The organism is Paludibacterium sp. B53371 (assembly GCF_018802765.1).
Taxonomy (GTDB): domain Bacteria; phylum Pseudomonadota; class Gammaproteobacteria; order Burkholderiales; family Chromobacteriaceae; genus Paludibacterium.
The window spans coordinates 461374-517163 of record NZ_CP069163.1 but is presented as its reverse complement, the minus strand read 5'-3'; the positions used below and the strand labels follow the sequence as shown (position 1 = coordinate 517163).

Below are 55790 nucleotides of genomic sequence, written 5' to 3'. Positions count from 1 at the left end.
AACAGCTGGATGAAGTTGTTGCTCATCACCAGCATCAGCATGGAGAAGGTAAACAGCGAGATATAGCTGAAGAAGCGCTGGTAGCCCGGGTCATCCTGCATGTAGCCGATGGTGTAGATGTGAACCATCAGCGACACGCTGGTCACCACGGCCATCATCATCGCCGACAGGGCATCGATCTGGAAGCCGACCGAGTAGGTATTGCCGTTCACCGTCAGCCAGGTGTAGACCGGCTCGTTGAATACCGGGGCATGCCCGGAAACGAAGCCGGAAAGGACCTGAAGCGACAGGATGGCGGAAATCGCCACGCCGGTGATGGTCACCACGTGCGCAGCACGCCGGCCGATCGCCCAGCCAAACAGGCCTGCAATGAGCGACCCGGCCAGCGGCGCCAGGGCGATCAGCAGTAGTAGGGTTTTCATATCCATGTTGTCTGCTTTGTCTTTTGGTTATGCGTTAGCCCTTGAGGCTGCCCAGGTCTTCCACGTTGATGGTGCGCAGATTGCGGAACAGCACCACCAGAATCGCCAGACCGATGGCCGACTCGGCGGCGGCGACGGTCAGGATGAAGAAGACGAAGATCTGCCCGGCGGTATCCGACAGGTAATGCGAGAAAGCGATGAAGTTGCAGTTCACCGCCAGCAGCATCAACTCGATCGACATCAGCAGCACGATGATGTTTTTACGGTTCAGGAAAATCCCGAGCACGCTGATGGCAAACAGGATCGCGGCCAGCACCAGGAAGTGTGTGAGTGTCAGCACGATTCCTCCTTTTTCAATGGTGGCCGTCAGGCCTGAGGTTGATCATCGGCAGCGGCGACGGTTTCCACCGGCGTCGCGGCCATTTTGACGACACGGACCCGGTCGGACGCCTTGACGGCAACCTGGTCGGCCACATTCATCACCTTGGTGTCCTTGCGCTTGCGCTGGGTCAGGGCAATCGCGGCGACAATCGCCAGCAGCAGCACCACCGAGGCCAGTTCGGTCGCAAACATGTAGTGGGTATACATCTGCAGACCCAGCTCGCGGATATTGCTGAAATCGGCGGCCAGCTCGGCGCGCGCGGGATAGGTCTTCAGACCGGCTTCCGGGCTGCCGAGAATCAGCGCCATTTCACCGGCCATGATGATGGCGATGGTGCCGGCCAGCGGGAAGTTCTTCCAGAAGCCCTCGCGCAGTTTCTCGATGTCGATGTCGAGCATCATCACCACGAACAGGAACAGCACCATGACCGCGCCGACATAGACCAGCACCAGGGCGATGGCCAGAAACTCGGACTCCAGCAGAATCCAGTGACCGGCGGCGGTGAAGAAGGCCAGCACCAGGTAGAGCGCCGCATGCACCGGGTTCTTGGCGGTGATCACGCGGAACGCCGCCACCAGCAGGATGGCCGACAGGATGTAGAAAACAACCGTAGTAAAGCTCATGCGTCCCCCTTAGCGGTACTTGGCGTCGGCTGCCTTGTTGGCAGCGATTTCGGCCTCGTACTTGTCACCGATGGCCAGCAGCATGGGCTTGGTGTAGTAGAGGTCGCCACGCTTCTCGCCGTGGAATTCAAGAATGTGGGTTTCCACGATGGCGTCTACCGGACAGGCTTCTTCACAGAAACCGCAGTAAATGCACTTGATCAGATCGATGTCGTAGCGGGTAGTACGGCGGGTGCCGTCCTCGCGCTGGTCCGACTCGATGGTGATCGCCATCGCCGGGCACACCGCCTCGCACAGTTTGCAGGCAATGCAGCGCTCTTCGCCGTTGGGATATCGGCGCAGGGCGTGCAGGCCGCGGAAACGCGGAGACTGCGGGGTCTTCTCTTCCGGATACTGGACGGTGATCTTGCGCGCAAACAGATGGCGCCCGGTCAGCATCAGGCCCTGTACCAGCTCGACCAGCAGGAAGGTTTTGAAAAACTTGCGAATCGATTCCATGCTCTTTGCCTAAAGTATCAGTTCCAGAGGGAAACCGGGCTCATCATCCAAGCGCCCAGCACCGCCACCCATACCAGCGTTACGGGAATAAAGACCTTCCAGCCCAGACGCATGATCTGGTCATAGCGATAACGCGGGAAGGTGGCCCGGAACCACAGGAAGCAGAACAGCACAAACGACATCTTGGCAGCCATCCAGAAGAAGCCGCCGGCCCCCAGCAGACCCCAGCTCGCCGGGAACGGCGACAGCCAGCCCCCGAGGAACATCAGCGAGGTCAGGGCCGACACCAGGATCATGTTGGCGTACTCGGCCAGGAAGAAGATCGCAAATGCCATGCCGGAGTATTCCACGTGGAAGCCGGCGACGATTTCCGACTCCCCTTCGGCCACGTCAAACGGGGCGCGGTTGGTTTCGGCGACACCGGAGACCAGATAGACAATGAACAGCGGGAACAGCGGCAACCAGTTCCAGGACAGGATCGAGCCGCCGGCAATGCCGTGACCCTGCTGCTTGACGATATCCACCAGGTTCAGACTGCCGGACACCATCAGTACCCCCACCAGGGCAAAGCCCATGGCGATTTCGTAGGAAACGATCTGGGCCGCGGAACGCATGCCGCCCAGGAACGAGTACTTGGAGTTGCCCGCCCAGCCGGCGATGATCACGCCATACACCCCCATCGAGGTGATGGCCATGATGTACAGCAGCGAGGCATTGGTATTGGCCAGTACCAGATGGTCGGTAAACGGCACCACCGCCCAGGCGGCCATGGCCGGCATGATCGACAGCACCGGCGCCAGCAGGAAAAGCCCCTTGCTCGACTTGGCCGGCAGGATGATTTCCTTCATCAGCAGCTTGATGCCGTCGGCAATCGGCTGCAGCAGCCCGAGCGGGCCGACCCGGTTCGGCCCGATACGGACCTGGATATAGCCGATGACCTTGCGCTCGGCGTAGGTCAGGTAGGCAACGGCGATCATCATCGGCGCAACGATGACGATGATCTTCAGCAGGGTCCAGATCACGTACCCGAGCTGTGTGCCGAAATAGGTTTGCAGTAGCTCCATGGTTTACCCCTGTGTAATCTGGATCGGGTCAAACATGCCGCCCAGGGCGATCGTGTCCGCATGGGCCGTGGCCAGACGCAGGGCGTCCGGCGGCAGGCTGTCATCGGCCTCGATACGCACCTTGACGGCGCCCTCGCCCTGACGGACGGTCACTTCACTGCCGGCGTTCACGCCGGCGGCGGCCAGCACGCTGCTGTGCGCCGTCGCATGCGGACGGGCCGCCCAGACGGTTTGCTGCAGCGACGGGGCCTGACGGCTGATCGCATCCGCCTGATACATCGGCACTTCTCCGATGCGGCTCAGACCGGCCTTGACGCTGGCGTCGATACCCAGCGGCGTGACCGCATTGTTCAGTGCCGCGGTCAGTTCACCCAGGCCTTGCCACTCGGCACGGACTTCTTCCACCGAGGTGTATTCGAAGCCGCTCAGCCCCAGCAGGCCACCCAGGACACGCAGCACCTTCCAGGCCGGACGGGTATCGCCCAGCGGACGGACCACACCATTGAAGGTCTGCAGTCGGCCTTCCATATTGATGAACGAACCGGCGGTTTCGCTGAACGGCGCCACCGGCAGCAGCACATCGGCGTAGTCCAGCAGACCGGCGGTCTTGAAGCTGGTCATGGCGATCACGGTTTCAGCCGACTTCATGGCCGCCAGGGCAGCCTGCGGGTTGTAGCTGTCGAACTCGACCTCGGTCTGCAGCAGTACATAGGCCTTGCGCGGCTTGGCAATCATGGCGGCCGCGTTGTCGCCGGCGGTAACAGCCTGACCCAGTGCGCCACGGAATGGCACGGCACCAACCAGTTCAGCGCCAACACTGTTGGCCGCTTCGGCGCTCAGGCCAAAGCTGGCACCGGTCAGACGGGCAATCTCCTGCGCCAGGGTCCACAGCTGACCGAAGGCCGGATGATGTTGCGCCACATTGCCCAGCAGCAGCGCAGCACGCTCGGCGCCACACAGACTGTCGGCGATGCGTTGCGCCTCGGTCGATACCTGTACGGCAGACAGGTCCGCGGTCAGGGTTTCACCCTTGGCAGCGGCAACCGCCTTCAGGACCTGAGCCAGGCCATTGACCAGCGCGGCCGGAGACACGGTCAGACGGGCATGCAGCGGAGTCAGCAAGTTTTCGCTGACGACGTGCAGCACGTTGAGCTGAGCCCCCTTCTTGACGGCCTGACGCAGTCGCGAGGCCAGCAGCGGCTGTTCCTGACGCTGGGTACTGCCGATGACCAGAATGGCGTTGGCATTGGCCAGATCGACAATGCTGCTGCCCAGCCACTGGGCGCCCTGCTGGGCGGCATCCAGGCTGAAATCGCTGCGACGCAGGCGATAGTCGATGTGGTTGACGCCGAAACTGCGTGCCAGCTTCTGCACCAGGAACAGCTCTTCCGTGGTGGCATGCGGGCTGGCCAGTACACCGATGGCATCCTTGCCATGGTCGTTGGCCACACCCTTCAGGCCCTTGACCACATACTCCAGTGCGGTCTGCCAGTCGGTTTCATGCCACTGGCCGCCGTACTTGATCATCGGCTTCTGCAGACGGGTCTCGGCATTGAGCCCTTCGTAGGAGAAGCGGTCACGGTCGGCGATCCAGCATTCGTTGATGGCTTCGTTCTCCAGCGGCAGGACACGCATGACCTGGTTGTGCTTGACCTGAACCACCAGGTTGCTGCCCAGACCATCGTGCGGGCTGACCGAGCGTCGGCGCGACAGCTCCCAGGCACGGGTGCTGTAGCGGAACGGCTTGGAGGTCAGCGCACCGACCGGGCACAGGTCAATGACGTTGCCGGAGATTTCCGAATTCACGGTCTGGCCGAGGAAGGGCAGGATTTCCGAGTGCTCGCCGCGGTTGGCCATGCCGATTTCCTGCAGGCCACCAATTTCCTCGGTGAAGCGCACGCAGCGGGTGCAGTGGATACAGCGCGCCATTTCCTCGGCGCTGACCAGCGGACCCATGTCCTTCGGCGAGACCGTGCGCTTGCTTTCCTGATAGCGCGACTGGCTCTTGCCATAGCCCACGGCCAGATCCTGCAGTTGGCACTCACCCCCCTGGTCGCAGATCGGACAATCCAGCGGGTGGTTGATCAGCAGGAACTCCATCACCCCCTGCTGGGCCGTTTTGGCCATCGGCGAGTGGGTCATGACCTTCATGCCGTCGGTCACCGGGGTGGCACAGGCCGGCAGCGGCTTGGGCGCTTTTTCGACTTCCACCAGACACATGCGGCAGTTGGCCGCAATGGACAGTTTCTTGTGATAGCAGAAGTGCGGGATGTAGGTGCCGGCCGAGTGGGCGGCATCCATTACGGTGCTGCCTTGCGGCACCGTCAGTTTTTTTCCGTCGATTTCGATTTCAAGCATAGCGGTCAGCTACCTGAATTAGGGGCACCCTGAGGGGCCGGATCAACACCATTGATGCTCAACCATGCACTTCTTGTGTTCGATGTGATACTCGAACTCCTTGAGGAAGTGCTTGGTAAAGCTTCGTACCGGGAACACCGCGGCATCGGCCAGCGCACAGATGGTGCGTCCGGCCATGTTGTTGCCGATCGATGTCAGGAGCTCCAGGTCATCCGGACGCCCTTCACCGTTTTCAATGCGGTGGATGATGCGATAGAGCCAGCCGGTGCCTTCGCGGCACGGCGTGCACTGGCCGCAGGATTCTTCATGATAGAAGTAGGCCAGACGCTCCAGCGCCTTCACCATGCAGACGTCCTCGTTCATGACGATCACCGCACCGGAGCCGAGCATGGAGCCCGCCTTGGCGATGGCATCGTAGTCCATGGTGAGGTCCATCATGATCTCTGCCGGCAGTACCGGAGCGCTGGAACCACCCGGAATCACCGCCTTGAGCTTCTTGCCGCCTTTCATGCCGCCGGCCATTTCCAGCAGCTTGGTGAACGGCGTGCCCAGCGGCACTTCGTAGTTGCCGGGACGCTCGACGTGGCCGGAAATCGAGAACAGCTTGGTACCGCCGTTGTTCGGCTTGCCCAGGTCCATGAATTTCTGTGCGCCGTCGCGCATGATGAACGGCACCGACGCGAAGGTTTCGGTGTTGTTGATGGTGGTCGGCTTGCCGTACAGGCCATAGCTGGCGGGGAACGGCGGCTTGAAGCGTGGCTGCCCCTTCTTGCCTTCCAGCGACTCCAGCAGCGCGGTTTCTTCACCGCAGATGTAGGCGCCGTAGCCATGATGGGCAAACAGGTCGAAGTTGAAGCCGCTGCCCAGGATGTTCTGTCCCAGATAACCGGCGGCGCGGGCTTCGGCCAGCGCCAGCTCGAAACGCTCGTACTCTTCGAAGATTTCGCCGTGGATGTAGTTGTAGCCGGCCTTGGTCCCCATGGCATAACCCGCGATGATCATGCCCTCGATCAGGGCGTGCGGATTGTAGCGATGGATGTCACGGTCCTTGAAGGTGCCCGGCTCGCCCTCGTCGCTGTTGCAGACGACGTACTTGTCGCCCGGGAAGCTGCGCGGCATGAAGCTCCACTTCAGCCCGGACGGGAAGCCGGCGCCACCGCGACCACGCAGGCCGGAGGCCTTGACCTCGGCCACCACGTCATCCTGCGGCATCTTGTTGGCCAGAATCTGCTCGAGCGCCTTGTAACCGCCGCGAGCGCGATAAGCCTGCAGAGTCCAGCAATCCGGATCGGTGGTATCGATCCCCTCGAAAATCACGCCAGAAACGAAGATCGCCATTATTCCAGCTCCGCCAGTTTCTTATCGATGGCTTCGGGGGTCATCTTCGAGCACATCTTGTGGTTGTTGACCAGCATGACCGGGGCGTCACCGCAGGCCCCCATGCACTCCCCTTCCAGCAGCGTGAACTTGCCGTCGGCCGTGGTCTCGCCAAAGCCGATGCCAAGCTTCTTCTGCAGATATTCGGCAGCATTGACGCTGCCCTGCAACGCACAGGGAAGGTTGGTGCACATGGTCAGCTTGTATTTGCCGACCGGGCGCAGGTCATACATGTTGTAGAAGGTGGCGACTTCGTAGGCCTGTACCGGGGGCAGCCCCAGGTAAGTGGCAACGAATTCGATGGTCTCGGTAGCGAGCCAGCCCTTTTCCTGCTGGGCAATGCGCAGCGCGCCCATCACGGCCGACCGTTTCTGGTCGGCAGGGTACTTGGCCACCTCAATATCAATCTTGGCAAGCGATTCTGCGGACAACATCAGCGGTCGATCTCCCCAAATACGATATCCTGCGTGCCGATGATCGCGACGGCGTCGGCGATCATGTGGCCGCGCGCCATTTCGTCCAGCGCGGCAAGGTGGGCATAGCCCGGCGCACGAATCTTGAGTCGGTAGGGTTTGTTGGCACCATCGGACACCAGGTAGATGCCGAATTCGCCCTTCGGGTGCTCGGTGGCGGCATAGACCTCGCCCTCGGGCACATGCATGCCTTCGGTGAAGAGCTTGAAGTGGTGGATCAGCTCTTCCATATTGCTCTTCATGCCTTCGCGGGACGGCGGGGCCACCTTGTGGTCCGAGGTGATCACCGGACCCGGGTTCTGCTTCAGCCAGGCCACGCACTGCGCCATGATGCGGTTGGACTGACGCATTTCTTCCATACGCACCAGATAACGGTCATAGCAGTCGCCGTTCACGCCCACAGGAATGTCGAAATCCACTTCGCGATAGACATCGTAGGGTTGCTTCTTGCGCAGATCCCACTCGATGCCCGAACCACGCAGCATGGCACCGCTCAGGCCCAGGTTCAGCGCTCGCTCCGGCGAAACAACGCCGATGCCGACTGTCCGCTGCTTCCAGATACGGTTGTCGGTCAGCAAGGTCTCGTATTCGTCGACACACTTGGGGAAACGGCGCGTGAAGTCTTCGATGAAGTCCAGCATGGTGCCGGAGCGACGCTCGTTCAGGCGGGCCAGTTCGCGGGCATTCTTGATCTTCGACACCGTGTACTGCGGCATGCTGTCCGGCAGATCGCGATACACACCGCCCGGACGGAAATAGGCCGCGTGCATGCGGGCACCCGAGACCGCCTCGTAGCAGTCCATCAGGTCTTCACGCTCACGGAAGGCATACAGGAACATGGTCATGGCACCGATATCCAGCGCATGGGCCCCGATCCACAACAGGTGGTTCAGGATACGCGTCATCTCGGCAAACATGACCCGGATGTATTGCGCGCGCAGCGGCACATCGACGCCGACCATCTTCTCGATGGCCAGACAGTAGGCATGCTCATTGCACATCATCGACACATAGTCGAGACGGTCCATATACGGCAGGGACTGGATGAAGGTCTTGTGCTCGGCCAGTTTTTCGGTGCCGCGGTGCAGCAGGCCGATGTGCGGGTCAGCACGTTCGATCACTTCCCCGTCGAGTTCAAGCACCAGACGCAGCACACCGTGCGCTGCCGGGTGCTGCGGGCCGAAGTTGAGAGTGAAATTGCGAATCTCAGCCACCGTAGTTCTCCTCGCGAATGATGCGCGGCGTAATTTCGCGCGGCTCGATGGTGACGGGCTGGTAGATCACGCGCTGCTGGGTCGGGTCGTAGCGCATTTCCACATGACCGGACAGCGGGAAATCCTTGCGGAACGGATGGCCGATGAAGCCATAGTCTGTCAGCAGACGACGCAGGTCCGGGTGCCCCTCGAAGACGATGCCGTAGAGGTCGAACGCTTCACGTTCGTACCAGTTGGCCGCATTCCAGACATCCACCACCGAGGGCAGGACCGGGAAATCATCGTCTTCGGCAAACACGCGCAGACGCAGACGCGCATTGTGCGTCAGCGACAGCAGGTGATAGACGGCGGCAAAACGCGCGCCATCCCAGGCCGAATCTTTGTAGGTGAGATAATCCACGCCGCACAAGTCGACGCATTGTTCAAACGCCAGCGAGGGGTGGTCGCGCAAAGTCTGCGCCACTTCCACCAGGTCCGCTGCCTTGCAGACGATGCTCAATTCTTCCAGCGCCAGCGTTGCAGACACGAGCTTGTCGCCCAGCACCTGTTCAACGGTCGCCTTGAGCGCTTCCAGTTTGGAGGCCATAGTTTCTACCTTAGCGGGCTATGGTATGAGTGCGTTTAATTTTGTTTTGCAGCTGGATGATGCCGTACAACAGCGCCTCGGCAGTCGGGGGACAGCCGGGAACATACACGTCTACCGGAACGATCCGGTCACAACCGCGCACGACAGAGTAAGAGTAGTGATAGTAGCCGCCACCGTTGGCACAGGAACCCATGGAAATCACCCAGCGCGGCTCCGCCATCTGATCGTAAACCTTGCGCAGCGCCGGTGCCATCTTGTTGCACAGCGTGCCGGCCACGATCATCAGGTCAGACTGACGCGGACTGGGGCGGAATACCACACCAAAGCGGTCCAGGTCATAACGTGCCGCACCAGCGTGCATCATTTCCACAGCACAGCATGCCAGACCGAAAGTCATGGGCCAGAGCGAGCCAGTGCGGGTGTAATTGATCAGCGTATCGGCGGTGGTGGTAATGAAACCTTTCTCCAGAACGCCTTCTATTCCCATTCCAATGCTCCCTTTTTCCAGACGTATACGAAGCCAATCGTGAGAATAGCCAAGAATACAAACATTGCCGACAAACCGAACATGCCGAGCTCTTTCAGCACGACAGCCCACGGAAACATGAATGCAATTTCGAGATCGAAAAGAATGAAGAGAATGGCGACGAGATAGAAGCGCACGTCAAACTTCATGCGCGCGTCTTCGAAAGCCTCGAAGCCGCACTCGTACGGAGACAGTTTTGCGTCATCAGGACGATTGGGAGCAAGAATCCGACCCAACAGCAACGGACCCGCGCCGACCAACAACCCGACGATGACGAACAACAGAATAGGAAAGTAGTTTTGCAGCATTTCCCCTATACCCCATTTTTATGGAAAGGTTTGACCCTTCCCGGCTCCAAGCAAAACAGGCCACCGGAATCCCGGTGGCCTGCTTTAATGGTGGTGCCGACAGTGAGACTCGAACTCACACAGCTTTCGCCACTACCCCCTCAAGATAGCGTGTCTACCAATTTCACCATGTCGGCACAGTCAATTTTATCAGTCGGGTATCTTTGGACCCGATGCATTATTCTTGTTCGCGGTACCGCTCGGGATTTGCGGTACCGTTTTTTGTACTACCGCACCACCCATCACGCCAAGTTCGTTTTTACTGCCCCCAGACAGATAAACGAGCGTGAGACTGGTCGTAAAGAAAACAATCGCGAGGAGGGCGGTTGTTCTGCTCAGGAAATTTGCCGAGCCAGACGCGCCAAAAAGGCTTCCGGATGCGCCGCTACCAAAAGCAGCACCCATGTCCGCACCCTTGCCGTGCTGCATCAGCACCAGTACCACAACGGATACGGCAGAGATGAGATTAACAATCCAGATTAACGTCTTAAGAAGTTCCATACTATACCAATTTGTCCGCGGCCTGGCAAATCATTCCAAATGAATCAACATCGAGTGAAGCACCGCCCACCAGGGCGCCATCGACACTTGATATTGACAGAATAGCTTCGGCATTATCAGCCTTTACGCTGCCGCCGTAGAGAACGCGCATACTAGCAGAGCCTTTTTGTCTTTGCAAGCCGGTCTCCTTGATGCACTCATGCATTTCGGCAATCTGCTCCAGGCTGGCCACCTTGCCGGTACCGATGGCCCAGACGGGCTCATAGGCAACGATCACCTGCTCCGGCGCAAAGTCGGCCACGATCTCGAGCTGACGACGAATGACCTGCAGATGCTCGCCAGACTCACGCTGATCCAGGGTCTCGCCGACACAGAGAATCGGCGCCAGATGTGCCGACAACGCGTTGGTCATCTTCTTGGCCAGCAGATCACTCCCCTCGCCCAGATACTGGCGGCGCTCCGAATGGCCGATCAGCACATAACGACAGCCGACGTTGGCCAGCATGGAGGCCGAGACTTCGCCGGTGAAGGCGCCATCGCGCCCGAACTGACTGACATCTTGCGCGCCGAGGTCCATCGGGCTCAGTTGCAACAAGTCAGCCAGCTGCAGCAGATAGACATACGGTGCGGCCAGGGCCACCCCCGAGCGGTTGATGCGGCGATCCTCCAGCATGCCGCGCACCAGTTTGCGATTGGACGCGAGGCTGCCATTCATCTTCCAGTTGCCCACCACCAGCTTGGCTGTCATTCAGATTACTCCTGCTTGAGACAGGCCGGATTATATCCCCCGGTTACATCGACTGAGAAGGACAGATATTTCTTCATATAAAGACATCAGCCATTCCGGAAGAAATTGGAACTGTAATATTTCTGAAAAATAAACAGGCCACAATGCCCCCCATCGCTTACCCTGCACCTCAACCTCTGGAGCCATTTCGTAATGAAAACCACGCTTCGTCTGGCACTGGCCGTCAGTGCCTTTGCATCGGTTTCCGCCTTCGCCACCGACATCACCGGTGCAGGCGCCACCTTCCCGTATCCGCTGTACGCCAAGTGGGCAGCCACCTACCAGGCTGAAACCGGCAGCAAGATGAACTATCAGTCGATCGGTTCGGGCGGCGGCATCAAGCAAATCACCGCCAAGACCGTCGATTTCGGCGCCTCCGACATGCCGCTGAAGCCCGACGCACTGGAAAAGGCTGGTCTGACCCAGTTCCCGACCGTCATTGGCGGCGTGGTCCCGGTCGTGAATATCCCGGGCGTGAAGCCCGGCCAGATGAAGTTCACCGGCCAACTGCTGGCCGACATCTACCTGGGCAAGGTCAAGAACTGGAACGACCCGGCGATCGTCAAGCTGAACCCGGGCGTCAAGCTGCCGAAGGACACCATCTTCCCGGTACGCCGTGCAGACGGTTCCGGCACCACCTTCATCTTCACCAACTACCTGTCCAAGGTATCGCCGGAGTGGGCCAGCAAGGTCGGCAACAATACCTCGGTGAACTGGCCGGCGGGTCAGGGCGGCAAGGGTAACGAAGGCGTGGCCAACTTCGTCAATCGCATCAAGGGTTCGATCGGTTACGTCGAGTACATCTACGCCAAGCAAAACAACATGGCTTATGGCCAGATGCAGAATGCGGACGGCAAGTTCGTGATGCCGAGCCAGGAGTCCTTCAAGGCCGCAGCCGGTCACGCTGACTGGAAGAAAGCACCGGGCTACTACCTGCTGCTGACCAACCAGGCTGGTCATGACACCTGGCCGATCGCCGGTGCCACCTTCATCCTGATGCACAAGAAGCAAGACAAGCCGGCTCAGGCCACCGCTGCCCTGAAGTTCTTCGACTGGGCGTACAAAACCGGTGACGGCGCTGCCACCAGCATGGACTACATCCCCCTGCCGGAAGGCGTCAAGGGTATGATCCGCGACAGCTGGAAGCAAATTACCGACACCAGCGGTCAGCCGGTCTGGAAGTAATGCAGAATTGGCAGCTCACGCTGTCCAGAATGGCCGGGGAGCCTCTCCCCGGCTTTTTGTCTCAGACAACCAATGAGTCCGAGTATGGAAAAGTACAGTAACGATCAGGTAATGCGGCGTCAGATGATGCTCGACCAGGTGTTCAAGGTCGTTACCCGCAGTTTTGCCTTCCTGGTGTTGGCCCTGCTGCTGGGCATCCTGATTTCGCTGCTGATCGGCGCCATGCCGAGCATCAAGGCATTCGGTTTCAGCTTCATCACCTCAAGCGAATGGGATCCGGTTGCAGGCAGCTTCGGTGCCGCCGTGCCCATCTTCGGCACCCTGATCACCTCGATGATCGCCCTGCTGATCGGTGTTCCGGTCAGCTTCGGCATCGCACTGTTCCTGACCGAGCTTTGCCCGACCTGGCTGAAACGCCCGCTTGGCATCGCCGTGGAATTGCTGGCAGGCATCCCCTCCATCATTTATGGCATGTGGGGCCTGTTCGTCTTCGCTCCCTACTTCTCCGAACGCATCCAGCCCTGGCTGATCGACAATGTCGGCCCGCTGCCGATGATCGGCTGGATCTTCCAGGGCGCGCCGATGGGGATCGGCATTTTCACCGCCGGCCTGATTCTGGCCATCATGGTGATTCCGTTCATCGCCTCGGTGATGCGAGACGTCTTCGAAGTGGTCCCCACCCTGTTGAAAGAGTCGGCCTATGGTCTGGGCTCGACCACCTGGGAAGTCGTGCGCTACGTGGTCCTGCCCTACACCAAGACCGGTGTTGTCGGCGGCATCATGCTGGGTCTTGGCCGTGCACTGGGCGAGACCATGGCCGTCACCTTCGTCATCGGCAACTCCTCGCACTTCGCCCCGGGGCTGTTCCAGCCGGGTAACTCGATCGCCTCCTCTCTGGCCAATGAATTTGCCGAGGCCAATGGCGACCTGTACATTGCCTCGCTGATCCAGCTGGGCCTGATCCTGTTCTTCATCACCTTCGTGGTGCTGGCCTGCTCGAAGATCCTGCTCCTGCGCCTGAAGAGCCAGGAAGGCAAGGCATCCTGAGCCAAGGAGCGACCCAATGAGTGACACCCTGCTGGCATCGCCGTCGAAGCAAGAAACGGAATCCTACTCGATGAATAATACGATCTACCGCCGTCGGCGCATGATCAACGGCATCACCATGGGCATCTCGATGCTTGCCATGGTTTTCGGCCTGTTCTGGCTGTGCTGGATCCTGTTCACGCTGTTGCAAAACGGCCTGAGCGGCATCCATCTTTCGGTCTTCACCCAGAGCACTCCGCCGCCGGGCGAATCCGGCGGCCTGGGCAATGCCATCGTCGGCAGTCTGTTGATGACATCCTTCGGCACCCTGATCGGTACCCCGATCGGCATTCTGGCCGGCATCTACCTGGCCGAATACGGTCAGCGTGGCTGGCTGTCTCCGGCAACCCGCTTCATCAACGACATCCTGCTGTCGGCGCCGTCCATCGTGATCGGCCTGTTCGTCTATGAAGTGTTCGTCGTCGCCCAGGGCCATTTTTCCGGCTGGGCCGGCTCCCTGGCGCTGTCGCTGCTGGTGATCCCGGTCGTGGTCCGTACCACGGAGAACATGCTGCGCCTGGTGCCCAACAGCCTGCGCGAAGCGGCCATCGCCCTGGGGACGCCGCAGTGGAAAGTGACCCTGTATGTCACCCTGCGCGCCGCCAAGTCCGGCGTACTGACCGGCGTCCTGCTGGCTGTGGCGCGCATTTCGGGCGAAACCGCCCCCCTGCTGTTTACCGCGCTGAACAATCAGTTCTGGAACAGCAACATGAACCAGCCGATGGCCAACCTGCCGATCGTCATCTTCCAGTTCGCCATGAGTCCCTACAACGACTGGCACACACTGGCATGGGCAGGCTCGCTGCTGATTACCTTCAGCGTCCTGGCGCTGAACATTGTCGCCCGCTGGCTGGGCAGTCAAAAACACCAATCCCATTAAGGCTTGCACACCATGGCTGAAACTGGCACCAAGCTCCAGGTCAAAGACCTGAACTTTTTCTACGGCAACTTCCATGCCTTGAAGGGCATTTCGCTCGGCATTGCCGCCAACAAGGTAACGGCCTTCATCGGTCCGTCCGGCTGCGGCAAGTCAACCCTGCTGCGCACCTTCAACCGCATGTTCGAGCTCTACCCCGGCCTGCGCGCCGAAGGCGAAATCCTGCTCGACAAGCGCAACATCCTCGGCCGCGATGTCGACATCAACCTGCTGCGCGCCAAGGTCGGCATGGTGTTTCAGAAGCCGACCCCGTTCCCGATGTCGATCTACGACAACATCACCTTCGGCGTGAAGCTGTATGAAAAGCTGAGCAAGACCGAAATGGATGACCGGGTCGAATGGGCACTGCGCAAGGCGGCGCTGTGGGAAGAAGTCAAAGACAAGCTCAAGCAGTCCGGCAATTCGCTGTCGGGTGGCCAGCAACAGCGTCTCTGCATCGCACGGGCAGTCGCTTCCAAGCCTGAAGTGTTGCTGCTGGACGAACCGACCTCGGCACTGGACCCGATTTCGACGGCGCACATCGAAGAACTGATCCATGAGCTGAAAGAGGACTACACGATTGCGATCGTGACCCACAACATGCAGCAGGCGGCACGGGTATCCGACTACACCGCCTATATGTACCTGGGGGAAATGATCGAATTCGGCGAGACCGACACCATTTTCACCACGCCGAAGCAGCGTGCCACGGAAGACTACATAACCGGCAAGTTCGGTTAATGACACCCGGGTCAACGGCCAACAAAAGCCACTGAAATCAGTGGCTTTTTTTACATTTTTGCCTGATTGACGACCTCACGGATCTGCATATGTCAAGAAGATTCTGACCCTGCATTGGACAGGAAACGACACCATGCATTCCCTTTGTCCTGCAGGCTTGACGGAATAGCGCTGCCACCCAACAATCCACCCTCAGACTCAACCTACCTTAAGAATCATGCTGGCACTTTTTTCCGGGCTCTACCTCAAACTGGCGATCACCCTGTTCCTGTCTCTCGGCTTTGTCCTGACATTCGAATTCATCAATGGCTTCCACGATACCGCCAATGCGGTCGCCACGGTGATTTATACCCAGTCGATGAAGCCACGTCTGGCGGTCTTTGCCTCCGGCGTCTGCAACTTCCTGGGCGTTCTGTCCGGCGGCCTGGCCGTCGCCTACGCCATCGTGCACCTGCTGCCGGTCGACCTGCTGGTCTCGGTCAATACCGCACACGGCATGTCGATGGTGTTTGCCCTGCTGGCCGCGGCCATCCTGTGGAATCTGGGCACCTGGTACCTGGGCCTGCCCGCCTCCAGCTCGCATACCCTGATCGGCGCCATTCTCGGTGTCGGCCTGGCCAATGCCCTGCTTAACCACTCGCCGCTGTCCCAGGGCATCAACTGGGGCAAGGCCATCGAGGTCGGCATGTCCCTGCTGCTCTCCCCGATGGTGGGCTTCCTGATTTCCGGGCTGATCGTGATCCTGCTGCGCCGCTATCGTGGCCGCAGCAACATGCACAAGACACCGTACCAGCGTCAGCAGGTCGAGGGACGCAAACACCCGCCGTTCTGGACCCGCTTCATGCTGATCCTGTCCGCCATGGGTGTCAGCTTTGCCCATGGCTCGAACGATGGTCAGAAAGGCGTCGGCCTGATCATGCTGGTGCTGATCGGCATCGTGCCGGCCAACTATGTGCTCAACATGGACAGCAACCCGTACCAGATCGAGCGTACCCGTGATGCCGCCCTGCACCTGCAGCAGTTCTATGCCCAGCACGATGCCGCCCTGCAGACGCTGCTGTCGAAGAACCACTACAGCGTCAGCCACGGCTGCAACCCGCTTGCTACCGGCAAGACGGTGGACGCCCTCAACCAGACGCTGATGAACGACACCGATTATCACAATCTGTCGCCCGAACAACGCTGGGATGTCCGCACCCGCCTGCTGTGTCTGGACGATGCCGCCAAGCTGGCCAGCCAGCTGCCGCATCTGGCCGACGGCGACAAGCGCAATCTGCAGGCCCTGCGCGGTGATCTGACCCAAACCACCGAATACGCCCCCTACTGGGTGATCCTCTCCGTCGCGCTGGCGCTGGGTGTGGGCACCATGATCGGCTGGCGTCGCGTGGTCAAGACGGTGGGCGAAGGCATCGGCAAAAAGGACATGACCTACGCCCAGGGGATGGCTGCGCAGATCACGGCGGCCATTTCCATCGGCCTGGCCAGCTTCATCGGCATGCCGGTATCGACCACCCACGTCCTGTCCAGCGGTGTCGCCGGCTCGATGGTGGCCGACAAATCCGGCCTGCAGTTCGGTACCATCCGCGCCATCCTGCTGGCCTGGCTGTTCACCCTGCCAGTGTCCATGGCGCTGGCCGCCGGCCTGTACTATCTCGCCTCGCTGTGGATTCAGTAAGCGCCGTCCGGGCACAAAAAAGAGAGCCATCCGGCTCTCTTTTTTTATCTCCAAACCGTCAATCCACTTCAAATCGAGCTATTTTCCAGCAGACTGAACGGAACTTGACTCACGTCAAGTGTAGCGGCCTGATTACAATTGAACTGAAGTTTACATGTTGCTAATATACGCCTGCTTCATCATGGTTTCTCCTTTGTTGTTTGCAGCAATCCCATTTATGCCTTGGCCCCCCAGCCAAGGCATTTTTTTTGCCTGCTAGCAGGCAACGGCATTTGATGCAAAACAATGGCACCCGGCAGGTTGGCGGCAAGCAAAACGTCCCCAGGCAGGGGCCCTATGCCTTGAGAAAATGTTCGCGCCCCGCCAGCCAGCGGATCAGGTGCGCTTCGGCCTGCTCCGGCGCCTCGCTCAGCATCCTGGGCGCCAGCTCGCGAGCCTGTGCCAGCAACTCGGCATCCTGCTCCAGATCCGCGAAGCGCAACATCGGCATCCCGCTCTGACGCGCCCCCAGCAACTCACCCGGGCCGCGAATCTGCAAGTCCTGACGGGCAATTTCAAAACCATCGGTATGCTCGTAAATCACCCGCAGGCGCGCCTTGGCCAGTTCGGACAGAGGGGTCTCGAACATCAGCACGCAGATGCCGCCGGCACTGCCCCGCCCTACCCGGCCACGCAGCTGGTGCAGCTGCGACAAACCCATGCGCTCGCTATGTTCGATGATCATCAGCGTGGCATTGGGCACATCGACACCGACTTCGATCACCGTCGTGGCGACCAGCAGTTGAATCTCATTGGCGGCAAACGCCGCCATCACCTCGGCCTTTTCCGCCGGCTTCATGCGTCCGTGCACCAGGCCGACCCGCCAGTGCGGTAACTCTTCGGTCAGCGCTTCAAAGGTATCCACGGCAGTCTGCAACTGCAGCGCCTCGGACTCCTCGATCAGCGGACAGACCCAATAGGCTTGCTGCCCCTTGCTGCAGATACGGTCTACATGCGCCACCATCTCATCCCGGCGGTCGCTGTTGACCAGCTTGGTAACAATCGGCGAGCGGCCGGGAGGCAACTCGTCAATGATCGAGACATCCAGATCTGCGTAATAGCTCATCGCCAGGGTGCGCGGAATCGGCGTGGCGGACATCATCAGCTGGTGCGGTTCGCCGCCCTTGTCCTTCAGCGCCAGACGCTGCCCGACGCCAAAGCGGTGCTGCTCGTCGACGATCGACAGCCCCAGCCGCTCGAAAGACACCTCTTCCTGGAACAAAGCGTGGGTGCCCACCACCAGCCGGGTCGAGCCACTGGCAATTTGCTGCAATGCCTCGGTCTTCTGCTTCTTGCGCAAGGAACCGGACAACCAGGCGACGCCAATCCCCAGCGGAGCCAGCCAGGCAGACAGTTTGAGAAAATGCTGCTCGGCCAGAATTTCCGTCGGCGCCATCAGCGCCACCTGGAAGCCCGCCTCGATGGCCGCCAGAGCGGCCATGGCGGCCACCACGGTTTTGCCGCTGCCAACATCCCCCTGCAGCAGGCGTTGCATCGGATGCGGCTGGCGCATATCGGCCAGAATCTCCTGCAGAACTTTCTGCTGCGCCCCGGTGAGCGCGAACGGCAGTTGACGGGAGAGCGCCTGGCGCAGCGAACCATCGCCGGCGAGCTGCGGCGCCTTGCCGGTTCGGCGCTGACGATAGGAAAGCCGCATCGAGAGCTGCTGCGCCAGCAACTCGTCAAATTTCAGTCGTTGCCAGGCAGGCAGCAGGGGGTCATTCAGTTGCTGCAGGGAGTAATCCGGTGTCGGCGCGTGCAGCAACTGCACCGCCTCGGCAAACGTGCACAGCCCCAGTTGCTCGCGCCAGCCCGGTGGCAAGGTTTCCTGCAGGGGCTGCGCCTTGAGTTCGGCATGAATCAGCTTGCGCAGCTGGGGCTGCGTCAGACCGGAGAGCGTCGGATAGACCGGGGTCATCCGGTCTGCCAGCGGCTCCCCCGGCAACACCGGCCGGCACTTGGGGTGCACCATTTCATCGCCAAAGAAGCCGCGCCTCACTTCGCCCAGTACCCGCAGGCGCTCGCCCTTGGCCATCTGCTTCTGCTGACTGGGATAGAAATGAATGAAGCGCAACACCAGCTGCCCGCTCTCATCCTCAAGGCGCACCAGCAGTTGCTTGCGCGGCCGGAACTGCACCTCCTGCGCAACCACCACCCCTTCCACCAGCGCCGGCTGCCCGTAGGGAGCGTGCTTGATGGGACACAAGTGGCTCTCGTCTTCGTAGCGCAAAGGCAGGTGCAGCACCAGGTCGAAGCGGCGGCGGATGCCGAGCTTTTCCAGTTTCTTGAGTAATGCCGGTGCGGCCGTAATCGGCTGATTGGCAAGGTCGGGCGTGATGATCATGACTGACGATTGTAACGCAACTCGATTTCCCCCCGCAGCGCTTTCCCTGCGGCCAAGACAAACGGGCCGGCGCCCCCCAAGGCTGCCGGCCCGTTTGATCAGGAATCAGTTGATTACTGGCGTTCCCACACCTGCGAACGACCCAGCAGGGAAATCCCCAGGAAGCCGCGCACTTCCAGCTTCTTGCCACCGTCGATCACCGTCATCTTGGCGCTATAGACTTTGCCGGACTTCGGATCCAGAATGCGACCGCCACTCCAGCTATTACCGTCCTGCTTCAGCCCCCACAGCATGGTCATGCCCATCACAGGCTTTCCCTTGAGCGCCCCTTCACAGTTATCGCAAACCGCATCCGGGTGTTGCAACAGCTTGACGATCTTGCCGGTCAGCTCGCCATTGGCGGTCTGGCTGATTTCGATCAGCGCCTTGGCCTGATGCGTTTCATCATCGATATTTTTCCATACACCGACCGGCGTCTGATCGGCAAAGGCAAAAGAAGACAGCAGACCCAATACCGCCGAGAACAGCACGGCCTTGCAGCGAATCATCATGAGTTTTCCCCGTTGTAATATTTAAACGTAAGTTTGGAGCCCGGACTCTAGAATGCCAATTGACCCGTCAAACGTCAAGCCTGACGGTAGCAATGGCCCTTACCGCCATGGATGGCGCCCACATCCATCAGTCTTCCTCGAGAAACATCCCCAGCAGATCATTGAGAAAGCGTTGTCCCATCAGGGTAGGCCGCAAGCGCTGCAAATCTCGCTCGATCAGGCCCTGTGATTCGGCCAGGGCCAGCTGGCGCTGAATACTCGCCAGCGACAGGCCAGTGCGCTCGGCAAACAGCGACAGCTCGAAGCCATCGGTCAGACGCAGCAGGTTCATCATGAATTCAAACGGCAGCGCCTTGCGGGCGACCCGCTGCCGGCTTTGTGCCGCGTCGCCATCGCGTACCGCCTGCAGATAGGCCGCCGGCTGCTTGTAACGCATCTCGCGCACAATGCCCTCGGCCGAGCTGATCTTGCCATGCGCGCCAGCCCCAATCCCCAGATAATCGCCAAACTGCCAGTAATTGAGGTTATGCCGGCACTGCCTGCCCGGTCGGGCAAACGCCGAGGTCTCATAGTGGACGAAGCCGGACTCGGCCAGACGCGCCTCCAGCGCCTCCTGCATGTCCGCCGCCAGATCCTCGTCCGGCAGGCCGGCTGGCTGATAACGGTAAAACAGGGTATTGGGCTCAATCGTCAGATGATAGGCCGACAGATGTGTCACGCCATGGGCCAGCCCCTGAGACAGATCATCCAGCGCCTCCGGCAGGGTCTGCTCGGGCAAGGCGTACATCAGATCCAGATTGACGTTGTCGAAGTGCGTCAGCGCCAGATCCAGTGCGGCATGCGCCTGCCGGCTGTCATGAATGCGCCCCAGGCGCGTCAACTGGCGATCATCAAAACTCTGAATGCCGATGGACAGGCGATTGACCCCCGACGCCCGGAACGCCTTGAACTTCTCCGCTTCGAAGGTGCCCGGATTCGCCTCCATGGTGATTTCGGCATCCGGCAACAGCCTGACCCGGGCACGGATCCCGTCCAGCAACATCTCCATGGCAGCGGGGGACATCAGGCTCGGCGTACCGCCACCAATGAAGATGGTATGAACAGCCCGCCCCCAGACGGCCGGCAGTGAGTGCTCCAGATCAAGCAGCAAGGCCTGCACATAGGCCAGATCATCCAGACCGCCACGCGCCTCATGAGAATTGAAATCACAATACGGGCACTTGCGCACGCACCAGGGAAAATGAACGTACAAGGACAAGGGTGGCAACTGGGTCAGCCCACCATGCTGGACATACACGGTCTGACTCATGCCATGGCCTGTATCTTGGCCAGCATCTGCTGCATCGCCTGGCCGCGATGGCTCAGACGGTTCTTTTGCTCGGCCGGCAACTCGGCGACCGTACAGTCGAAGGGCGGCAGGCGGAAATAAGGGTCGTAGCCGAAGCCCCCTTCCCCGCCCGGCAGATCCTGTATCTCCCCCTGCCAGATGCCGTCGGTCACCAGGGGGTGCGGATCATCGGCATGACGCACCATCACCAGCACACAGACATACCAGGCATGGCGGTCGGCCACGCCCCGGAGCTGCTCGACCAGCAGCTGGTTATTGCGCTCATCCGACTTGGGCTCGCCGGCAAACCGCGCCGACAGCACGCCAGGCCGCCCGGACAGGGCGCGAACACACAGCCCGGAGTCATCGGCCAGTGCCGGCAGGCCGGTCAGCCTGCTGGCGTGCCTGGCCTTGGCCAGGGCATTTTCCAGGAACGTGCCATACGGCTCCGGACACTCCGGCACACCCAGCGTTTTCTGTGCAATGACCTCAACACCAAGCGGTGCCAGCAGGGCGGAAAACTCACGCAACTTGCCGGCGTTGTTGCTGGCCAGAACCAGTTTCTCAAACATGACTACTCCCTTCGGTGGGCGGTTTTGGGGGTTGAGCTGACATTGCGGTCGGTGCGCAGCTCACTCCACCAGTGCCTTAGCTGTCGCATGCGTTTGGCCGGCATCTCGCGCAGCACCACCCATTTGCGAAACGCAGACGGATCGGGATTGATTACCGGATGATATTTGATGTCATCGCGAAAATAAGGCGCAGCGCTTAATACCGCCGTGGTCGCACCATTCAGATTGCTCAGATCGGCGGCATTCCTGCCGGCCAGCAGAAAGTTGATGAAACGCGCCGCCAGCGCAGGATGGGGGGCCGCCGCGGGAATGGCCATATTGTCCATGGCCAGCTGATTCCCTTCCTTCTGCAGCACATAACCGATGGTATAAGGCTTGTGCTGACTGCGCGCCTCTTCCCTTGCCTGGAAGAATTCGGCGGAAAAACCCAGCTGAACCCAGGCATCCCCCGAGACCAGATCTTTCCAGTAGTAATTGCCACCGAAGCCGGACCAGTAGGGACGGGCTGCGGCAATCACCTCGCGCGCGCGCGCATAATCTTCATCCCGGGTACTGTTGGGATCGAGCCCCAGATACAGCAGCGCAGCGGCAAACACGCTGCGCGGGTTATCCACCACACTGACATGGCCCTTGAGGCGCGCCAGCACTCGCGGGTCAAAAATCACCGACCAGCTGTAGGGATCAATATTCAACTCGCGCAGTTTGTCGATATTGTAGCCAACCGCTGCCAGGGACATGGATGCCGGCAAGGTAAACTGGCTGCCCGGATCAAAGGAAGGATTGCTCAACACCGGGTTCAGGTCGGCGACATTGGGCAAACGACTCTTGTCCAGCGGCTGCAGCAGCTTGAGGCGCAACAGGGCCGGCACCGAGAAGCTGGAGGGAAACACCACATCGGTGTCGGCATCGCCGGCAGACAACCGGGACACCAGCTCCTCACTGTCATGATAGAAGTCCTGCTCAACCAGACACTGGCAATGCTGGACGAAACGGGCAATGGTGCGTTCCGGCAGGAAATCATGCCGGCTGAGGACATGCAATACCGGTTGCGCCTGCGCCAGAGAACAGATCAGACACAACAAGACCGCCAGCGCTTTCATGCCTTTATGCTTCATGAGCCTCGGACAGGGTACGGGAAACACTGATTTCCTCCAGAGCACGCAGCAGCAGGGAAGCATCCGCCCCCTCCAGACAAGCGGCATCCGACAACATGCGCCGCCAGCGACGGGCACCCGGCATACCCTGGAACAAACCAAGAATATGGCGGGCAAGATTACGCAGCTTGTGGCCCTCGGCCAGCATCCGCTCGGCATAGGGCACCAGTGCTGCCACAACCTCGGCCCGGGTCGGCGCTGCCGCGTCGCAGCCATAGTAGCGGGCATCCCAGGCCGACATCAGATAGGGGTTGTGGTACGCCTCACGCCCGACCATCACGCCATCGACGTGCAGCAATTGCCGGTCAATCTCGTCCAGAGTCTGAATGCCGCCATTGATCAGGATTTCCAGCTCCGGACGCTCCTGCTTGAGCTGATGGACATAGTGGTATTTGAGGGGCGGGATCTCGCGGTTTTCCTTGGGAGAAAGCCCCTTGAGGATCGCATTGCGCGCATGGACGATAAACGTGCGGCAACCGGCCGCCGACACGATATCGACGAAATCTCGTACAAAACCGTAGTCTTCGACGTGATCGATGCCGATACGGTGCTTCACCGTCACGTCGATACCACAGGCATCGCGCATCGCCTTGACACAGTCCGCCACCAACTGCGGCTCGGCCATCAGGCAGGCACCAAAGGCCCCCTTCTGCACCCGCTCGGACGGACAACCAACATTCAGATTGACCTCATCATAGCCCCACTGCTCCGCCAGCCGGGCGCATTGCGCCAGTTCGGCCGGTTCACTGCCGCCCATCTGCAGCGCCAGCGGGTGCTCGGCCTCATCGAAGCGCAGGTGGCGGGCCACATCGCCATGCAGCAAAGCCCCGGTGGTGACCATCTCGGTATACAGCCAGGTGTTGCGGGTAATCAGACGGGCGAAATAACGATAATGGCGATCCGTCCAGTCAAGCATCGGGGCGACGGAGAGGCGGCGCGGGGGCAGGACGGGACGAGCAGGACTTGGATTCATTCAGGAGGGCTCTGGCGCCAGTTGCCTGCCACCTGTGCCGGAGAGCAATGCGGCACGGCAGCAAAAAACTAAGCATTTGTAATCAAACGCGTAATTATCCACCGCCCCCGGACTCAGGGTCAAGCAAGATCCAGATGAATCAGTGCGGCCCACCGGACAAGGCCTGAGCCTTGAGTCTGGCCGCCACATCGCCCTGTGCCGCCGCCCGGGCATACCATGCCATCGCACGCTGGCGATCCTGCATCACGCCATCTCCATGCTCATACAGGCTGGCGATCAGGTACTGGGCACCGACATCCCCTTGCCGAGCCGCCTGTTCATACCAATAGGCGGCCAGACGCGCATCCTTCGGGGCGCCGCGCCCCAGGAAATACTGGGTCGCCAGGTCGATTTGCGCCGGCAGCCACCCCTGCCGCGCCGCCAGGGCAAAGTAACGCGTGGCCTCGTTCAGCGAGCGCCCGACCCCCTCGCCCTTTTCATACAGAAGGCCCAGCGCATACTGCGCCTGCGCCAGACCGGCAGAGGCGGCCTGCTGCAAACCATGCAGACCGGCCGTACGATCCACCGCCCCCCCCTCGCCGCGCCAGTTCATCATGGCCAGATCGAACATCGCCACGCGGTTACCGGCGGCGGCACCTGCCGCAAAAGCCTGTCGTGCCGCAAGGTAATCATGGTGCTGATAGGCCTGCCAGCCCGGTATATCGGCCGGCGCAGCCAGAACGGGCAGCGCCAGCAAGGACAGCCACAACAACAGACATTTCATGACAGCACCCCATCCATGCGACTGATCAATGAACTTTAGTCGGCCTGAGTCGCAGAATCTGTCGACAGCACAAAACAAAAAACCCCTGTGTCCGCACAGGGGTTCAGAAGTGAAACGTTCCGGCTCAGCTCAGCAGCAGCGAATGGGACGCCAGCACCGGGCTCTGGAAATCAACCGCCATCATGAAGGACAGCGCCGTGATGGTGATGATCGAGAAGAAAAACACCTTGCGGGCCCAGAGGCGCTCGTCCACTTGCTGGCGATAACCACCCAGTGCCATCTTCAGCCACCACAGACTGGTGGCACAGGCCACCGCCAGGTAGCCATAGCCGGCATAACCACCGACGGCCAGCATGATGGTCGCCACGGCGAAGGCCATGATATAGAGCACGATCTGTTGCTTGGCATGATCCACCCCCTTGACCACCGGCAGCACCGGGATGCGCGCCGCCTGATAATCCTGAAAGCGGAAGATGGCAATCGCGTAGGAGTGCGGCATCTGCCACAGGCTGAACATCGCCAGCAAGATCAGGGCGCCACTGTCGAAACGGCCGGTGACGGCACAGTAGCCCGCCACCGGCGGCACGGCACCGGACAAGCTGCCGACCAGCGTGCCATATACCGAGTGGCGCTTCATGTACAGGCTGTAGACCCCGACATAGATGACGAAGCCGAACAGGGCACAGGCAAAGGCCAGCGGGTTGGCGCCAAACCACAGCAAGGCAAAGCCGGACAGCCCGAGGACCAGACCATGCGCCAGTGCCGCCCTGCGGCTCATGGCACCGGTCACCAGCACACGCTGGCAGGTACGGGCCATCTTGCTGTCGATATCACTGTCGATGCAGTTATTGAAGGCGCAGCCGGAGGCCACCACCAGCGACAGCCCCATGAGGGTCGCCAGCAGCAGCGCCCCGTCAACCCGTCCCTGCGCCGCCAGCAGAAAACCGCCGGCGGCCGAGATCAGGTTGCCGAAGATAATGCCCGGCTTCACCACCTGCCAGTATCGTTTGAGCTTCAACACAGCCTCGCTCAACCACGCATCATCAGCACGTCGGCGCTGGTGATGATCCACACCGACAGGCCGACCAGCATGACGATGATCATGGCGGTAAAGATGAACGAGAAGGTGTTGAGCTTGCCTTCCGGGGTGCGGAAATGCAGGTGCAGGAAATACTTCAGATGCACCAGGATCTGCACCACGGCAAAAGCGAAGATCGCCATGGTGGCGGCCTGACGGGTGAACGCCCCGCTCATCACGATCCAGAACGGGATCGCCGTCAGAATCACCGACAGGACAAAGCCGGTCAGATAGCTCTTGACGCTGCCATGGTCGGCGGCATGTGCATGCGCTTGACTCATCACAGGACTCCTTTCAGATACACCACGGTAAAGACGCAGATCCAGACAATGTCGAGGAAGTGCCAGAACAGGCTCAGGCAGTTCAGGCGCGTCATGGCGCGACTGGTCAGACCGGTTTTGACCACTTCGAACATCATCACGCTCATCCACAGCAGACCAGCGGTCACGTGCAGGCCATGCAGGCCGACCAGGCCGAAGAACGAGGACAGGAAGGCGCTGACGTTCGGGCCGTTACCTTCACTGATCAGGTGATGGAACTCATTGACTTCCATGCCGATGAACATGGCACCGAACAGGAAAGTGACGGCCAGCCAGCCCAGTACGCCCTGCTTGCTGCCCTTGTGGCCGGCAATCATGGCAAAACCGTAGGTGATGCTGGAGAACAGCAGCGCAGCGGTTTCCAGCAGCACATAAGGCAGCTCGAAAATGTCCTTGCCGGAAACACCGCCGGCAGTATTGCGATACAGCACGGCATAAGACGCAAATGCGGTGGCGAACAGGATGCAGTCGGTCATCAGGTAGAACCAGAAACCGAGCACCTTTTGCTCGCCGCCATCATGATGCGCGTGGTCGTCGTGACCATGCGCCTGATTTACATAACTCGTCATGCTTGATCCCCCTCAGGCCAGAGTCGCCGGCTCGACGCCGCTGGACGGTTTCTTGGCGGCATCGCCCGGGTGGCCGGCAGCCACCTCGATGCCCATACGCTCGAAACGGGCCCGTTCGATGGCTTCGATTTCCGCCGGTTGCACGTAGTAGTCGAGATCATCGTCGAAGGCGCGCGTGAGCATGCTGCCGACAATACCGACCAGGCCAAGCACGGCCAGCCACCAGATATGCCAGATCAGGGCAAAGCCGAGCAGCGTGGTAAACCCGCCGATGGCCACACCGACAGCGGTGTTCTTGGGCATGTGAATCGGCTCATAGCTTTGCGGTACCGCATAGGCCACGCCCTTTTCCTTCATGTCGGTAAAGGCGTCGATATCGTGCACCACCGGCAACTTGGCAAAGTTGTAGAACGGGGGCGGCGACGAAGTCGACCATTCGAGGGTATGGCCATTCCACGGGTCACCACTGACATCGACGTGCTTCTTGCGGTCACGCAGGCTGACAGCAATCTGCAGCAACTGGCAGCCAATGCCGATGGCGATCAGCGCGGCACCCACGCAAGCCAGGTACAGCCAGGGCGTCCAGGCAGGATTGTCAGTATGGTTCAGACGGCGGGTCATGCCGAGGAAGCCCAGCACATACAGCGGCATGAAGGCGAAGTAGAAACCGGACTGCCAGAACCAGAAGGCCGCCTTGCCCAGCTTTTCATTCAGCTTGAAGCCGAACACCTTGGGGAACCAGAAGGTAAAGCCGGCCAGGTAGCCGAACACGGCCCCGCCAATGATGGTGTTATGGAAATGGGCAATCAGGAACAGGCTGTTGTGCAGCATGAAGTCCGCGCCCGGGACCGCCATCAGCACACCGGTCATCCCACCGATCGAGAACGTCACCATGAAACCCAGCGTCCAGAAGATCGGCGTTTCGAAACGCAGACGACCGCGGTAAATGGTAAACAGCCAGTTGAACAGCTTCACGCCGGTCGGCACCGAAATCACCATGGTGGCAATGCCGAAGAAGGCATTGACGTTGGCACCGGATCCCATGGTGAAGAAGTGGTGCAGCCACACCATGAAACCCAGCACCGAGATCACGCCGCTGGCAATAATCATCGAGGTATGACCGAACAGACGCTTGCCGGTGAAAGTCGACACCACTTCGGAGAAAATCCCGAAGGCCGGCAGAACCAGAATGTAGACCTCGGGGTGACCCCAGGCCCAGAAAAGGTTCAGGTACATCATGGCATTGCCACCGGCTTCACTGGTGAAGAAGTGGAAGTCGAGGTAACGGTCGAGCGACAGCATGGCCAGCGCACCGGTCAGGATCGGGAACGAGGCCACGATCAGCACGTTGGCCCAGGTGCAGGTCCAGGTAAAGATCGGCATCTGCATCAGCTTCATGCCCGGGGCACGCATCTTGATGACGGTCACCAGGAAGTTGATCGCGGTCAGCGTCGTGCCGATCCCCGAGATTTGCAGCGCCCAGGTGTAATAGTCGACCCCGACGTCCGGGCTGAAGCCCAGTTCGGACAAGGGCGGATAGGCGACCCAGCCGGTACGGGCAAAGTTGCCCACCCCCAGCGACAGGTTGACCAGGATGACCGCCGAGGTCAGCAACCAGAAGCTGAGCGAATTGAGAAAGGGGAAAGCCACGTCGCGCGCACCGATCTGCAGCGGCACCACGATGTTCATCAGCCCGGTCATGAAGGGCATGGCCATGAAAATGATCATGATCACGCCGTGGGCGGTGAAGATCTGGTCATAGTGCTCGGGCGGGAAGATCCCCATGTGGCCATTGGTGGCCAGCGCCAGCTGGGTACGCATCATCAGCGCATCGGCAAAGCCGCGCAGCAGCATGATCAGCGCCACGATGATGTACATCACGCCGATCTTCTTGTGGTCGACCGAAGTCAGCCACTCTTTCCACAGGTAGCCCCACTTGCCGAACTTGGTAATCAGGGCGGCAATGATCAGGCCGATCAGGCCGGCACCGGACAACGCCCCCATGATGATGGGTTCGTGGTACGGAATGGCATCGAGAGTCAGTTTGCCGAGCAACATCAATTCACACTCCTTGCAGCGGCGGGCGCACACAGACTCTTGGTCAGTGCGGCCAGCTTGATATCTTCTTCCGTCAGCGCCAGCGAGGTCCGGCCCGCCATGTACTTGTGAACGATGGCATCAAACAGACGCGGGGTCGGATCGGCGTAGTAGGCGACGGCATTGTTCTCACTCGGACTGGCCAGCTTGAGGTAGGCCCCGGTATCGAGCGGCTTGCCGGCGGCACGTACCGACGCCACCCATTGCTCGAATTCGGCCGGCGTCGCGGTGGCAATCGCGTTGAACTTCATGCCGGAGAAACCGGCACCGCTGTAATTGGAAGAGAAGCCCTTGTAGGTACCCGCCTCGTTGGCAATCAGGTGCAACTGGGTCTGCATGCCGGCCATGGCGTAGATCTGGCCACCCAACTGCGGAATGAAGAACGAGTTCATCACCGTGTCGGAGGTGATGCGGAAGTCGACCGGCACGTCCTTGGGAAAGGCGATCTGGTTGACCGTGGCGATGTTCAGATCAGGATAGATGAACAGCCATTTCCAGTTCAGGGCCACAACCTCGATGCGCACCGGCTTCTTGTCGGAATCCAGGGCACGATAGGGATCGAGCTTGTGGGTGGTATGCCAGGTCAGCACCGCCAGGAAGGAAACAATGATGATCGGGATCAGCCACACCACGACTTCGATCTTGGTGGAGTGTGCCCATTTCGGCGTGTAAGTGGCGTTGGTATTGCTGGCGCGATACTTCCAGGCAAACACCAGGGTCATGACGATGACCGGAACCACAACCAGCAGCATCAGCAGGGTTGCCGTGATGATCAGCGACTTCTCGTCTGCGGCGATCTGTCCCTTCGGGTCAAGGATACCGCCTTGACAGCCGGAGAGCAGCGCCAGCAAAAACGGCGAGAGCCACCGCACCAGGCGGGAGGGTCTACAGTTTCTCATCTTGCGACTTCACAGGTTAAAAAAAACTTTTGACGCGCAGGGGCAAAGAGCCCGGCGCGCCATACCTGACGCCATCGCGGGGCTTTGCTGTTTGCTTCCCAGGAGCTGGGCAACCGACGCCGCAGGGGGCGGTTGCCACATGTTCTTGTTATCCGTTTCTCAGGCGTCTTTGCGCCTTGTGCCTGCTACGCCGCGGGATATCCACCACGTGCAGGCTTGCAGTCCGGCAGCGCGGGAAAGCCACTTTCCCCATTTGACACTGCCATGCTATAAACGACGGTTGCCGCGTATTAAGTCAGTTCGAACTAGTCTTATCAAGCACGGGCAAGTGTGCCGCAGCAGAAAAACCCGCACAATCCGCAGGATTATTGACCTGCATCAACGACAATATTCTTACAAAAGAATAAGCACCACAAGGCTTTGCGGTGCTGTCCGACAAAAAATTCCTCCGGTTGCATTTTGTTACATATTTATTTTCCCGCCATGTTGCATCACTGCACCTGAGATCTCTTCATCCGTCCCCTCCCGCCAGAGGCCACTCACCAGGCATTCCAGTCATGCAATTCGCATGAATTACCGGACAATAGTTGAGCCGCCCCGTGACACGCGCGATACTTGCGAGGTTTGCAATGAATGGAGTACCGCAATGGCTTACCGCGTGGTGTTTGTCGAGGATGACCCGGAGCTCTCCGGCCTGATCAGCGACTTCCTGTCCCGCCATGAAATGGAAGTGGTGGTCGACCCGCGCGGCGATACGGCCATGGACACCATTCAGCGCGAGCAACCCGACCTGGTCTTGCTGGACATCATGCTGCCCGGCAAGGACGGACTGTCGATCTGCCGCGAGCTGCGTCCGGTGTTTCATGGCCCGATCGTCATGCTGACCTCGCTCGACAGCGACATGAACCAGATTCTCGGTCTGGAACTGGGCGCCAACGACTACATCCTCAAGACCACCCCGCCCTCGGTCCTGGTGGCCCGCCTGCGCGCCCAGCTGCGCAATGTCGGCAGTCACGCCGCCCCACAGCCGGAATCGTCGGCCAAGCTGCCGCAGAAGCGCATCTTTGGCCAACTGACCATTGACCCGGTCAATCGCGATGTCTGGTTAGACGGAGAGCAGATCGTCCTGTCGACCTCCGACTTCGACCTGCTGTGGCTGCTGGCCAGTCATGCCGGCGAAATCCAGAAGCGCGAAACCTTGCTCAAGGCCCTGCGAGGCGTGAGCTACGACGGACTGGACCGCAGCATCGACGTCGCCATCTCGCGCCTGCGCAAGAAACTCGGCGACAATCCCAACGAGCCTTTCCGCATCAAGACCGTGCGCAACAAGGGCTACCTGTTCTCGCTGTCCGGCTGGGAGTAAGCGCCCGATGCGCAAGTTGTTCATCCAGTTTTACCTGCTGCTGATCGGCTGCTTTCTGGTGGCGGTGATTCTGGTCGGCGTGGTCTACAAGCAGGCGGTGGACAAGGTCGGGGAGCGCTATCTTTCCGACCTGCTTCGTACCACGCTGTCGCTGATCGAAACCGAGCTGCGCGGCGTGCCGCAGGAACTGTGGCTGGAGAAGCTGTCGCAGGACGACCACCGCTTTACTTTCCACGTCAAACTGGAACGCGAGAGTGCCTACGACCTCGACGATGCCTCGCGTGCCGCCCTGGCGCGCGGCGAGATCGTCATGCTGGAAAACAACTACCTGTTCCTGCAAAAGATCGAAAACAGCGACTATGTGCTGGTCGCCGGACCGCTGCGCTATCTGTTCTTCCTGCATCAGCTGAAATGGTTCGACTATGCCCTGCTGGTGCTGATCGGCCTGTCCCTGGCCTTCCCTGTGCTGTTCTGGATGCGCCCCCACTGGCGCGATCTGATGACGCTGGAGCAGACCGCCACCCGGCTGGCGCACGGCCATTTTTCCGCGCGGGCCCGCCTGCCGGAGAGTTCTGGCGTACGCCGGGTCGGCCAGGCCTTCAACCGCATGGCCGACAGCATCGCCGAACTGCTGGCCAGCAAGAAGGCACTGACCAATGCCGTGGCTCATGAGCTGCGCACCCCGCTGGCCCGTCTGCGCTATCGGCTGGAGCTGATGGACGATGCCGACTCGCCGGCGCATCAGGCCATGGTGCGAGACCTGGAGGAAATCGACAAACTCATCGAAGAGCTGCTGCTGCACGCCAAGCTGGACCGTCCGGAAGCCCCGCTCACCCCCAGCACCTTTGATGCCGCCAGCTGGCTGGATGATCGCGTCGCCGCCCAGGTCGCACTGGCCCCGCAACTGCAATGGCAGCGGCAGGCGCTGGCAGCGGGCGCCGAGGCCATTACCGCCGATCAGCACCTGCTGACCCGCGTCGTGGACAACCTGCTCTCCAATGCGCGCCGCTATACCAACACCCTGGTGCGCGTCTCGCTGCGACTGGAAAACGGTCAGCATATTCTGGTGGTGGATGATGACGGTCCGGGCATCGCACCGGAAGACCGCGAACGGGTGTTCTCGCCTTTCGTCCGGCTCGACAGCAGCCGCCACCGCAGCACGGGCGGACATGGCCTGGGCCTGGCCATTGTCGAGCGCATTGCCCGTGCACACCGCGGCCAGGTCCGTATCGACACCTCGCCGGAAGGCGGCGCTCGTTTCATTTTCAGTTGGCCGGAAGGACTGCTTTTACATTCAGTTACACGGGGAAACAAACAGCGCCTAGACGCTCCACCGGGTGGTGATTAGCATGATTCTTCACCATGCCGCGTCTCCCGCAGGGAAACCGGCAGTCCTTCACGAGAGGATTCTGCCCGATGAAAAAAAGACACGTCCTGACGGCGACCATCATGTTGGCTGCCCTGTCCTTGTCGGTCATGGCTGACGAGACCTCTGCACCGGTACCGATTCACCGCACCACGGCCAAGCATCGTGCCGTCAAGAGTCCGCCGGCGGCCAAACCCGCCAGGATCCATCCGACGGCATCCGCCGCCAAATAAGATTGCTGCGCATGGCGACCGCCATGCTTACCTGTTTCGGAGTTCTGCATGAAATTGCGTTTACTGGGTCTGGCATTGGCAGCAATGACAAGCAGCCTGCCTGTCGCCGCCCATAAACTCACTCGCGAACAGCTCACCCTGTTTTTCGGCAAGGACGATCGTGTCGCCGTCGGCCCTTCGGGCATGCCCTGGCAGACCATCGGTCGCCTGCAGACCATGGGCGGCTTGCAGTGTACCGCGACACTGGTCGCTCCCGACGTCGCACTGACGGCAGGCCACTGCTTCGTCAGCGCGCGCGGTCAACTCGATCCGGCGCAGGACTTTACCATCGGTCTGAAGGGTGAGCAGTACGCCAAGCGAGTCGCCATCACCAAGGTCATGGTCAACCGGCAACTGCTGCGCGGCCTGATCCACAAGCGCGATGGCGTATATGTGCCGGAAAGTGTGGCGCGCTATGACTATGCCTTTGTCCGCCTGGCGGAACCGCTGGGCAACACCTATGGCTACCTGCCGGTCTTCGGCGGCTCCCGCGCCGATCTGAGCAAGGCGCTGGCCAAAATCAACAAGCGCATGGTGCATGTCGGCTATCCGGAAGATACCCAGGGGGTGATGATGGCGCACAAGAGCTGCCTGGCCACCGACCTGCATCGCGACGGCCGCCTGGGACACCGCTGTGACACCCTGCCGGGGGACAGTGGCTCGCCCATGCTGGCAACCATTGACGGCAAGACCGTGGTCATCGCCATCCAGAGCTCGGCCCCCAATGCCAGCGATCGCTACCGTGCGGACAATATGTCGCTGACCGCGCCGGTGTTCTACAACTCGCTGCAGCGCTTCATCCAGAAGAAATGAATCACGGGCGCCGCGGCGCCCGTGTTGTTTCGGTCTTACGCTTGAGCCAGAGCCTGCTTTTGCAGAGCGATCAGTTCGGCGATCCCCTGCCCTGCCAGATCCAGCAACTGATCCATTTCCGCCCGGCTGAAGGGCTCGCCTTCTGCCGTGCCCTGCACTTCAATGAAACGGCCACTGCCGGTCATCACCACATTCATGTCCGTTTCGCAGCCTGAATCCTCGACGTAATCCAGATCCAGCAAGGCCTGTCCGTCGACAATGCCCACCGACACCGCTGCCACATGGTCACGCAAAGGGTTTTCCTGCAACTTACCGTCGCGCAGCAGACCGGCAACGGCATCCGCCAGGGCCACGTAGGCACCGGTAATGCTCGCGGTACGCGTCCCGCCATCGGCCTGGATCACGTCGCAATCGATCACGATCTGGCGCTCGCCCAACTTGCCCAGATCGATGACGGCCCGCAGCGAGCGACCGATCAGACGCTGAATTTCCTGTGTACGCCCAGACTGCTTGCCCGCCGCGGCTTCGCGCCGCATGCGGCTGCCGGTCGAGCGCGGCAACATGCCATATTCCGCCGTCACCCAGCCCTGCCCCTTACCCTTGAGAAAACCGGGTACCCCCTCCTCGACACTGGCGGTACAGATCACCCGGGTATCCCCAAACTCGACCAGCACCGAGCCTTCCGCATGGCGGGTGAAATGGCGGGTCAGGCGCACCGGACGCAAGGTGGCCGCGGAACGGTCGGCAGATCTCTTCATGGTGTATCTCTATCAAAAAATGAAATGGATTATACCGCTGGCACGCTGCAAGCGGATTGAGTCGGGTACGGGGGCTTGCTATAGTGCTCAAGCCCGGATTGCTTCCTGTTACTCAAGCCATTCGGGCCTGACCTGATTCTTAGTCCAACCCCTGAACGGGAGCCCGAAATGATTTTGAGTATGACAGGCTTTGCCTCGACCAACCGGGAATTCCCCGGTGGAATGCTGACCCTCGAACTGCGCGCGGTCAACCATCGCTACCTCGACATTCAGATGCGTCTGCCGGAAGAGCTGCGCATCATCGAACCACAGATGCGCGAACTGATTTCCGGCAAGGTATCGCGCGGCAAGCTGGAATGCCGTGTCGGCCTCAACCAGCTCGACAGCACCGCACCGATGCTGGAAATCAACACAGAATACCTGCAGACCCTGCTAAACGTTGCAGGCGAAGTCCGCGCCCTGGCTCAGGAAAGCAAGGGCCTGTCCGTTGGCGAGATGATGCGCTGGCCTGGCGTGCTGAAATCCAACCAGTTGGCGCCGGAGGTACTGCAGCAGCTGTGTCTGGAAGGCCTGGCCGCCGTCCTGGCGGACTTCAATGCCTCGCGTGAGCGCGAAGGTGACAAACTCAAGACGCTGCTGCTTGAGCGTGTGGCCGGCATGGAGAGCATTGTCGCGGCGGTCAAACCCAAGCTGCCGCAGATTCTCGATGCCTATATGGCCAAGCTGTCGGGCAGACTGCGTGAGGCGCTGGGCAATATCGACGATGACCGGATCAAGCAGGAGTTCGCCCTGTTTGCCCAGAAAATCGATGTCGATGAAGAACTGTCGCGCCTGACCACTCACCTGACCGAAGTACGCCGCATTCTCAAGGCGGACGGCCAGGCCGGCAAGCGCCTGGACTTCCTGATGCAGGAGCTGAACCGCGAAGCCAATACCCTGGGCTCCAAGTCGGTGTCGGCTGAAACCACGCAGGCTTCGGTCGAGCTGAAGGTGCTCATTGAACAAATGCGCGAGCAGATTCAAAACATCGAGTAAGCCGTTACATCCTGTCGAACGCGAACGGGGTCAGGTCTTTCATTTTGCGTCCTGATGCAAAATGAAAGACCTGACCCCGTTCTTGCTTGCGAGGCAGTCGCCTCAAACCCTGTAGCGATCGACCTGCCCCAGCAGTTCGCGCGCCTCGTTGCGCACCCGCTGAGCCAGTTGATGCGACTCGCTGACCGCGGACTCGTTTTCCTCGGCGGTGGTCGAGATATTTTCCACATGACGGGCAATTTCCCGGCTGGAGTGAGACTGATCCGAGGTTGCCCGGGCGATTTCGGCAATCTGGCTGGCCACGATGCGGATGTGCTGCTGGATCGCCTCGACGGCATCCGCGACCTCGCGCGACCCCGCGACGCTCTGATCGACACGGTCATTCGCCTCATCCACCCCACGCACCGCACTTTCGGTATCGCCCTGCACGCCAGCCAGCATGTCGGCAATCTGCAAGGTTGCCTGCGTGGTGCGCTCGGCCAGTTTGCGCACTTCATCGGCCACCACGGCAAAACCGCGCCCTTGCTCGCCGGCACGTGCGGCCTCGATGGCCGCATTCAAGGCCAGCAGATTGGTCTGCGCCGCAATTTCCTTGATCACATCGGCAATCGAGTTGATCTCGCGGGCGCTGTCATTGAGCTTGACCACCCGATCCTTCACGTCCTGCATCGACTGGTCGATGCCGGCAATCAGGGCCGCGTTGACGCGCATGCGCTCGGCGGCATCACGCGACAACTCATCGGTATCCTGCGCCGCCTGGTCGACCTCCCTGGCACTATTGGCCACCAGGCCAATGCTTTCGGTCAGCGCCTTGATCGCCTCGGAGGCAGAACGTGAACCCTGGCTCTGTTTTTGCGAGCCATGCTCGACAGACTCGGCCACTTCTCCCAGGCGCGTTCCCTCCTGCTCGACCGTACGCGCCCGCTGGCGAATATCCGTGATCAGCCCCTGAATCAGATCGGCAAAGGCATTGAACGAGGCCGCGATCCGGCCAATCTCGTCCCCTCCCCTGACCTCCAGACGCTGAGTCAGATCGCCGGAGCCGTTGGCAAACTGACTCATGGCCTGATTGAGCGTCATCAGAGGCCGGGTGGCACGGCTGATCAGCGACACCAACAGTACGGCGACCAGCAGCAGAATCACCAGCGAGACCACAATGGCACTCATCACCACCTGATTGGCGGGTCCCATGACTGCCGACATCGGGAAGCTGACACTGAGCGACCAGGGCGTCCCGCCATTGCCAATGGAGAATGGCGCGAACAGATAAGCGACCCCGTCCGACTCGAATTCATAGGGCTGACCTGCCTTGATGGCCTGCACGGCCTCGGCGGGCAGGGTCTTGGCCGCCTTGCCCAGCAGAGAGGCATCCGGACTGGTGGCGTACAGGGCACCATTGGAGTAAAGCACCACCTGCCCCTCGCCAAAAGGATGCAGCTTGCCGAGCTTCTCCTGCAGCGAGGCCAGCGGATAATCCGCGCCCGTCACGCCGAGGAAACGGTTGTTGACGATCATCGGCGTCATCAGCGAGGTCATCAGCACATCCTTGCCGTTGACCTTGTAGAGATAGGGCTCGATCATCGAGTCCTTCATGGTCTGCCGCGGAATCTCGTACCAGTCGTTCAGCCCGGCCTTGTCATAATCGACCAGCGGCTCGACGGCAATCTGGCCGCTACCACGGTTCCAGTAGGGCAGGAAACGACCGGTTTTGTCATGCTCAGGCTTCTTGTTGACGTACTCGGCATCCCGGCCATCCAGGGCATTCGGCTCCCACATATTGCTGAAAGCGAGGACATCGGGGTTCTGACGCAGCATCTCCGCCATGATGGCATTGATCTGTTCACGGCTCGGCCCCTGTCCCGCTGCCTTCATGCCGACCAGCGCATCCCGCAGACTATGCACATCGGCCAGGGTGGTATTGAACATGGCCGTCACTTCAGCAGCCTGTGCCCGCGCCAGAGTGCGGGCATTTTCCATCGCTTCGGCACGGACACTGCTGCGACTTTGCCAGGCAATCACGCCGGCGACGACCGTCAGACCGGCAAACAGACAGGCCACCGCGGTGATGCTGACACGCAGGCGCAGTGAAAGGTGGCTGAGCATGGTATTCCCCCGAGCATAGTTATCCGCGTGACCGCCCCGGCACACCGTAGTGATCCGCCTGTATCAGTTCAAGATAGACGATGCCAGACCTGCAGGGAAACTTCTTGCCCGCCGCCCCTCCCGGACCGGTCAGAACTGCCAGCGCGCCCAGGTAAACAGGACGTTGCCATAGCCCTTGCCGCCCGGCACATAGGCGGACTGCAGGGCAAAGCGCTTGTACTCGATGGAGACCATGGGCAGCACCACCGGAATGGGATAGTAGTTATAGTCTTGCCGTGCGGTCATGCCGACAGTAAAGCCGGCACCCAGCCGCCAGTTCTCGCCGGGCCGCCAGATCTTTTCGTAACCATATCCGGCGATCGGCTCGATCTTGTTGTGCGAGTCGAGAAAGGCCATCGCATACAGGGCATGCCAGTTACCCTGTTCGTCGTAGCGGTATTTCCCCACCCCGAGTCCCCAGGGGTTTTCGTTGTATTCCGCGATCTTTTCCGGGGTGTACATCCGCCGGTTATGCCAGGTATGCAAGGGGACATAGAGTTCGTTCTGTCCCTCGTTCCAGGTGGTGCTGACGGTGTCCCGTGCCTGCTGCCACCAACTGTCCGTCTGGGCGGAGGCCGGATCGGGCGTGACAGCGCCTTCCTGCGCGCGTGCGCTCAGGGGCAGACAAAGCAGAACGGCGAGCATACAGCCGCATTGGCGATCATTCTTGAACATGCTGGTGGCGATACCTTCGTGAAATGGAAGAGACCGGGAGGTGCCATGTGACGTCCCGGTGAAGTGGATCAGAGTCCCAAAAACGCGAAAGGTTTCAGTAAAGGTGAATTGACTTGGCCGATCAGCACGCCAGTTCGAGCTGGCGTGCATCCAGCACGGTGTACTGCAGACTGTCGCATAACGGCGTCAGGGTCGCCTGCAGGTAATGAAAGGCCCTGCCAGGCGCCGGCATGGCCCGGTGGGGCTGTTCGCTGATGAAAACAATGTTGGCACTGTGTTCGGACAACTGATGCTCGGGTGACTGCCAGGCATTGAGACGGCGCGTGACAAGCTGTTGACGGCCATCGCGCCAGACGGGCTCCCCGGGGAAAAGGGCCGGCTGGCAGGCTTCATCCGCGCTTTGCGCCAGCTCGAGTGTCAGGCTGCCGTGCAAGGCGGCCATGTCAAAGCCACTGACCGGGCACAGCGCCAGCAAGGCGGCATAGTTGGCCATGTCGACCATGGGCAGTGTGCTCTGGAATTGCTGATTCATCACCATGCGTACCAGTTGCGCCAGTGCGCCCTGCCCCTGCCACGGGCCGGGGAAATCACGCCATTGCGCACGCCACTGTACCAGCAGGTTTTCGACGGCATCGGGATCCAGCACGGGAGGGATGACCTGAAAATATTGCAGCACATCCAGGCGGATGGCCCTGGCCACCAGCACATGCACACTCAGATCAGGCAATCTTTGCAGTACAGCCTTGGTCAGCGATACGTTCATTTCCGGACGCCCCCTCGCTTTTTCCCGCCTGCAGGCGGGTTGAACCTCTATTTTATACCATTCCCATTTTCATTTTGCAGCAATGATTAATGATGAATGCGTAAATTTTGGTTCAACCACGACTGTTTTTGCAAGAAATGTTTCAACTCGGCGAGGGGCTGCCGTCTCAGTGGTCCTGATAGACCCGCAAGCCCTGATCGAAGATGACCCCGGAATACTTGCCGTGCAGTGCCAGTTTGCGGATCAGTTGCGGCTCTTCTCCCGACATCCGGCCCAGACTGGCACGGGCAAAGCCGTTGATGGCCAGGAAGTCGCGCCGGCGCATGCCGGCGCAGACCCCGGCGACCGGGCCGATGCCAAACGGCAAGCCGGCAACTTCTTCACGGACATGGTAGGAAGGTGCCGGTTCGATCGCCCGGCCATCCTGCGCGTCAACAAAGCCGACGGGCCAGTGGCCGACCAGGCCCAGATCCGCGCGTTGTTGCAGGCAGGCGATGATCTGCTGGTCAAAACCGGCAGGGAGCTCGGCGATGTCATCATCGAGCTCGATGATGAATTCGCCGCGCGCTTCGGCAAAGACCTGCTTGTAGAGCTCCCAGCCGATATTGCCCGGACTCTCGATGGTGTGCTCGATACCGGCCTGCTGCAGCACGGCGCGCGTCTCCGGCAGGTCGTCGTTGATGCCGACAATGATTTCGACATCCGTCTCCTGCAGCGCCTGCTGCAGGATCTGCAGGGTGTGACGCAGCAAGGCCGGACGGCGGCAGGTCAGCATGACGACCGACAGACGACAGCGATCCTGCTGCCCGGCAATCCTGTCGCGCAGCGCCGCCAGCTCGGCCGCCTCCTGGGCAAACATCACCGCATCGGACTGCGCCAGTACCTGACTACACTCGTCGGGCAGCCCCAGATACAGCAACATGTCCAGCAGGCCGAGCTGTATGGTGGGTGAGGCCGGATTGGCCTGATAGAGCTGCAGCATCGGCTCGATGGCAAAGCCGGCCAGCTGATCAATCGTCATGCCGGCATTGAAATACTTGAAAACGCAGGCCAGCAAGGCATAGATCGACGGGAATTTCTCCGGTGTCGCCAGCGCCTGCTCAAGCAGCAACTGACGCGCCTCCTCCAGGCGCTGTGCATTGAGCAACAGCATGGCGTAGACGATCGGATCATCGGTCTGATCGCCGGCCAGGCCAAACGCCTGGCAAACTTCGCGCCGGGCGGCCTCGAAATCCTGCTGGCACTGCTGACCGAATTTCGTCAGTGCCAGCACCTGGGCAAGATGATGCGGTTCCTGCGGAATCGGCAGTTCAGTCATGACGAGCGTCTTCGCCTTGCAAGATGAAGCGGGCGATGGCTGCGGAGTCAAGCTCACCATCCCCCTGAGCCACCAGCTGACGAATCATGGCGGTGACGCGTTCCGATTGCGGCAGGGAAATGCCCAGTTCACGAGCGCAGTCCAGCACGATCCCCATATCCTTGAGATGCAGGTTCGCCTTGAAGCCCGGGACGTAGTTGTCATCAATCATGCGCTGGCCATGCACATCCAGCACACGACTGGCGGCAAAGCCCCCCATCAGCGCCTGGCGTACCGGCACCGGATCCACCCCGCAGGCCGTGGCCAGTTTCATCAGTTCGGCCACCATGGTGACCCCCACGCCGACGGCGATCTGGTTGCAGGCCTTGGCCACCTGACCGGCACCGGCGTCGCCGATGCGGGTAATCGTCTTGCCCATGGCCTCCAGAACCGGGCGCACGCGTTCCAGCGCGGCTTCTTTGCCGCCGACCATGACCGTCAGGGTACCGTTGATGGCACCAACCTCCCCGCCCGATACCGGGCAATCGAGAAAATCGATGCCACGCTCGGCCAGCTGGCTGGCAATGCGACGTGCACCAAAGGGGGAGATGGTACTCATATCGACACAAATCAGACCGGTCCTGGCCCCTTCGATGACCCCGCCGGCCCCCAGCAGCACCTGCTCGACATCAGGCGTATCCGACAGATTGGTAATCAGCACATCCACCGCGCCGGCCAGCTCGGGCAGACTGTCGCGCCAGATGGCGCCTGCATCCAGTACCGGCTGGGCACGCTCCGGATGTCTGGCCCAGACCTGTACTTCAAAGCCCGCACGCAGCAAGTTCAGCGCGCAAGGACGCCCCATGATGCCGAGCCCGACATAACCGACTTTCAACATGATGATGACCCATTCAGAAACGAAATTATCAAAGCATAAGGAAATTCCGACCATCCGGCCAGTCGGAATCAGGGGGAAGGCAGAATGGATTGCTTGACCGAGGGTAACCAGGCATTCAACTCGAAAGACTGCTTCTCTGCCTGCTTCTCCAGGTAGTAAACGAAGGCCAGAACCTCGGCAACCGCCCGATAGAGTTCGGGCGGAATCTGCTGATCAAGATCGACCTGCATCAGCAGGGACACCAATTCGGGGGAGTCATGCACGAAGACGCCGGCCTGCCGGGCACTTTCGATGATACGCTCCGCCGTCTGGCCATAGCCTTTGGCGACCACGCGCGGGGCCGGGGTACCCTCCTGATAGGACAGGGCGAGCGCCGAGCGGCGCAGGGGATCATTTTTCTGGGTTGGCTTCTTCATGCTTGACTGACAAGGTGGCCAGATCGAGGCCGGCAGCCGCCAGGCCATCGGACAATTTCTGGCTGTGATTCTGGATCAGCCCGCCGGCTGAAGCCTCTTCGGTAACAAAAGCGATTTGCACCGCATTGCCGACCAGCCGGACGCGGGCTGACAGCCCTCCGAGCACCGGCAAGTTAAGCGACATGTGGGTACTCCAGGCATGCGTCTCCTCGCTGTCGCCATGCCCCTCGCGATCGTCCTTCTGCTCGGGCTGAATCAACATTTGCATCGGCTGACCGGGCCAGGCAAATCCCTGCAACGGGACCTGCTGGCTTTCCAGGGCATTGAGCTGGCGCTGCACCAGATTGCCCAGTTCCGGCAAGGCCTTGTCATGCGCCAGCTGCGGATCCTGCAGAGCCTGCCCCAGCTTGGCCTGAGGCTCCTGCTGCAGTTGCGACAGCGGCAACTTGCCCTGATCCCAGGCCTTCAGATGTGACTCGTAAAACAACCCGCTTTTCTCAACCCCTTGCTTGAGGTGATCGGCCACCTGTGCCGGCTGCTGTTGCTGGGCGTCCAGTGCGACGGTCCCGCCGGCCTGCCCTGGCTTGAGACTCAGCAAGGGATTTGAGCCGGAGGAGGTCGTGGCATAATCCTTCAGCAGCGCTGCATCGCCGGCCGCCCTGGCAGCGGCCGAGGCCGCATTGCCCTGCTCGGTTTCTTTGGCACCACCGGCCCCGCCGGCGCCCGGACCGGCCGCATCCTGCTGATTGGCGGAGGAAAGCAGACGCGTCAGGTAACGGGAAGCCGGACTCAGATCCACCTGGACAGAACTGTCCTTGGCCTCGCCCTCCTGCCCCTCTCCCTGCAGGGAAAAGGTCAGATTGGGCTTGAGGTTGGCCACCCGCAGCGTCAGGGTATCACCCTTGGGCTGCATGCCATTGGGCAAGGTCAGGGTGAACAGGGCATTCTTGATCAGCACCGCAACCTGATTATTGCTGAGCTGTTCGGCAATCCGGGCCGTGACCTGCTCGCCGATCACCAGATTGGGCAGGCGCCCTGGCAGAACCGTGGCGTCGATCAGCGCACGATCGCCCTCGTTGAGCAAACGCAGCGGCGATACCGCCTCGGTGCCGGCACCGGGGCCGGAGGTGAGCGGGTTGACCAGATTGGGCGGCAAGGATGGAATCATGAGGTCGAGTTATTGCGGTACAGGGAGAGAATCAACTCGGCTTCGCTGCGGGAGATGCCGCAACGCTGGGCGACATCGGCCGCACCCATGCCCTGGCGGATCAGCTCGATGGCCTGTTTGTAGGGAGAGGCGGCCGGCACATCGGGCGCCGGCTTGTGCTGCTGCCGTTCGACCATCTCGGCAAGATGCAGCAAATCCCGCTGCTGCACACTGATCTGATGCTGCAATTGCTCAATGTACATGGCGGTCACCCTGTCTTCTTCCGTTTCCACCTTGCGCAGGCGCCGGTGAAAGTACCAGGCGAGGGCCACAATCACGCAGAAAATGATGGTATTGCTGGCCAGCAAGGCAAAGGCGGACATGGGCGTACTCCAGGGGCGGTCTTTCTCTGATTCTAAGAGGCGCTTGAAAATAACCCAAGGAAAAGACCGTCAGACAAGCTCAGCGGTAAGTCATGCGCAGGCGACGCTGCTGTTGCACCGTCGACAACTCCTCACCCAGCTCGTCGCGGCGCGCGCTGGCGAGCAGCTCGATGCGCTGGTTGAGCGACAGCGCCGCCTCGAGCACCGGACGCAGGTCAGGCAGCAGGGTCAGCAGCGCATCGCCGGCCTCGGCCTGCAGGGTCGCCATCTGTGCCTCGCGCGCCTCGTGCACCAGCAGAAAGTCTTCCCACTGGCCCTGCTCGGCCGCCACCAGCATGGCTTCGGTATATTCGGCAAACTGACGCGTCGTTTCGCGCAGGCTCTCCAGATTCATGGCGACCTCTTGTCCGTTCCCTCAAATCGCCGTCTGAGAACGGGGGCTTTCCGCGCCCGGAGCAACGTTCCCACCGGTTTTTGCCAGCTCCTGCCACGCGGGCAGAATGACATTCAGCAGCTTGGCGACCTCATCCAGAATCTCCGGATCGTTCTTCATGTTGGCCACGCCAAGGCGGAACTTGGCATAGACGTACAGATCCTCCAGATTCAGCGACAGCGACGCATTGTGCGTATGATCGAGTGCAATGCGCAGGCCTTCGATGATATCGATGGCCTTGTTGATCAGCCTGCCCTTCTCTTCATAGCGCTGGTGCTGCATCAGCACCTTGGCCTGATCGATGGCCCGCAAGGCCCCCTCGTACAACATCACGATCAGACCGACCGGGCTTGCCCCATACACGGCGACCTCCAGCGCATCATCCTGGTAGGCCTTCTTCAACTGCTGCATGGCAAGGGTATTCTTCATGGCTGCCTGAGTATCCCGTGAGGAAGGGGGGCATCTCACCCCCCCGACAATGATTATTTATTGGCGTTCAACGAAGCCAGCATGGAGGTCAGCGATGTGCTGGTCTGCTGCATCTGCATCAGGGACGAGTTCAGCTTGGTATACAGCGACAGATAGCCTGCCTGTACCACGTCCAGCCGGTTCGCCTCCTGCGACATCTTGTCCTTCATGGTCTTGACCTGGGTGTTGAGGGTGGTGGTACGCGTCGTCACCAGCCCGGTCGGACCGAGATAATTGTTGATGGTATTGTTGAAGCGCTGTGCGAAACCATCATTATTATCGTTGCCGAACAGATTGACCACCGCATTGGCGTTATTGGTAATCGCCGTGTTCAATGCCGTGGCATCGAGCTTCAGCGTGCCATCCTTCTGCAGCGAAATACCCGCCTGGGCCAGGTAGGCCACGGTGGAGGTGCCATCGGCGCCGGCAATCGGCGTATTCAGGATCTTGGCAAACTGCGATTGCAGCGAAACCAGCGTAAAGTCGCCCTGCAGACTGGTCTTGTACAGGTTCGACGCATTGTTGGCGACTTTATTGTAGGCGTCGACAAAGCTTTGCACCTTGGCCTGAATGGCGGCACTGTCACTGGCGACAGTCAGCATGGACGACCCGCTCTGTGTCAGGTTCAGCGTCACACCATTGATGGCATTGGTCACCGTGTTGCTACTGCTGGTCATGGTCAGACCATTGACGACCAGGCTGGCATCCTTGGCGGCTGATGTCAGGCGGCTGTCGGTGATGGCACCGGTGCCATCTACCGCACTGGCGGCGTTGAAGTTGAAAAACGACAAGGCGGCCTGACCGGAGGCGGTCGAAGTGCTGAATGATTTGCTCGCCCCGACGGTGGTACCGGTCAGGACCAGACGATAGGGCGAGGCACTATTGTCTGCCTTCACCACGCTGGCACTCACCCCGATCCCCGCGGAATTAATGGCATTGCTGATCTGGTCGAGCGTGGCATTGGCATCGATATTGACCGACGCCGAGGTCCCGTCGCCAAAGCTGAATTTGAGCGTGTCGGCCGTGTTGCCAAAGCTGGTCGAGGAGCTGGCCTGGCCAGTCAGGGCCAGGTTTTGCGAGGTCGCGAGGGAGTTGACCGTAATGCTGTAGTTACCCGTATTGGCCGTCGAGGTCGCCGTGCCGTTCAAGACCGTGGTATTGCTGCTGGTGGCCTTGAACGAATGCACGAACTGCCCCGAGGACAGTGAGGTCAATGTCCCTTGCAATGCTGTCAGGTCCGAGCTCAACGCGCCATAATCGGAAATCTGGCTGTTGGTGCTCGAAAGCTGCGAATTCATCCGATTGTAAGGCTGCTTCGCCACCGTCATCAGTTGCGATACAAGGCCTTGCACATCGAGCGGACCGGTCGATGAAGAAATCGATGCCATGAGTCACTCCCGGCCCGAAACACCACTATGGCGAATCAGGCACTGTCTTTAACCAGCAGACCCTTGAAATCGTCGATCGCCTTGGAAAGTCGCAACACGTCTTCTGCCGGAATCTGGCGAATGACCTCGTTGGTCGAACTGTCCGTGACTTTGACGACCCTGCGCCCAGTACCCGGGTCCACTGCAAATTGCAACTGGGTATTGAAAAGTTTGGCGGTATCGTTCAGCTTGCTCACCGCCGAACTCAGCTCTTTCTCGTCAATCTTGGTCTTCTTGGTCGCATCTGCCTGAGATTGCGATCCATCGGTGTGGGTCTGACCAACCGATGTCACGGCAGCACTGGTCTGTGCCTGGACTGGTTGGGCATTTCCCGCAGACTGGGGAGCATGCACAGGTTGTGCCGTCTGCGCCGACTGGGGCAGATTGCTCAAAAGTGGATTCACTTGCATGGTGGCCTCCTTACAAGAAACGGGCCTGCGCCTGCAGACTTGCTCTCGTTTACGCTCCACAAAGGCCAGACATCATGCTGTGCCTGACCTCAGGCGACTACAAGGGCCTCGCCCGTTCATCCGCTTTCGCGTGCCAGGCGTACTATTATGACATCCAAGCCGTATGATAGCCGCATTTTCTCCATGGGCGCACCGAAGTGGCAGCCCGCCTCACTCTTTATCGACCGGGCGAGACATAACTTTAGAGGCCATGCGAATTTATTTAACGTTAGACGCCACCACCACAACATGCATATAAAAATAGCCACGAGGCCCCAAGGCATCGTGGCTAAATTGCACCGCTCAAACCCGATCAACCACCCTTGAGCAGGGTCAGGGCCGCCTGGGGCACCTGGTTGGCCTGCGACAGCACGGCCGTACCGGCCTGTTGCAGGATCTGCTGCTGGGTCAGGTTGGCGGTTTCAGAAGCAAAGTCAGTATCGATAATGCGCGAACGAGAGTCCTTCAGGTTCTGCACATAGTTCGACATATTGGCGATGACCGCCTGAAAACGGTTTTGCACCGCACCCAGCTGCGAACGGTCATTCGAGATCAGGTTGATGTCGGCATCCAGCGCCGACAACACCGCCGAAGCCTTGGCCGTGGTGGTGATATCGATGGTCCCCGTCGCCGTCAGCGAGGTCGCGTAGCTGTTGATACCGGAAGTCAGATCCAGACCGCTGGCCACCACCTGGTTGGAAGCCACGCCGGAAGCACCGATCTGGAAAGTAATGGAGTTACCACCCGACAGCAGCATGGTGCCGTTGAAGTTGGTGGTTTGCACGATACGCGAGATTTCCTGCGTCAGCTGGTCGACCTGCTTTTGCAGCTGCGAGCGGTTGGTATCGGAAATCGTACCGTTGGCGGCCTGCACGGCAATCTGGCGAATGGTCTGCAGGTTGTTCTGGATCTGGCCCAGTGCACCTTCGGCGGTTTGCGCCAGGGAGATACCGTCACTTGCGTTGCGAATACCCTGCTCGTTACCGTTGATCTGTGTCGTCATGGACTGCGACACAGCCATGCCGGCAGGATCATCCGCCGCGCTGTTGATGCGCAGACCGGACGACAGCCGCTGGAGCGACGTTTTCAGGGATTCAGTTGATCCGGAAAGATTACGCTGGGCATTCAGCGATGCAATGTTGGTATTGACATAAATTGCCATTATTGTTCTCCATCGAGTCGAGGATAACTCGGCGGACTTTGCCAGCGATGTCCCAGCGCACCCGATGCGCGCCCGTCAAATTTGACGGCCCCTTTCAGCAATATGCCTTCAGGATAGGCTAGTCAGTCCCCGTACCGCCTCTCATGGTGAACAATACGCGTAGAAAACACCAAACGCAAGCTTTGCGATAAAAACAACGAGTTACCACGACATGTTGACATGCCGTGGTAACCATTTTTACATCACTTGTCAGTCAAACTTAGCCCTTCAGCAGGGTCAGGGCAGCCTGCGGCACCTGGTTGGCCTGACTCAGAATCGCAGTACCAGCCTGTTGCAGAATCTGGTTCTGCGTCAGGTTCGCGGTTTCAGCCGCGAAGTCAGTGTCCACGATACGGCTGCGCGAATCGGACAAGTTCTGTACATAGTTCTGCATGTTGGCCACCACCGCCTGGAAGCGGTTCTGGATGGCACCAAGCTGCGAACGGTCGTTCGATACGGTGTTGATGTCCGTATCCAGCGCCGACAGCACGGCAGAAGCCTTGGCAGAGGTGGTGATATCGATCGTGCCGGTTGCCGTCAGCGAGGTCGCGTAGCTCGACACGCCCGAGGTCAGGTCCAGACCGCTGGCCACCACCTGGTTGGTGGCCACGCCGGAGGCACCCACCTGGAAGGTAATGTTGGCACCACCGGACAGCAGCACCGTGCCGTTGAAGTTGGTGGTTTGCACGATACGCGAGATTTCCTGCGTCAGCTGGTCGACCTGCTTTTGCAGCTGCGAACGGTTGGTATCGGAAATCGTACCGTTGGCGGCCTGCACAGCAATCTGACGGATGGTCTGCAGGTTGTTCTGGATCTGGCCCAGCGCACCTTCAGCCGTCTGCGCCAGCGAGATACCGTCACTCGCGTTGCGGATACCCTGGTTGTTACCGTTGATCTGCAAGGTCATGGTTTGCGAAATCGCCATGCCGGCAGGATCATCAGCCGCACTATTGATACGCAGACCGGAGGACAGACGTTGCAGAGAGGTCTTCAGCGAGTCCGTCGACATGGACAAATTGCGCTGCGCATTCAGCGAGGCAATATTGGTATTTACATAGATAGCCATTTTTACTCTCCATCGAGTCAGTTAGCCGGCGGGAACTTCTCAGCGCCACTACCGAAGACGGGTCTTTGCTTCCGCCCATGACTTACTTATCGGCAGCCGATCGATAATCTTTAGTTTCAACACGCACTTTCTTGCAGATTCAATGAAAAAGCCCCGCCAGGGCGGGGCTTCAAGACCAAAGGTACGAAATAACCGCTTAGCCCTTCAGCAGGGTCAGGGCAGCCTGCGGCACCTGGTTGGCCTGGCTCAGAATCGCGGTACCGGCCTGTTGCAGAATCTGGTTCTGCGTCAGGTTCGCGGTTTCAGCCGCGAAGTCAGTGTCCACGATACGGCTGCGCGAATCGGACAAGTTCTGTACATAGTTCTGCATGTTGGCCACCACCGCCTGGAAGCGGTTCTGGATGGCACCCAGCTGCGAGCGGTCGTTCGATACGGTGTTGATGTCCGTATCCAGCGCCGACAGCACGGCAGAAGCCTTGGCAGAGGTGGTGATATCGATCGTACCGGTTGCCGTCAGCGAGGTTGCGTAGCTCGACACGCCCGAGGTCAGGTCCAGACCGCTGGCCACCACCTGGTTGGAGGCCACACCGGATGCCCCCACCTGGAAGGTAATGTTGGCACCACCGGACAACAGCACCGTGCCGTTGAAGTTGGTGGTTTGCACGATACGCGAGATTTCCTGCGTCAGCTGGTCGACCTGCTTTTGCAGCTGCGAACGGTTGGTATCGGAAATCGTACCGTTGGCGGCCTGCACCGCAATCTGACGGATGGTCTGCAGGTTGTTCTGGATCTGGCCCAGCGCACCTTCAGCCGTCTGCGCCAGCGAGATACCGTCACTCGCGTTGCGGATACCCTGGTTGTTACCGTTGATCTGCAAGGTCATGGTTTGCGAAATCGCCATGCCGGCAGGATCATCAGCCGCGCTATTGATGCGCAGACCAGAAGACAGACGTTGCAGAGAAGTTTTCAGCGAGTCTGTCGAATGGGACAAATTGCGCTGCGCATTGAGCGAGGCAATGTTGGTATTTACATAGATAGCCATGACAGGCCTCCATTCTCTTTCATATTAAGTCCGCCAAAGCGGACAGGCTTGCCCAGCCTTCATCCGCCACCATCTTGTCACTTACTCGTCTACTTCATCGACAGCAATCCGAAAACCTTTAGGGTTGTGATGATATTTTTTTTCATGGGATGAATTCATCGGCGAAAACCTTCAGCCAGAACCACAGCAACCGATATAAACAGACCAGTGAGGAAGCTATCCATTGCCTACTGCCTCTATGGCATGTAGATTTCACAGTTAAATTGCATAGACTCGCTGGAAGCCAATGAGCCGGAGCGTCAAGACAGCACGCCCGCCCAGACGCACTGTTTGCAGACCATGCATATTCATCGGGAGTCATCTGACCATGAACAGAGAAAAAATCATGCTGGTTGTCATGCCCTACGAGGGAGAAGTGCTCGACCGCGTGACCGCCAAGTTTTACAAGAACAAAGCTGTCAAATACATGCCTCTCGGCGTGCTGAGTCTGGCTGCCAACATTCCGGCAGACCGCTATGAAGTCAACGTGCTCGACGCCGCCAGCCTGGGCCTGTCTCTGGATGAGACGATTGAGCAGATCGAAACCTTTGCCCCTGACGTGCTCGGCCTGTCGGTCGTCACCTATCGCGCCTGGGCCATGACCGAGATCCTGCGGCGCACCAGTGCTCCCTGCAAGATCGTCGGCGGCCCGCACGCCACCAAGAACTACCGCTTCATTCAAGAGCAAGGCGCCCATGCGGTGTTCGTCGATGACGCGGAAGTCATCTTTCCGGAATGGCTGGACTCCGGTCGTCCGCCCGGCGTTTACTTTGGCGGGCAAGTGGACCTGAACGCCATCCCCCTGCCGGCGCGGCACCTGATGGATATCGAGACTTACCGTATCGAGGCCAATGAAGACCTGCTGTTCAATGTCGGCTCGCTGCGCCTGCCGATGTTCAGCTCCAAAGGATGCCCCTACGCTTGTACGTACTGCGACGTGCAGCAGAAGACCTTCAACATGAAGTCTGCCGAGCGCTGCGTGGAAGAATTCAAGCAACTGATCGATCTCGGGGCGACCTCGATCCACATTCTCGACGATGCCTTCAACGTCAACCGCGCCCGCGTCAGCGAGATCTCCCGCGCCCTGATCAATGAAAACATCACCATTGACTGGAGTGCGCGCGGTACGGTCGAAGTCCGGGAAGATGTGATTGCCGATCTGGCCGACGCGGGTTGTCGCCGCCTGCATGTCGGCATCGAGAGTCTCGATGACGGGATTCTGGCCACGTTCAAGAAGTCCTGCCGGTACAAGCACATCGAACAGTTCTGCAAGCTGTGCAGCAAGTACGGCATCGACATCCTGGGCTACTTCATCATGGGGGCTCCGGGCGAAACCCAGGAGTATCGCAACTCCCTGCCCAGCCGCATCCGCGACCTCGGCATCAAGCTGCCCTACTTCAACCTGCTGTCTCCGCTGGCAGAAACGCCGTACTACGATCAATTGCTGAAGGAAGGCAAATTCGATCGCGATGTCTGGACGGACTTTTGCCGCAACCCGGTACGCGACTTCATCATCCCCGAAGTTCGTACTCATGAAGATGAAGAAGAACTGCGCCTGATCATTGATCGCTATGTGGAGTACTTCAAGCGCAATGACATGTCGGTTTTTGTCAGCTAAGGACCTGCCTCATGGCAATCAGCAAAGTGGTGCTATTGCACAGCTTCAGCACCCACCCTTATATGGCCGGCATGCTGCGCTCGCTGGCCAGCGCCTTTTCATGCGAGGGCGTGGAAACCCTCGCCGTCGACTCTGACCTTGACGATGAAGCGATCTATAAGGAGCTGTCGACGCTCAAGCCGGATTTCATCTTTGAAATCAACCGCACCAAAAACCAGAGCCGTGCGGCCATCCCCGAGGAAATACCGCACGTCGCCTGGATTCAGGACGGCTGGCGCGAGCGTCGCCCCCATGAGCGCAAGCAACTGCACTATACCGACCCCAACTTCGGCGGCAGCCTGCTGACCTACACCCTGATCCAGCCGGACTACTTCGGCTTCAGCCATCATCTGCTCGAAGGGGTCTGGGGCCGACTGCATACCGGCATTGACCCGAACATGCACTATCCGCGGCCGGAGATCACGCCGGTGCCGAATACGGCGGCTATCTGCGGCTACATCCCGCTGCCCCTGCACGCCACCAACCCGGCGGTCATGCGTCATGCCCTGGGCTGGAACAATGGCAAGAAACTGTGCGTCGACCGAGTTGCCGACTTCTTGCTGACCAAGGCCAAGGTCAGTGTCTGCAAGCACTCCTTCAGCGACATGCACGATCTGATCGCCAGCCAGTTCCGCGACTACCTGCAGATCGACATTTCCGGCGCCCAGCTCGCCACCAGCATGGACCAGACCGCCGTGCTGCATACGCTCGATACCGAAATGCCGCGCATCAACGATCGCCTGGCCATTGGCGACATGGCCGTTGCCGCCGGTCTCGATCTGGCGATTTATGGCTCGTCACAATGGCTTTACTGGCCAAAATTTGTCCCTTACTACCGCCGCAATCTGCGCTGGCAGCAGGAACTTGCCCAGGTCTACCGCGAAACCCAGGTCAATATGCACAACGGCTGCTTCGGCATGCACTCCCGGGTACTGGAGGGAATGGGCTGTGGGGCCCCGATGTTTGTCTGCACCGGGCGCTTCGATGATACCGAGCACGATATCAAGCGACATTTCCAGCCTGGCGAACACTACATTCCCTTCACCATTGAAGAAGGCGTCGAGACCTTGCGCCACTGGTGCGCACAGCCGGCCAGGCTGCGCGAGATCGGCATGAATGCGGCAGAAGAGGCTCATGCCCGTCATACCTGGCGACATCGTGTACAGGAAGTCCTCAGCGATATCAGCAGCCTGCAGGACGCGCCCACCGCCAGGAGCGACGAAACCATCACCGCCTGAGGTCCTGCTTCTTCAGGTCAGCCAAAGAAAAACGGCGCGGAGAAATCCGCGCCGTTCATTTTGGCTGCCGCCTCAGACAAAGTTCTTGTGCGGCGGCGGGTTGTTCAGATCGAAGCCGCCCGAGTACTTCTGCACAATCCCGCTGTTGACGTTGCCCTCCTTGGCATCCCACAGGAAGTTGTTGCAGGAGTGGGTACGGCAATTGGCATAGCAATCCTTGTGGACGTCAATCTCATTCTTGACCTTGTCGATGACCTTCCAGTAATGATCGGACTCGACGATTTCACGGAAGGTCTGCTTGGTCAGATCACCGAGCAGATAATCCTGCTGATACTTGCCGTCAAAGAACATACCGCAGGTGTACACCTTGCCGGTGCCTTCGGTATACAGCAGGAACGGCGCGCCCAGGCACTGGTCATAATCGCGCTTGCCACCGTTGGTGATCTTGTCCCACTTCACGACCACGCGATAATCCCCCGTGCCATAGCCCTCGGCCTCCAGCAGCAGGGGTGCGTACTTCTCGTAATCATCCAGACGCTCATAGAAACCAAGGTCGTTTTCCACCGTGTCGCTGCAATGCTTGACCTGGAAGTAGTCAACGCCCAGCTCCTGGCCCAGCTTGGCCAGCGGCACCACTTCACCGATGTCCTTCGGGGTCAGCACCATCTGCAGGCCGATATCCAGCTGCAGGTTATGCTTGCGTTTGTACTCCACACAGAAGCGGATCTTTTCGATCACGGTATCGAACATCTTGCTGGCATGGATCCGGCGATACGACTCATCGGAGGCCGCGCTGATATTGAATCGCAGCCAGGACAGGTGCTCCAGCGCCGCCTGACCATCACGACCGGTATCAAACAGTACCCCGTTGGTCCCCGCCGACATATCGATGCCCGACTCCTTGCCCACCACCACGGCCTCATAGAAGTGCGGGTTGAGCGTCGGCTCGGCTTCGCCAATCAGGGCGATCGAACGCACGCCCATGTCGCCGGCACTGCGCAGATAATTGTCGATCAGCGAATGGCGATCAATATACTTCTTGGCGCTTTCCTTGTAGAAATTGCCTTGCGTGACGCCATAGCAGTAATGGCACTTGATGTTGCAACCCTTGGACAGGCCCGAGTCGATATGGATAGGCGCAAAAATCTCGCCATTTTTCCAGGCCTTGAAACGGTCAAGATGCCAGAGCATCTTGTTGCCATCCATCAGGTATTTATCCTGGGAGGAAATGTGCTTGCCCTGGGCATTCAGCGTGGACGGCATATTCCGCTTGAGCTGGGACAGGTCAACAACCTGATCCGGCATATTCTGATTGCGGCGGAAAAACCGCGAATGAGAACTTTCTTCCTTGATGATATCGTCCATTTCACGCTCCATGTCCAACAGTTCAAAATCACCCTGCAAAAGGGAAACCCAGCAACGTCTGGACATCCCTGGGATACAGCCCCTTCGGCGGATTTTCTGGATCTACCCAAATGGCTGCCGCACCCTCAAAAACCGGGTAATGATCGTTATGTAACTCGGCACTGAAAAAATAAGCCAGTTCTTTGTGGTCAGGTTCGACTGCCGCGACCCGCGCGGCATGAAACGCAATGTCGACACAAAACCCCAGTTCCTCCTGCATCTCCCGCAAGGCCGCCGCATGCGGCGTCTCGCCATGGCGAATGCCGCCGCCGAAGAAGCCGACACAAGACGGCATGATCGGTGCATCATCGGTGCGCAGCTGCATCAGAAAGCCATGCCGGCGATGCCAGAGAATCAGCAGCGACGACACCAGGTCACAGTCCCCGCTGTGTCTGTCCACCGGACAGTGGATCAACTCAGCCGCGTTCTGCATCACGCGCCTCCAGATAGGCCTGCAGTGCCTCGCGCCAGGGCCGCAATACCGGACCGCGCCGCGACACCAGCGGGGTTCTCAGATTCTTGCGCCCGACAAAGGGGAAATCCCGGTACGAAGCCGGCAACACCGTCACGGCCGGCGCCACATGCGCCATGACCGCCTGCATCACCTCATACAGCGAAGCACGTCCCTGATTCGACAGGTGATAGACGCCGTAGCGGGCTTCCTGCAGCAACAGGGCATACACCGCATCGGCCACATCCAGGCTGTAGCAAGGCGAGCAGAGAATGTCCTGCGAAGCCCGAATGGTCGTTTGGCCATTCGCCACCAGACTCAACATTTTCTCAACAAACTGATTCTGTTTATGACTCGGGCCAAACAGAATCGAAATACGGGCAATATAATATTTAAGAGCAGTATTTTGAACCAGACAATCGCCACCCCATTTTGTCATGCCATAGACATTTACCGGATTGGCTGAATCTGATTCATCGTATTCGGTTTTTTCCTCATCACCATTAAATACGGCATCCGTACTAAAGTGCAGCAAAGTCGCCTGATATTCATTGGCCATTTTGGCCAGGGCATACGGAAACAGGGTATTGACGGCATAGGCGGCCTGCGGATTCTGCTCGCAGGGATCAATTCCCAGATAACCCACCGTATTGATGATCGCCCAGGGACGGTATTGTTCGATGAAGGGTCGCAGTGTCTCCGGTCTGGCCGCATCGAAATCACGGGAAGCCAGACCGACCAGCGCGATATCCGCCGGACAGCGCTGTTGCAGCGCCAAGCCCATTTTCCCGGAATGCCCCAGCAGTAGAACCGTTTTCTTCATATCCCATCCTGTTTTCATGCCGCGATAAAAACCATGATTACGAAAGGACTATTTAACGACGCCAGACAAATCGAAAAATAACCGGGAAAGGGTTTTCTGGCATTATCGCAGCAGTAAGACATCTTTCGTCAAGCCACAGAAAAACTTAAGTCGGCACCAGAAAAAAATCCGGCAAAACCCTATATATACCAGGGTTTTGCCGTCCTTCGGCTGGCCTTCAATTCAGGGCCATTTGCACGGTTTGCACGATCCCGGCGGCGGTCAATCCCTCTGCCTGCAGATGATTGGCCTGGCTGCCATACTGATGCCGAAATGCAACGGGCAAGCCCAGACGCCGGATCACCGGCATGGGGCGCGGCAGGTCCGCCAGGGTCTCCAGCACAGCCGTGCCCAGGCCTCCGTCACGCAGATGCTCTTCGACCGTCACCACCAGCCGGGCCTTTTCGGTCATCTGCGTCAGCAAGGCCACATCCATCGGCACCACAGTCGGCAAGGACAGTACCGCACAATCCACCCCAGACGCGCGCAAGCCGTTCGCCGCTTCCAGCGCGGCATGCACCATGATGCCGGTCGCCACCAGCAGCACCTCGCCCGGCTCGCCATAGGCACGACCGACACCGATATCGAAGCGGCCCAGCGGGTTAGCCACCACCGGATCCTTGCCCTTGGCCAGGCGAATATACATCGGCCCCGGCCACTGCAGCGTGGACGGCATGAAGCTGCGCATGTCCTCGGCATCGGTCGGCACCACCACGGCCATCCCCGGCAAGGCGCGCATCAGGGCAATGTCTTCGATGGCGGTATGCGTCGGCCCCAGCGGGGCATACACCATGCCGCCGCCATTGGCGATCAGACGCACCGGCAACTGGTGCAGACACACGTCGACCGCCACCTGCTCCAGACAACGCCGGGTCAGGAAGGTCGCAATGGTATTCACATACGGGATATAACCGGCCATCGCCAGACCGGCGGCCATGCCGATCACATTCTGCTCGGAGATACCCTCGATGAAAAAACGGTCCGGATACGCCGCCTGCATTTTGGACAGGGTACCGGGACCAGGATCGGACCCGATGTACACGACACGCGGGTCCTGCTGGGCCAGCTCATAGACCATGTTCAGGCAGGTATTACGCATGCTCCCCTCCTCCCAGCGCGGTCTGGATCGCCGCCAGTTCAGCCTCGGTCAGGGCATTCTTGTGGTGCCAGTCCGGGTTGTTCTCCGCCTGGGGAATGCCCCGGCCCTTGATGGTGTGGCAAATCAGCACCGACGGTTTGCCGGCTTCAAACGGCAACTGCTGCAAGGTCTGGCGCAAG

The 55790-nt window shown here is 59.7% G+C and carries 59 protein-coding genes and 1 tRNA gene (2 of these 60 only partly in view); 12 read left to right on the top strand and 48 right to left on the bottom strand.

Features of this window, described 5'->3' with window-relative positions; genetic code table 11:
• From nuoL to tpiA, 15 genes are all read right to left on the bottom strand, one after another.
• Window positions 1–428 carry the 5' end (the start) of an NADH-quinone oxidoreductase subunit L gene (gene nuoL / locus JNO51_RS02500; protein WP_215780959.1) on the bottom strand. The gene continues 1600 nt to the left of window position 1, outside the view, so only the first 428 of its 2028 coding nucleotides appear in the window; its start codon is at window positions 426–428; its stop codon lies beyond the left edge, outside the window.
• A 28-nt stretch (window positions 429–456) separates the two neighbouring features.
• Window positions 457–762 (bottom strand): NADH-quinone oxidoreductase subunit NuoK, encoded by a 306-nt coding sequence (gene nuoK / locus JNO51_RS02495; protein ID WP_243729367.1) that lies wholly within the window; start codon window positions 760–762, stop codon window positions 457–459.
• A gap of 26 nt (window positions 763–788) precedes the next feature.
• Entirely contained in the window at window positions 789–1427 is a 639-nt protein-coding gene (locus JNO51_RS02490; protein ID WP_215780957.1) for an NADH-quinone oxidoreductase subunit J, read from the bottom strand.
• Window positions 1428–1436: 9 nt separating this feature from the next.
• A complete protein-coding gene (gene nuoI / locus JNO51_RS02485; protein WP_215780954.1) occupies window positions 1437–1925 on the bottom strand; it encodes an NADH-quinone oxidoreductase subunit NuoI in 489 nt (162 codons plus the stop codon).
• Between the two features lie 17 nt (window positions 1926–1942).
• A complete protein-coding gene (gene nuoH / locus JNO51_RS02480) occupies window positions 1943–2989 on the bottom strand; it encodes an NADH-quinone oxidoreductase subunit NuoH (protein ID WP_215780952.1) in 1047 nt (348 codons plus the stop codon).
• A gap of 3 nt (window positions 2990–2992) precedes the next feature.
• The gene (gene nuoG / locus JNO51_RS02475) at window positions 2993–5347 is read right to left on the bottom strand and encodes an NADH-quinone oxidoreductase subunit NuoG (protein ID WP_215780950.1); all 2355 of its coding nucleotides are present in this window, start codon (window positions 5345–5347) and stop codon (window positions 2993–2995) included.
• A 42-nt stretch (window positions 5348–5389) separates the two neighbouring features.
• Window positions 5390–6685, bottom strand: a complete 1296-nt coding sequence (nuoF, locus tag JNO51_RS02470; protein ID WP_215780948.1) for an NADH-quinone oxidoreductase subunit NuoF — start codon at window positions 6683–6685, stop codon at window positions 5390–5392.
• Window positions 6685–7158, bottom strand: coding sequence for an NADH-quinone oxidoreductase subunit NuoE (gene nuoE, locus JNO51_RS02465; protein ID WP_215780946.1), 474 nt, complete (start codon window positions 7156–7158; stop codon window positions 6685–6687). The genes nuoF and nuoE overlap by 1 nt, the downstream gene beginning before the upstream one ends.
• Window positions 7158–8411: an NADH-quinone oxidoreductase subunit D gene (locus JNO51_RS02460; RefSeq protein ID WP_215780943.1), complete on the bottom strand. Its 1254-nt coding sequence runs from the start codon at window positions 8409–8411 to the stop codon at window positions 7158–7160. Before JNO51_RS02460 ends, nuoE begins: the two co-directional genes overlap by 1 nt.
• Window positions 8404–8997: an NADH-quinone oxidoreductase subunit C gene (locus JNO51_RS02455; protein WP_215780941.1), complete on the bottom strand. Its 594-nt coding sequence runs from the start codon at window positions 8995–8997 to the stop codon at window positions 8404–8406. Before JNO51_RS02455 ends, JNO51_RS02460 begins: the two co-directional genes overlap by 8 nt.
• A gap of 10 nt (window positions 8998–9007) precedes the next feature.
• Complete coding sequence (locus tag JNO51_RS02450) at window positions 9008–9484, bottom strand: NADH-quinone oxidoreductase subunit B family protein (protein ID WP_215780938.1); 477 nt, start codon at window positions 9482–9484, stop codon at window positions 9008–9010.
• Complete coding sequence (locus JNO51_RS02445; RefSeq protein ID WP_215780936.1) at window positions 9475–9831, bottom strand: NADH-quinone oxidoreductase subunit A; 357 nt, start codon at window positions 9829–9831, stop codon at window positions 9475–9477. Before JNO51_RS02445 ends, JNO51_RS02450 begins: the two co-directional genes overlap by 10 nt.
• A 91-nt stretch (window positions 9832–9922) precedes the next feature.
• Window positions 9923–10007 (bottom strand) — tRNA-Leu (locus JNO51_RS02440).
• A gap of 13 nt (window positions 10008–10020) precedes the next feature.
• Window positions 10021–10371, bottom strand: a complete 351-nt coding sequence (secG, locus tag JNO51_RS02435; RefSeq protein ID WP_215780934.1) for a preprotein translocase subunit SecG — start codon at window positions 10369–10371, stop codon at window positions 10021–10023.
• Window position 10372: 1 nt separating this feature from the next.
• Window positions 10373–11119 carry a triose-phosphate isomerase gene (gene tpiA / locus JNO51_RS02430; protein ID WP_215780932.1) on the bottom strand — a complete coding sequence of 249 codons (747 nt, stop codon included), beginning with the start codon at window positions 11117–11119 and terminating at the stop codon, window positions 10373–10375.
• Between the two features lie 192 nt (window positions 11120–11311).
• Here tpiA and pstS point away from each other — a divergent pair, with 192 nt between their 5' ends.
• The 5 genes from pstS to JNO51_RS02405 all read left to right on the top strand — a co-directional run bounded on the left by pstS (window position 11312) and on the right by JNO51_RS02405 (window position 16761).
• Window positions 11312–12343, top strand: coding sequence for a phosphate ABC transporter substrate-binding protein PstS (gene pstS, locus JNO51_RS02425; RefSeq protein WP_215780930.1), 1032 nt, complete (start codon window positions 11312–11314; stop codon window positions 12341–12343).
• Between the two features lie 84 nt (window positions 12344–12427).
• Window positions 12428–13390 carry a phosphate ABC transporter permease subunit PstC gene (pstC, locus tag JNO51_RS02420; protein ID WP_215780927.1) on the top strand — a complete coding sequence of 321 codons (963 nt, stop codon included), beginning with the start codon at window positions 12428–12430 and terminating at the stop codon, window positions 13388–13390.
• A gap of 70 nt (window positions 13391–13460) precedes the next feature.
• The gene (pstA, locus tag JNO51_RS02415; RefSeq protein ID WP_252346221.1) at window positions 13461–14309 is read left to right on the top strand and encodes a phosphate ABC transporter permease PstA; all 849 of its coding nucleotides are present in this window, start codon (window positions 13461–13463) and stop codon (window positions 14307–14309) included.
• A gap of 12 nt (window positions 14310–14321) precedes the next feature.
• Entirely contained in the window at window positions 14322–15086 is a 765-nt protein-coding gene (gene pstB / locus JNO51_RS02410) for a phosphate ABC transporter ATP-binding protein PstB (RefSeq protein ID WP_215780923.1), read from the top strand.
• A 217-nt stretch (window positions 15087–15303) separates the two neighbouring features.
• Window positions 15304–16761 carry an inorganic phosphate transporter gene (locus tag JNO51_RS02405; protein WP_215780921.1) on the top strand — a complete coding sequence of 486 codons (1458 nt, stop codon included), beginning with the start codon at window positions 15304–15306 and terminating at the stop codon, window positions 16759–16761.
• Window positions 16762–17095: 334 nt separating this feature from the next.
• Here JNO51_RS02405 and recG read toward each other — a convergent pair whose 3' ends face one another.
• From recG to cyoA, 12 genes are all read right to left on the bottom strand, one after another.
• Window positions 17096–19144: an ATP-dependent DNA helicase RecG gene (recG, locus tag JNO51_RS02400; protein WP_215780919.1), complete on the bottom strand. Its 2049-nt coding sequence runs from the start codon at window positions 19142–19144 to the stop codon at window positions 17096–17098.
• Window positions 19145–19257: 113 nt separating this feature from the next.
• A complete protein-coding gene (locus tag JNO51_RS02395; RefSeq protein ID WP_252346163.1) occupies window positions 19258–19695 on the bottom strand; it encodes a DUF2147 domain-containing protein in 438 nt (145 codons plus the stop codon).
• Window positions 19696–19822: 127 nt separating this feature from the next.
• Window positions 19823–21004: a radical SAM family heme chaperone HemW gene (gene hemW, locus JNO51_RS02390; protein WP_215780917.1), complete on the bottom strand. Its 1182-nt coding sequence runs from the start codon at window positions 21002–21004 to the stop codon at window positions 19823–19825.
• Window positions 21001–21594 carry an RdgB/HAM1 family non-canonical purine NTP pyrophosphatase gene (gene rdgB / locus JNO51_RS02385; protein ID WP_215780915.1) on the bottom strand — a complete coding sequence of 198 codons (594 nt, stop codon included), beginning with the start codon at window positions 21592–21594 and terminating at the stop codon, window positions 21001–21003. Before rdgB ends, hemW begins: the two co-directional genes overlap by 4 nt.
• A 2-nt stretch (window positions 21595–21596) precedes the next feature.
• Complete coding sequence (locus JNO51_RS02380) at window positions 21597–22694, bottom strand: PotD/PotF family extracellular solute-binding protein (RefSeq protein WP_215780913.1); 1098 nt, start codon at window positions 22692–22694, stop codon at window positions 21597–21599.
• A 4-nt stretch (window positions 22695–22698) separates the two neighbouring features.
• Window positions 22699–23721 (bottom strand): tRNA dihydrouridine(20/20a) synthase DusA, encoded by a 1023-nt coding sequence (gene dusA, locus JNO51_RS02375; protein WP_215780911.1) that lies wholly within the window; start codon window positions 23719–23721, stop codon window positions 22699–22701.
• A 139-nt stretch (window positions 23722–23860) separates the two neighbouring features.
• Window positions 23861–24484: a tetratricopeptide repeat protein gene (locus JNO51_RS02370; protein ID WP_215780909.1), complete on the bottom strand. Its 624-nt coding sequence runs from the start codon at window positions 24482–24484 to the stop codon at window positions 23861–23863.
• Window positions 24485–24608: 124 nt separating this feature from the next.
• The gene (gene cyoE, locus JNO51_RS02365) at window positions 24609–25502 is read right to left on the bottom strand and encodes a heme o synthase (protein WP_215780907.1); all 894 of its coding nucleotides are present in this window, start codon (window positions 25500–25502) and stop codon (window positions 24609–24611) included.
• An 11-nt stretch (window positions 25503–25513) separates the two neighbouring features.
• Window positions 25514–25843, bottom strand: a complete 330-nt coding sequence (cyoD, locus tag JNO51_RS02360; protein WP_215780905.1) for a cytochrome o ubiquinol oxidase subunit IV — start codon at window positions 25841–25843, stop codon at window positions 25514–25516.
• The gene (gene cyoC, locus JNO51_RS02355) at window positions 25843–26451 is read right to left on the bottom strand and encodes a cytochrome o ubiquinol oxidase subunit III (protein ID WP_215780903.1); all 609 of its coding nucleotides are present in this window, start codon (window positions 26449–26451) and stop codon (window positions 25843–25845) included. Before cyoC ends, cyoD begins: the two co-directional genes overlap by 1 nt.
• A gap of 12 nt (window positions 26452–26463) precedes the next feature.
• Complete coding sequence (gene cyoB, locus JNO51_RS02350; RefSeq protein ID WP_215780901.1) at window positions 26464–28509, bottom strand: cytochrome o ubiquinol oxidase subunit I; 2046 nt, start codon at window positions 28507–28509, stop codon at window positions 26464–26466.
• The gene (gene cyoA, locus JNO51_RS02345) at window positions 28509–29447 is read right to left on the bottom strand and encodes a ubiquinol oxidase subunit II (RefSeq protein WP_215780899.1); all 939 of its coding nucleotides are present in this window, start codon (window positions 29445–29447) and stop codon (window positions 28509–28511) included. The genes cyoB and cyoA overlap by 1 nt, the downstream gene beginning before the upstream one ends.
• A gap of 646 nt (window positions 29448–30093) precedes the next feature.
• Here cyoA and rstA point away from each other — a divergent pair.
• The 4 genes from rstA (at window position 30094) to JNO51_RS02325 (ending at window position 33261) form a co-directional block, all read left to right on the top strand.
• Window positions 30094–30810: a two-component system response regulator RstA gene (gene rstA, locus JNO51_RS02340; RefSeq protein ID WP_215780896.1), complete on the top strand. Its 717-nt coding sequence runs from the start codon at window positions 30094–30096 to the stop codon at window positions 30808–30810.
• A gap of 7 nt (window positions 30811–30817) precedes the next feature.
• Window positions 30818–32158: a two-component system sensor histidine kinase RstB gene (gene rstB, locus JNO51_RS02335; RefSeq protein WP_215780894.1), complete on the top strand. Its 1341-nt coding sequence runs from the start codon at window positions 30818–30820 to the stop codon at window positions 32156–32158.
• Window positions 32159–32226: 68 nt separating this feature from the next.
• Window positions 32227–32409: a hypothetical protein gene (locus JNO51_RS02330; protein ID WP_215780892.1), complete on the top strand. Its 183-nt coding sequence runs from the start codon at window positions 32227–32229 to the stop codon at window positions 32407–32409.
• A gap of 48 nt (window positions 32410–32457) precedes the next feature.
• On the top strand, window positions 32458–33261 hold the full coding sequence (locus tag JNO51_RS02325; protein WP_215780889.1) for a serine protease: 804 nt from the start codon (window positions 32458–32460) through the stop codon (window positions 33259–33261).
• Between the two features lie 35 nt (window positions 33262–33296).
• Here the strand turns inward: JNO51_RS02325 and rph are convergent, their stop codons facing one another.
• On the bottom strand, window positions 33297–34019 hold the full coding sequence (rph, locus tag JNO51_RS02320; RefSeq protein ID WP_215780887.1) for a ribonuclease PH: 723 nt from the start codon (window positions 34017–34019) through the stop codon (window positions 33297–33299).
• Window positions 34020–34187: 168 nt separating this feature from the next.
• On the opposite strand from rph, the gene JNO51_RS02315 reads away from it, so the two are divergent.
• A complete protein-coding gene (locus tag JNO51_RS02315) occupies window positions 34188–35054 on the top strand; it encodes a YicC/YloC family endoribonuclease (protein ID WP_215780885.1) in 867 nt (288 codons plus the stop codon).
• Between the two features lie 102 nt (window positions 35055–35156).
• Here the strand turns inward: JNO51_RS02315 and JNO51_RS02310 are convergent, their stop codons facing one another.
• The 15 genes from JNO51_RS02310 to JNO51_RS02240 all read right to left on the bottom strand — a co-directional run bounded on the left by JNO51_RS02310 (window position 35157) and on the right by JNO51_RS02240 (window position 48861).
• Complete coding sequence (locus JNO51_RS02310) at window positions 35157–37157, bottom strand: methyl-accepting chemotaxis protein (protein ID WP_215780883.1); 2001 nt, start codon at window positions 37155–37157, stop codon at window positions 35157–35159.
• Between the two features lie 129 nt (window positions 37158–37286).
• Entirely contained in the window at window positions 37287–37841 is a 555-nt protein-coding gene (gene pagP / locus JNO51_RS02305) for a lipid IV(A) palmitoyltransferase PagP (RefSeq protein ID WP_252346162.1), read from the bottom strand.
• 151 nt (window positions 37842–37992) lie between these two features.
• Complete coding sequence (locus JNO51_RS02300) at window positions 37993–38634, bottom strand: hypothetical protein (RefSeq protein WP_215780878.1); 642 nt, start codon at window positions 38632–38634, stop codon at window positions 37993–37995.
• A gap of 166 nt (window positions 38635–38800) precedes the next feature.
• Window positions 38801–39952, bottom strand: a complete 1152-nt coding sequence (locus tag JNO51_RS02295) for a glycosyltransferase (protein WP_215780876.1) — start codon at window positions 39950–39952, stop codon at window positions 38801–38803.
• On the bottom strand, window positions 39945–40829 hold the full coding sequence (locus tag JNO51_RS02290) for an NAD(P)-dependent oxidoreductase (RefSeq protein ID WP_252346161.1): 885 nt from the start codon (window positions 40827–40829) through the stop codon (window positions 39945–39947). The genes JNO51_RS02295 and JNO51_RS02290 overlap by 8 nt, the downstream gene beginning before the upstream one ends.
• Before the next feature lie 68 nt (window positions 40830–40897).
• Window positions 40898–41245 (bottom strand): EscU/YscU/HrcU family type III secretion system export apparatus switch protein, encoded by a 348-nt coding sequence (locus tag JNO51_RS02285; protein WP_215780873.1) that lies wholly within the window; start codon window positions 41243–41245, stop codon window positions 40898–40900.
• Entirely contained in the window at window positions 41220–42413 is a 1194-nt protein-coding gene (locus JNO51_RS02280) for a flagellar hook-length control protein FliK (protein WP_215780871.1), read from the bottom strand. The genes JNO51_RS02285 and JNO51_RS02280 overlap by 26 nt, the downstream gene beginning before the upstream one ends.
• Entirely contained in the window at window positions 42410–42775 is a 366-nt protein-coding gene (locus tag JNO51_RS02275; RefSeq protein WP_215780869.1) for a DUF2802 domain-containing protein, read from the bottom strand. Before JNO51_RS02275 ends, JNO51_RS02280 begins: the two co-directional genes overlap by 4 nt.
• 79 nt (window positions 42776–42854) lie before the next feature.
• Entirely contained in the window at window positions 42855–43169 is a 315-nt protein-coding gene (locus JNO51_RS02270) for a flagellar protein FliT (protein ID WP_215780866.1), read from the bottom strand.
• A 21-nt stretch (window positions 43170–43190) separates the two neighbouring features.
• Window positions 43191–43637, bottom strand: a complete 447-nt coding sequence (fliS, locus tag JNO51_RS02265) for a flagellar export chaperone FliS (RefSeq protein ID WP_215780863.1) — start codon at window positions 43635–43637, stop codon at window positions 43191–43193.
• Between the two features lie 53 nt (window positions 43638–43690).
• Window positions 43691–44974, bottom strand: coding sequence for a flagellar filament capping protein FliD (gene fliD, locus JNO51_RS02260; protein ID WP_252346160.1), 1284 nt, complete (start codon window positions 44972–44974; stop codon window positions 43691–43693).
• Window positions 44975–45099: 125 nt separating this feature from the next.
• Window positions 45100–45513: a flagellar protein FlaG gene (locus tag JNO51_RS02255; protein ID WP_215780858.1), complete on the bottom strand. Its 414-nt coding sequence runs from the start codon at window positions 45511–45513 to the stop codon at window positions 45100–45102.
• A 352-nt stretch (window positions 45514–45865) separates the two neighbouring features.
• The gene (locus tag JNO51_RS02250) at window positions 45866–46714 is read right to left on the bottom strand and encodes a flagellin (protein WP_215780855.1); all 849 of its coding nucleotides are present in this window, start codon (window positions 46712–46714) and stop codon (window positions 45866–45868) included.
• A 259-nt stretch (window positions 46715–46973) separates the two neighbouring features.
• Complete coding sequence (locus tag JNO51_RS02245) at window positions 46974–47819, bottom strand: flagellin (RefSeq protein ID WP_215780853.1); 846 nt, start codon at window positions 47817–47819, stop codon at window positions 46974–46976.
• Window positions 47820–48015: 196 nt separating this feature from the next.
• A complete protein-coding gene (locus tag JNO51_RS02240; RefSeq protein WP_215780851.1) occupies window positions 48016–48861 on the bottom strand; it encodes a flagellin in 846 nt (281 codons plus the stop codon).
• 367 nt (window positions 48862–49228) lie between these two features.
• Between JNO51_RS02240 and JNO51_RS02235 the strand changes: the two genes are divergently transcribed.
• Window positions 49229–50518 carry a B12-binding domain-containing radical SAM protein gene (locus JNO51_RS02235; RefSeq protein ID WP_215780850.1) on the top strand — a complete coding sequence of 430 codons (1290 nt, stop codon included), beginning with the start codon at window positions 49229–49231 and terminating at the stop codon, window positions 50516–50518.
• 11 nt (window positions 50519–50529) lie between these two features.
• Window positions 50530–51795 (top strand): glycosyltransferase, encoded by a 1266-nt coding sequence (locus tag JNO51_RS02230; protein ID WP_215780849.1) that lies wholly within the window; start codon window positions 50530–50532, stop codon window positions 51793–51795.
• Between the two features lie 72 nt (window positions 51796–51867).
• Here the strand turns inward: JNO51_RS02230 and JNO51_RS02225 are convergent, their stop codons facing one another.
• The 5 genes from JNO51_RS02225 to JNO51_RS02205 form a co-directional block, all read right to left on the bottom strand.
• Complete coding sequence (locus tag JNO51_RS02225; RefSeq protein WP_215780848.1) at window positions 51868–53160, bottom strand: radical SAM/SPASM domain-containing protein; 1293 nt, start codon at window positions 53158–53160, stop codon at window positions 51868–51870.
• 28 nt (window positions 53161–53188) lie between these two features.
• Window positions 53189–53569 carry an NUDIX domain-containing protein gene (locus JNO51_RS02220; protein WP_215780847.1) on the bottom strand — a complete coding sequence of 127 codons (381 nt, stop codon included), beginning with the start codon at window positions 53567–53569 and terminating at the stop codon, window positions 53189–53191.
• A gap of 46 nt (window positions 53570–53615) precedes the next feature.
• Window positions 53616–54473 carry an NAD(P)-dependent oxidoreductase gene (locus JNO51_RS02215; RefSeq protein WP_215780846.1) on the bottom strand — a complete coding sequence of 286 codons (858 nt, stop codon included), beginning with the start codon at window positions 54471–54473 and terminating at the stop codon, window positions 53616–53618.
• 217 nt (window positions 54474–54690) lie between these two features.
• Complete coding sequence (locus JNO51_RS02210; RefSeq protein ID WP_215780845.1) at window positions 54691–55611, bottom strand: transketolase family protein; 921 nt, start codon at window positions 55609–55611, stop codon at window positions 54691–54693.
• Window positions 55604–55790 carry the 3' end of a transketolase gene (locus JNO51_RS02205; RefSeq protein WP_215780844.1) on the bottom strand. The gene runs 662 nt beyond the window's last position, so 187 of the gene's 849 nt are visible here — the last part of the coding sequence; the start codon falls outside the window, past its right edge; the stop codon is at window positions 55604–55606. The genes JNO51_RS02210 and JNO51_RS02205 overlap by 8 nt, the downstream gene beginning before the upstream one ends.

What these genes read in the sequence shown, in the direction of transcription:
- JNO51_RS02490 (WP_215780957.1), bottom strand. Translation starts at nt 1,427, where the DNA reads ATGAGCTTTACTACGGTTGTTTTCTACATCCTGTCGGCCATCCTGCTG.
- rph (WP_215780887.1), bottom strand. Translation starts at nt 34,019, where the DNA reads ATGAAGAGATCTGCCGACCGTTCCGCGGCCACCTTGCGTCCGGTGCGC.
- JNO51_RS02250 (WP_215780855.1), bottom strand. Translation starts at nt 46,714, where the DNA reads ATGGCAATTTATGTCAATACCAACATTGCATCGCTGAATGCCCAGCGT.
- JNO51_RS02330 (WP_215780892.1), top strand. Translation starts at nt 32,227, where the DNA reads ATGAAAAAAAGACACGTCCTGACGGCGACCATCATGTTGGCTGCCCTG.
- cyoD (WP_215780905.1), bottom strand. Translation starts at nt 25,843, where the DNA reads ATGAGTCAAGCGCATGCACATGCCGCCGACCATGGCAGCGTCAAGAGC.
- recG (WP_215780919.1), bottom strand. Translation starts at nt 19,144, where the DNA reads ATGATCATCACGCCCGACCTTGCCAATCAGCCGATTACGGCCGCACCG.
- nuoG (WP_215780950.1), bottom strand. Translation starts at nt 5,347, where the DNA reads ATGCTTGAAATCGAAATCGACGGAAAAAAACTGACGGTGCCGCAAGGC.
- nuoF (WP_215780948.1), bottom strand. Translation starts at nt 6,685, where the DNA reads ATGGCGATCTTCGTTTCTGGCGTGATTTTCGAGGGGATCGATACCACC.
- JNO51_RS02310 (WP_215780883.1), bottom strand. Translation starts at nt 37,157, where the DNA reads ATGCTCAGCCACCTTTCACTGCGCCTGCGTGTCAGCATCACCGCGGTG.
- pstS (WP_215780930.1), top strand. Translation starts at nt 11,312, where the DNA reads ATGAAAACCACGCTTCGTCTGGCACTGGCCGTCAGTGCCTTTGCATCG.
- JNO51_RS02245 (WP_215780853.1), bottom strand. Translation starts at nt 47,819, where the DNA reads ATGGCTATCTATGTAAATACCAATATTGCCTCGCTGAATGCGCAGCGC.
- cyoC (WP_215780903.1), bottom strand. Translation starts at nt 26,451, where the DNA reads ATGACGAGTTATGTAAATCAGGCGCATGGTCACGACGACCACGCGCAT.
- pstA (WP_252346221.1), top strand. Translation starts at nt 13,461, where the DNA reads ATGAATAATACGATCTACCGCCGTCGGCGCATGATCAACGGCATCACC.
- rdgB (WP_215780915.1), bottom strand. Translation starts at nt 21,594, where the DNA reads ATGTTTGAGAAACTGGTTCTGGCCAGCAACAACGCCGGCAAGTTGCGT.
- secG (WP_215780934.1), bottom strand. Translation starts at nt 10,371, where the DNA reads ATGGAACTTCTTAAGACGTTAATCTGGATTGTTAATCTCATCTCTGCC.
- nuoI (WP_215780954.1), bottom strand. Translation starts at nt 1,925, where the DNA reads ATGGAATCGATTCGCAAGTTTTTCAAAACCTTCCTGCTGGTCGAGCTG.
- pstC (WP_215780927.1), top strand. Translation starts at nt 12,428, where the DNA reads ATGGAAAAGTACAGTAACGATCAGGTAATGCGGCGTCAGATGATGCTC.
- cyoA (WP_215780899.1), bottom strand. Translation starts at nt 29,447, where the DNA reads ATGAGAAACTGTAGACCCTCCCGCCTGGTGCGGTGGCTCTCGCCGTTT.
- JNO51_RS02215 (WP_215780846.1), bottom strand. Translation starts at nt 54,473, where the DNA reads ATGAAGAAAACGGTTCTACTGCTGGGGCATTCCGGGAAAATGGGCTTG.
- pagP (WP_252346162.1), bottom strand. Translation starts at nt 37,841, where the DNA reads ATGCTCGCCGTTCTGCTTTGTCTGCCCCTGAGCGCACGCGCGCAGGAA.
- JNO51_RS02280 (WP_215780871.1), bottom strand. Translation starts at nt 42,413, where the DNA reads ATGATTCCATCCTTGCCGCCCAATCTGGTCAACCCGCTCACCTCCGGC.
- JNO51_RS02210 (WP_215780845.1), bottom strand. Translation starts at nt 55,611, where the DNA reads ATGCGTAATACCTGCCTGAACATGGTCTATGAGCTGGCCCAGCAGGAC.
- rstB (WP_215780894.1), top strand. Translation starts at nt 30,818, where the DNA reads ATGCGCAAGTTGTTCATCCAGTTTTACCTGCTGCTGATCGGCTGCTTT.
- JNO51_RS02270 (WP_215780866.1), bottom strand. Translation starts at nt 43,169, where the DNA reads ATGAATCTGGAGAGCCTGCGCGAAACGACGCGTCAGTTTGCCGAATAT.
- JNO51_RS02315 (WP_215780885.1), top strand. Translation starts at nt 34,188, where the DNA reads ATGATTTTGAGTATGACAGGCTTTGCCTCGACCAACCGGGAATTCCCC.
- JNO51_RS02300 (WP_215780878.1), bottom strand. Translation starts at nt 38,634, where the DNA reads ATGAACGTATCGCTGACCAAGGCTGTACTGCAAAGATTGCCTGATCTG.
- cyoB (WP_215780901.1), bottom strand. Translation starts at nt 28,509, where the DNA reads ATGTTGCTCGGCAAACTGACTCTCGATGCCATTCCGTACCACGAACCC.
- JNO51_RS02445 (WP_215780936.1), bottom strand. Translation starts at nt 9,831, where the DNA reads ATGCTGCAAAACTACTTTCCTATTCTGTTGTTCGTCATCGTCGGGTTG.
- JNO51_RS02325 (WP_215780889.1), top strand. Translation starts at nt 32,458, where the DNA reads ATGAAATTGCGTTTACTGGGTCTGGCATTGGCAGCAATGACAAGCAGC.
- JNO51_RS02455 (WP_215780941.1), bottom strand. Translation starts at nt 8,997, where the DNA reads ATGGCCTCCAAACTGGAAGCGCTCAAGGCGACCGTTGAACAGGTGCTG.
- hemW (WP_215780917.1), bottom strand. Translation starts at nt 21,004, where the DNA reads ATGAGTCAGACCGTGTATGTCCAGCATGGTGGGCTGACCCAGTTGCCA.
- JNO51_RS02380 (WP_215780913.1), bottom strand. Translation starts at nt 22,694, where the DNA reads ATGAAAGCGCTGGCGGTCTTGTTGTGTCTGATCTGTTCTCTGGCGCAG.
- fliD (WP_252346160.1), bottom strand. Translation starts at nt 44,974, where the DNA reads ATGAATTCGCAGCTTTCGAGCACCAACAGCCAGATTTCCGATTATGGC.
- JNO51_RS02235 (WP_215780850.1), top strand. Translation starts at nt 49,229, where the DNA reads ATGAACAGAGAAAAAATCATGCTGGTTGTCATGCCCTACGAGGGAGAA.
- fliS (WP_215780863.1), bottom strand. Translation starts at nt 43,637, where the DNA reads ATGAAGAATACCCTTGCCATGCAGCAGTTGAAGAAGGCCTACCAGGAT.
- JNO51_RS02230 (WP_215780849.1), top strand. Translation starts at nt 50,530, where the DNA reads ATGGCAATCAGCAAAGTGGTGCTATTGCACAGCTTCAGCACCCACCCT.
- JNO51_RS02240 (WP_215780851.1), bottom strand. Translation starts at nt 48,861, where the DNA reads ATGGCTATCTATGTAAATACCAACATTGCCTCGCTCAATGCGCAGCGC.
- JNO51_RS02225 (WP_215780848.1), bottom strand. Translation starts at nt 53,160, where the DNA reads ATGGACGATATCATCAAGGAAGAAAGTTCTCATTCGCGGTTTTTCCGC.
- JNO51_RS02295 (WP_215780876.1), bottom strand. Translation starts at nt 39,952, where the DNA reads ATGACTGAACTGCCGATTCCGCAGGAACCGCATCATCTTGCCCAGGTG.
- rstA (WP_215780896.1), top strand. Translation starts at nt 30,094, where the DNA reads ATGGCTTACCGCGTGGTGTTTGTCGAGGATGACCCGGAGCTCTCCGGC.
- JNO51_RS02255 (WP_215780858.1), bottom strand. Translation starts at nt 45,513, where the DNA reads ATGCAAGTGAATCCACTTTTGAGCAATCTGCCCCAGTCGGCGCAGACG.
- nuoE (WP_215780946.1), bottom strand. Translation starts at nt 7,158, where the DNA reads ATGTTGTCCGCAGAATCGCTTGCCAAGATTGATATTGAGGTGGCCAAG.
- JNO51_RS02405 (WP_215780921.1), top strand. Translation starts at nt 15,304, where the DNA reads ATGCTGGCACTTTTTTCCGGGCTCTACCTCAAACTGGCGATCACCCTG.
- JNO51_RS02450 (WP_215780938.1), bottom strand. Translation starts at nt 9,484, where the DNA reads ATGGGAATAGAAGGCGTTCTGGAGAAAGGTTTCATTACCACCACCGCC.
- JNO51_RS02275 (WP_215780869.1), bottom strand. Translation starts at nt 42,775, where the DNA reads ATGTCCGCCTTTGCCTTGCTGGCCAGCAATACCATCATTTTCTGCGTG.
- JNO51_RS02370 (WP_215780909.1), bottom strand. Translation starts at nt 24,484, where the DNA reads ATGAAATGTCTGTTGTTGTGGCTGTCCTTGCTGGCGCTGCCCGTTCTG.
- pstB (WP_215780923.1), top strand. Translation starts at nt 14,322, where the DNA reads ATGGCTGAAACTGGCACCAAGCTCCAGGTCAAAGACCTGAACTTTTTC.
- JNO51_RS02285 (WP_215780873.1), bottom strand. Translation starts at nt 41,245, where the DNA reads ATGAAGAAGCCAACCCAGAAAAATGATCCCCTGCGCCGCTCGGCGCTC.
- JNO51_RS02290 (WP_252346161.1), bottom strand. Translation starts at nt 40,829, where the DNA reads ATGTTGAAAGTCGGTTATGTCGGGCTCGGCATCATGGGGCGTCCTTGC.
- JNO51_RS02395 (WP_252346163.1), bottom strand. Translation starts at nt 19,695, where the DNA reads ATGATGATTCGCTGCAAGGCCGTGCTGTTCTCGGCGGTATTGGGTCTG.
- nuoH (WP_215780952.1), bottom strand. Translation starts at nt 2,989, where the DNA reads ATGGAGCTACTGCAAACCTATTTCGGCACACAGCTCGGGTACGTGATC.
- dusA (WP_215780911.1), bottom strand. Translation starts at nt 23,721, where the DNA reads ATGAATCCAAGTCCTGCTCGTCCCGTCCTGCCCCCGCGCCGCCTCTCC.
- tpiA (WP_215780932.1), bottom strand. Translation starts at nt 11,119, where the DNA reads ATGACAGCCAAGCTGGTGGTGGGCAACTGGAAGATGAATGGCAGCCTC.